This is a genomic window from Rhizobium sp. P1_E1 (genome assembly GCF_056406015.1).
In genome coordinates this window covers 1-48,685 of record NZ_JBFUAY010000037.1, presented here as the reverse complement: position 1 = coordinate 48,685, position 48,685 = coordinate 1, and the positions used below count along the sequence as shown (strand labels likewise).

Genomic DNA, 48,685 nt, shown 5'->3' with positions numbered 1-48,685 from the left:
CAATGCGCAGCGTCAGCCGGCGGCCGGCGAAGGTCGTGGCAACGGCGAGAAGCGCAAAAAGAATCGCCTGCAACTCCCAGACCCAGAAGGCGCTGTCCCAGAAGAGCAGCGATAGCGCACCGACGATCAAGGCGGCAAGGCCGATCCAGACCAGGAAGAAGCCGGGAACAATCATCTCGGCGGCAAGCAGCACGAGCCCTGCGACCCACCAACTCCATGGACCGAGTTCGGTGACGATCTTCGCCAGCATGGCTTATCGCTCCTGCTCGGGATTGAAAGGATTGGGGGTCGACGGATTGATCGGCGGCGTCGAGCGTGCCGGTGCGGGGCGCGGGCGCGGCGGCACGGGTAGTGGCGTCGACGGGCTGCTGCCGGCATCGCCGAAGACTTCGCGGGCAATGGCGCCAATGCCGCCGAGCGAGCTTAGGATGGAAGACGCTTCCATCGGCATCATCACGATCTTGGAATTGGGCGCCGAACCGATCGAGGTCAGCGCTTCGGTGTATTTCTGCGCGACGAAATAGTTGATCGCCTGGATGTYGCCGGCGGCGATCGCCTCGGAGACCATCTTCGTTGCCTTGGCTTCGGCCTCGGCCAGACGTTCGCGGGCTTCGGCGTTGCGGAAGGCGGCCTCGCGCTGGCCTTCGGCCTGGAGAATGGCGGATTGTTTGGCGCCTTCGGCCCTGAGGATCTGCGCGTTGCGCGAGCCTTCGGCCTCCAGCACCTGCGCCCTCTTCTCGCGCTCGGCCTTCATCTGGCGGGCCATCGCATCAACGAGGTCGCGCGGCGGCTGGATGTCCTTGATCTCGACGCGGGTGACCTTGATGCCCCAGGGATGCACGGCTTCGTCGACGACACGCAGCAGCCGGTCGTTGATCGCATCACGGTTGGAGAGCAGTTCGTCGAGATCCATCGAACCCATGACCGAGCGGATGTTGGTCATGGTGAGATTGAGGATGGCGTTTTCGAGGTTGGAGACCTGATAGGCGGCCTGGGCAGCATTCAGCACCTGATAGAAGGAGACGGCATCGGCCGAAACCGAGGCATTATCCTTGGTGATCACCTCCTGGGTCGGCACGTTCAGCACCTGTTCCATCACGTTCAACTTAGCGCCGACGCGCTCGATGAAGGGGGTGATGAGGTTGAGGCCTGGCTCCAGCGTGCGGGTATAACGCCCGAAGCGCTCGATCGTATAGCGGTAGCCCTGCGGCACGGTCTTGATCCCAGCAAAGAGCACCAGAATAACGAAGATGACCAGCACGATCACGACGATGTCGAAGCCGCCGAACAGCATGAAAATTCCTCCTATCGGCGCATGCGCGCCTGCCCAACTCATGTGGTGAGTTAGCACGTTATTTGCGAGGAAGAAATGAGGGCGCAACCGCCCGGGCTCCAAGTGAAAAGGAGGTTTCGTTTCGGCTAAGTCATTGGGCTGTTGCTAAAGCGCGTTGCGACCCTTCAGATTCGCTCTCGCGTTTTAAGTCTTTGTTTCTACGCATGTCGTTATCGCAAAACCGCTGCACAGTTTTGCGCGACATGCTTTAGCTCCTCGTCCGACGCCGCTTTCTGAGTGGGGCTCTCAGACCCAGCCCTGCAATTCGCGACGGACGACCTTTTCCAGCACCTTCATGCCGTCCTCGCCGTCGTTGAGGCAGGGAATATGCGCGAACTTATCGCCGCCGTTCTCATGGAAGGAATGGGCCGCCTGCTCGGCGATTTCCTCCAGCGTCTCCAGACAGTCGGAAACGAAGCCGGGATTGATGACGGCGATGCGCTTGACGCCGTCCTTGGCGAGCTTCTCCACCGTCTTGTCGGTATAGGGCTGTAGCCATTCCTCCGGCCCGAAGCGGGATTGGAAGGTGACCATGAAGTTTTCCTTGGTCAGCCCGAGCCGCTCGCGCAGCAGCCGGCCGGTCTTCTGGCATTGACAGTAGTAGGGGTCGCCCTGTTTGAAATAGGACATGGGAATGCCGTGGAAGGAGGCGAGCAGCATCTCCGGCTTCCAGTCGAGGGTCGAAAGATGCCTCTCGACCGACGTGGCGAGCGCCTCGATATAGGTCTCGTCATCATGATAGGCGGGAACGGTGCGTAGCGCCGGCTGCCAGCGCATCGAGAGCAGCTTCTGGAAGGCCTTGTCGTTGACGGTGGCGGTCGTCGCCGCCGCATATTGCGGATAGAGCGGGAAGAGCACGATACGGTCGCAACCCTCTTCTTTCAGCGCGTCGATGCGCGAGGCAATCGACGGCGTGCCGTAACGCATCGCCCAGTCGACCTTGACGTTATCAAGATCCTTCAGGCGCGCGGCCATCAGCTCCGACTGATTGCGGGTGTAGGTGCGCAGATAACTTTCGTTCTTCTCCTTGTTCCAGATCAGCTCATAGGCCTTGCCGACCTTCTGCGGGCGGGTGTTGAGGACGATGCCGAACAGGATCGGATACCACTTCCAGGGCGACCATTCGATGACGCGGCGATCGGTGAGGAATTCCCTGAGGTAGCGGCGCATCGAGGTATAGTCGGTGCCATCAGGCGTGCCGAGATTGACCAGCAGGACACCGACCTTGCCTGACTTGACGGCCGGATGGTCCGCCGGGCGGAGTGAAATATCTGCTGTCATTCTGGTCCCAAAGCTCTTTCTGTCTCTTCGGCTCATACGCAGCCTGGAGATCGTGGTTCACCCTATAGAAACAAAAACCGGCCCGGGAAACCCCGGGCCGGCCAGTGACATCGGGACAAATCGTCTTACTTGGCAGGGACCTCGATCTCCTTGCCGACTGTCAGGTGCCGCGGGTTCGGCTTGCCGTTCGCATCCGAGAGCTTCCGCCACAGTGTGCCGTCGCCATAGAAGGTCACGGCGAGATCCCAGAAGGTGTCGCCCGCGGCGATGACATGGGTGGAAGGCGTCGTTGCGGCAGGTGCAGAGGCTGCCGGCGCGGGGGCCGGTGCTGCTGGTGCCGGGGCAGCAGGAGTGGGTGCGGGAGCCGGCTTTGTGGAGGGAGCAGGAGCGGCCGGTGCAGGGGTGGGTTCGGTGGAGGGGGCCGGAGCAGCCGGTGCGGCAGGCGCAGGCTCGGAAGCGGAAGGAGCGGGCGCTGCCTGCGCCAATTCTGTGACGCGGCCATCCGTGTATGGCTTGTAAGGCGAATGCGCGGCGACGTATTCGGCGGTCACGTCGGCAAGATCCGGGCCGAAATCATAAGCGTTCTGGCCTTCCTTAAAGATCGAATAGCCGTCGCCGCCGGCCCGCATGAAGTTGTTGGTCGCAACCTTGTAGGTCTTGGCCGGATCGATCGGTGCGAAATTGTCGCCGTCCTTCACCTGCACATCGCTGACACGGCTGCCGACGGGCTTCGACTGGTCGAAGGAGAATTTCAGGCCGGCGACCTGGGGGAAACGGCCGGCGCCCTGGTCGATCTGGCTGACGCCGTTTTCGAGCGCCTTGACGACGTTTGCGCCGGTCAGCTCAAACGTGGCGAGCGTGTTCTGGAATGGCAGGACGGTGATGACCTCGCCCTGGGTGACCTCGCCGCCATCGATTGAAGCACGCAGGCCGCCGCCGTTCTGAACGGCGATCGTGACGCCCTGATTCTTGGTGCGATCGAGCATGGCGTCGGCCACCAGATTGCCCATCGAGCATTCCTTGACGCGGCAGACCTTGCGGTCGCCTTCGATCGGGCTTTCGGAAGAGCCGATCACCTTCTTGCGCAATTCCTCGATCGGCTTTGCCAGTTCGGCAATGCGGGTGATGACGGCCGGATCGGGCGTAAAGGTGGAATCGATCAGGATCGGATCGCCCTTGGCATCCTTGACGACGCCGCTATCGTCGAAATTGACGACGAGGTCGCCGAGATACTTGCTGTAGGAGGCGGCCTGGACGACCGGCACTTTATAGCCGCCGGGATTGTCGACCATCGTCGGATAGGGGCCTTCGGCCTTGGGGTCGGTGTTGGAGAGCAGGCTGTGGGAATGGCCGCCGACGACGACATCGACATCCGGGATCTTGGCGATCAGGGCGAGATCGCGGGGATAACCGACATGGGTCAGCGCGATGATCTTGTTAACGCCCTGGCCCTTCAGATCCTGAACGGCTGAAGTAATGGCCTGGACGTCATCGGCGATCGTCACGTTCGGACCGGGGGAGGAAAGCTCTGCCGTATCATTGGTGACGGCGCCGACGATGCCGATCTTCTGGCCGCCAACATCGAGCACCAGCGAGGGCTTGATACGGTCGCCGAGCTTGGAGGCGGCTGTCGCCTTGACATTCGCCGTCACGACGGGGAACTGCACCTTGTCGAGGAAGGTCGCAAGCCCGTCCTCGCTGTCGTCGAATTCATGATTGCCGACGGTCATGGCGTCGAACTTCATCAGGTTCAGGAATTCGGCTTCGGCCGCTCCCTTGTAGGTCGTGTAGAAGAGCGAGCCCTGGAAATTGTCGCCGGCATTGAGGAGGAGGACATTCTTGCCCGATAGCGCCTGACGACGCTGGTCGATCGCGGTCTTCAGGCGGGCGGCGCCGCCGAAGCATTCCTTCTTGCCTTCCTCCTCTGCCGAGCAGGTGGAGTCGAACTTGTTGATCGATTCGATGCGTGAATGGAAATCGTTGATATGAAGAATATTGAGTTCGTAATCCGCAAAGGCGGCGCCCGCGCTCAGCGCCAGCATGGACGCGGTCAAAAGACCGAAGCTGAAAGACTTCGTCATCCCTGTTCTCCTGATTGAGGCGAAGGATCCCCCTTGATCCTCGCCGATCCCTTTCATCGTGCGCCGGGGCGGTTTCCCGGCCTGCGGATGTTCCATCAGACGATGCACGACCGCAAGAGAAAGCTGGGCCAGGCTGGGCGCTTTCCAAGGGGGCAGGGCAAAAAAGCCGGGTTGCTTATCCCCGGCATTCGCCGTCGGCGGCGTTTCGATAGAGTTCGTGCACGGCCTCTGCAATATTCGGAACTGCAGCGAGTGCTATGACCAGGCAGAGAAGGGAAACAAGGCGATCAAAGCGCCGGCCGGCCCGATAGGCAAGGAGCGCACCTGCGCCGTAGATCAGGACGGCAGGCACGGCGAAGATCAACACCTGCAGCGGCCCGTCGCAATCGGGAGCGGCGATGCCCTGGGCACGATAGACGTTGGCCGGCAAGACGACCGCAAGTGCCGCAAGCGGCAATGCGAGCAGCAGGATGAGGTAAGAGGCGAAGGCCCGCATGGTGTGCTTAGAGCCTTTCCGGGTTAGATTGAAGCATTCTGCCGGAGCAGGTTTTCGTCAGGGCAAAGGCGATTGGCGAAGGGCATACCCCTTGGTACGTCCGAGCCGATCGCCTTTGATCCTGGCGGAAAGATGCCCGGCCCTTCGGGTTGGCTGAAACGGGCCGGCTGATCGACCGGCCGGCTTGGCCGTAGAGCCGGGCTACGACGCGCGCCGGCCGGTCGACCATCCGACTCCGTTTGAGCCAACAGAATGCTTCAATCTAACCCGGAAAGGCTCTAGCCTATCGTCTCATCTTTCAGCCGCGGCGGGAAAGCGTGAACTGTGCGCCGGAATCGGAGGTGCAATTGAGCTGGCTCGGGTTGACGAGGGCGCAATTGACCTTGGACTGGGTCTTGCGCACCAGCGAAGTCATGTTGATCTCCACCAGGGTCGGTGAGGTATTGATATAGGTACCCGAGGCAAGAAGCTGGTTGCTGTCGGTCGTGCGGGTGGTGAAAGTACCGCCCTGGAAGGTGGAAACGATGCCGTTCGGATCGCTCCAGTTGCCTTCGACGCCGGTAGCGGCGGGCGCGGTTGCAACCGGCAGACGGCGCGGCTCTGATGAAACGCAGGCGGCAAGAGCGGCCGCTGCACCGACAAGAACGAGACCAGTTCTGATTTTCATAAGGCTTCTCCCGGCGAATCGGCGCGGCGGACTCCCGCCAAGTTCGGGCAAAACATGGCGCGCGCCCGGCATGAAGGCAAGCCTTGGAAGGGCACCGGGCGGCATTTAGACAGCCGGCGTTACAAAAATGCCCGCCTTGCGGCGGGCATTGTCAAAGCCGTACAGGCGATCTCAGCGAACGAGAATGTTCCTGAACTGCCACGGATCCTTGGTGTCGATATCCTCGGGGAAGAGGCCCGGACGGCCGTCGAGCGGGGTCCAGTCGGTGTAGTGGCCCTCGACCGGGCCGAGATAGGGCATCTGCACTTCGAGGCAGCGCTTGTAATCGATCTCATCGGCTTCGACGATGCCGGCATTCGGGTTTTCCAGCGCCCAGACCATGCCGGCGAGGACGGCTGATGTGACCTGCAGGCCGGTGGCGTTCTGGTAGGGCGCGATGCGGCGGGTTTCTTCCAGCGACAGGCGCGAGCCATACCAGTAGGCGTTCTTCTCATGGCCGTAGAGCAGGACGCCGAGTTCGTCGATGCCGTCCTCCAGCTCGTCCTCATCAAGAACGTGGTGGACCGGCTGCGGCGTGCCGCCATTGCCGAACATCTCATGCAGCGAGAGCACGGCGTCGTTGGCCGGATGGTAGGCATAGTGGCAGGTCGGGCGGAAGGTCACTTCGCCGTCCTTGTCGCGGACCGTGAAAAAGTCGGCGATCGAGATCGACTCATTGTGGGTGACGAGGAAGCCGTATTGCGGGCCGGGCGTCGGGCACCAGGTCCGCACGCGGGTGTTGGCGCCCGGCTGTTCCAGGTAGATCGCCGCCTTGTTGCCTTTCTTGTGCTTCTTGGCGTTCTTCGGCATCCATTCTTCATGCGTGCCCCAGCCGAGTTCGGCAGGCTGCAGGCCTTCAGAGATGAAGCCTTCGACGGACCAGGTGTTCCAGAAGACATTGAGCGGCTTCGGATGCTTGGTGCGCTGGGTGTCGCGCTCGGCGATGTGGACGCCCTTGACGCCGAGCTTCTTCATCAGCTTTGCCCAGCCTTCGCGATCGTGCTGATCCGGTTCCTCGAATTTGAGGCCGGTGTCGTTGGCGAGGTTGACGAGCGCCTGCTTGACGAACCAGGAGACCATGCCCGGATTGGCGCCGCAGGTGGAGACGGCGGTGGCGCCGCCCGGGTTCTTCGCCTTTTCCTTGCGCATGGTCTCGCGCAGCGCATAGTTGGTGCGGTCGGCATTGCTCATGCCCTTGTCGAAATAGAAGCCGAGCCAGGGTTCGACGACGGTGTCGATATAGGGAACGTCGAGTTTGCGGCAGAGCTTGATGATGTCGAGCGAGGAGGTGTCGACCGAAAGGTTGACGCAGAAGCCCTGGCCTTCGCCTTCCGTCAGCAGCGGCTTCAGCAGTTCCTTATAGTTGTCCTTGGTGACATATTCCTTGATATGGCGAACGCCGTGTTTGCGCAGGATCTCCATGTCGGAGGGCTCTTCGCGCGGGTCAATGACGACCATCCGGCTCTTCTCGAATTTGAAATGGCGCTCGATCAGGGGCAATGTGCCGCGGCCGATGGAGCCAAAGCCGATCATCACGATCGGACCGGTAATTTCGGCATATACCGGATAATTCTGTTCCGTCATTCTTTTCTCCTGTGGAAGGGGACGAAGGCGTTCAGCCCGAGAATTGTTTTGAAATTGCCGCAGAGAGTGCGAGGTGACCGGCTCTAACCATAAAACGACGTCACAATAAAGAGCATTGAGGGGGAAAGGCCAAATATCGAGTGGCGGTAGAGGCCGGCGAAGCCGTCCTGGGATCGGCAGCCAGCATGGCTTGGCTTAACCGATGACGGTGCCCTGGTGGAAGAGCATGCGCCAGTGCCCATCCTCTTCCAGCCGCCAGATGGAACTGCGCAGCGTTTGCCTTTCGCTTTCGTCGACGTCCGTGTAAATGGCGCGATAGGTGACGAGCGCGATATGCTCGGCAAGTCTTTGAGTTTCGAAATGCTCGCCGCGTGACGTTCCCGTCCGATGCTCGGCCAGAAGAGCGGGCACGATCATATCGAAGGTATAGAGCCGTCCGGAACTGCCGATTTCCCGGAAATCGCGAGAGAGCAACGCAGTCAGCATCTCCCGCGAAGCGCGAACCGATGGGTCGAAGAGTTTTTCCTCGAGTTCTTTCAGATGGGCGGCGAGATCATCCACGATCGGCTCCTGCAAATTCAGCGCTTCAGGATTTCCAGTCCTTCGACCGCCGTCGTCACGGCTAGCTCGGTGATTTCGTATTCGGCGACGCCGTGGATGGTGAAGGGATCGGTGGCGACATAGGCCTCGACCGCGGCGCGATCGCCGATTGCGAGGATGACACCGCCGGTGCGCGGCACCTTGCGGCCGGAGGCGAGAAACCAGCCTTTGGCATAACCCTCCTTCACCCAGGCCATGTGCGGCGCCATGTGCCTGTCGGCTTCATCGTTGGGTTTTACATAGGTGAGCGAGAGAATGAACATGGTCAGCTCCTGACGAGGTTTGCGCGGATCAGGCCGCGCAGCGAGTTGCCGATATAAAGCGTGGCATCGAGATCGGCAAGCGCGAGGCGGCCGACACGGGCCTGGCGCCGGCAGATGAGCTCGCTGCGCAGCACACCGGCGAGCAGGCCGCAGGAGATGGGCGGGGTGCGCAGGATGCCGGTTCCGTCGTCCAGGAAGATCGAGGTGATGGTACCCTCGCAGACTTCGCCGCGCTCGTTCAAAAGGATGACCTCATCGGCCTCATCAGGCCGATATTCGGCCCGCGCGGCCTCGTAGACGGCGCGGCGCGTGGTCTTGACGCGCAGCAGCCTGTCGGCGGAATTCAGACGGGTTTCGGCGAGGCGGGCGATCCAGGTCGTATCGGGCGCCAGCGGGACGAAGGCGGCGCTCGTCACCTCGATCCGGCCTTGCGCATCGAAGGTCAGGCGGATGCGCAGCGGACCGGCAGCACCCGCAACGGCTTCGTCGAGCTTGGCCGCTGCCTCGATCGGCTGCGGGAAGCCAAGGCGACGGGCGGAGCGGGACAGCCGGGCGAGATGCAGCCGCAGCCGAATGAAGCCCTCGCCGGGCTGCCAGCGCAGCGTCTCGATCAGCGAAAAATCGATCATCGCGCAATCCATTGGTCGCCGACGGCGAAGCGGGCCTTGAGCAGGCATTCCTCATATTCGGCCTCGGCGGTGGAATCGAAGACGATGCCGCCGCCGACATTGAAGACGGCCCTGCCGCCCTCAAAAAGCGTGATGGTGCGGATGGCGACGGAAAAACGCATGGCGCCGGTGGGCGAGATCATGCCGATCGCGCCGCAATAGGCGTCGCGTGGGACATCCTCGAGCGCATGGAGAATTTCCATTGCCCGCATCTTCGGCGCGCCGGTGATCGAACCGCAGGGGAAGAGCGCGGAGAAGATGTCATGGATCGAAAGATCGGGGCGGAGCCTTGCCTGCACATGGCTCACCATCTGGTGGACGGTCGGATAGGTCTCGATGTCGAAGAGCTTCGGGACGTCAAGCGTGCCGACCTCGGTGATGCGGGAGATATCGTTGCGCAGGAGATCGACGATCATGCGGTTTTCCGCTTGCGTCTTGATATCGCGGCGCATGGCCTCGATGATTTCGGCATCCTCGGCGGCGGTCGCGCCGCGTTTCGCCGTGCCCTTCATCGGATGGGTCTCGATCCAGCCCTCTTCATCGGTGCGGAAAAAAAGCTCGGGCGACCGCGAAAGGATGACCGGACCGCCGAGATCGACCAGCGCGCCGTATTTGACCGGCTGGCGTTCGATCAGCGACCAGAAGGCGGCACGGGGATCACCGTTCCAGCGGGCCTCGACCGGCATGGTGAGGTTCGCCTGATAGGCGTCGCCGAGCCGCAGGTGCTTGTGAAGGCGGTCGAAGCGCTCCTTATATACAGGGAAATCCCAGGAGGCTTTCGGAGCGGTGAGGAATTCCTCGTTTTCGCGGCGCTGTTTTGGTTGGGCAAGCGGATGTGTATCCGGCTGTGGAGCGTCGAACACACCGAAACAGAGCAGCGGAGTTTCGCGATGCTCCCCGACGAAGGGAGCGAGTTTTTCTTCGAAGAGGTATCCGGCCTCGTAGGCCATGTAGCCGGCAAGCCATTTGCCTGCGGTCTTGGCCTGCTCCATCCTGATAAGGCCTGCAAAGAACTCGGCGCGCGTCCTGGCAAGGATGATCTCTGCCGGCTCGGCGAAAAGCATCACCTGTCCGGTCGCGTCGTCGCGGAACAGAATATAGGGTTGGGTTTCGGCCATCGGCGTCTTTTCTTGGAGTGCGATCTCCCTGGTCCGCCAGCCGGCGCCTCTCCCCGCTTGCGGGAAGAGGTTTGGCGTGGGGACAGGGCTGATCAGGCCGCTCGGTCCAACGCTTCCAACTCGTCGATCAGCCCTTCGATCATCGACAGGCCCTGGCTCCAGAACGACGGATCGGTGGCGTCGAGGCCGAAAGGCTTCAGCAGTTCCGAGTGATGTTTGGTGCCGCCGGCCCTCAGCAGTTCGAAATACTTCTCCTGGAAGCCCTTCTCGGCCTTCTGGTAGACGGCATAGAGCGAATTCACCAGGCAATCGCCGAAGGCATAGGCGTAGACGTAGAAGGGCGAGTGGATGAAGTGGGGGATATAGGCCCAATAGGTCTCATATCCCTCGGAAATGCTGATCGCCGGCCCAAGGCTTTCCGATTGAACAGAGAGCCAGAGTTCACCGATGTCGTCAGCTGTGAGTTCACCTGATTTGCGGGCGGTGTGGAGCTTGCGCTCGAATTCGTAGAAGGCGATCTGGCGCACGACCGTGTTGATCATGTCCTCGACCTTCTGGGCAAGCATCGCCTTGCGCTCGCGCGTGTCGGTGGTCTTTTGCAGAAGCGCGCGGAAGGTCAGCATCTCGCCGAAGACGGAGGCGGTTTCGGCAAGCGTCAGCGGCGTCTGGCACATCAGCGCCCCCTGCGCACCGGCGAGAACCTGATGCACGCCGTGCCCGAGTTCGTGGGCGAGCGTCATCACGTCGCGCGGCTTGCCCATGTAATTGACGAGCACATAAGGATGGGCCGAGGGAACCGTCGGATGGGCGAAGGCACCGGGCGCCTTGCCGGGACGGACCGGGGCGTCGATCCACTGTTCGTCGAAGAAGCGCCTGGCGATATCAGCCATCTCCGGGGCGAAATTGCCGTAGGCCGACAGCACCGTGTCCTTCGCCTCCGGCCAGGAGATGATGGCGCTGGAGGTTTCCGGAAGGGGCGCGTTGCGGTCCCAGAAATTCATCTGCTCCATGCCGAGCCATTTCGCCTTCATCTTGTAATAGCGATGCGAAAGGCGGGGATAGGCTTCGCGGACGGCCGCGGCCAGCGCATCGACGACCTCGCGCTCGACTCGGTTTGCCAAGTGGCGGCTGTCGGCGATGTCCTCGAAGCCGCGCCAGCGGTCGGCGATCTCCTTGTCCTTGGCAAGCGTGTTGGTGATCAGCGTGAAGGTGCGGATATTCGCCTTGAAGGTTTCGGCGAGCGCCATGGCTGCCTTGCGTCGCGCCTCAGGATCCTTTTCCTGCAGCCTGTTCAGCGCCACTTCGAGCGGCACCTTCTCGCCATCGATGTCGTAGCGAAGTTCCGCCATGGTTTCGTCGAAGAGGCGGTTGAAGGCGGCGGCCGATGTCATCGACTTCTCGAGGAAGAGCTGTTCCAGCCTGTCGTCGAGCTGGTAGGGCTTGTCCTTCCTGAGGTCGAGCAGCCAAGGACGATAGTGCCCGGCGGCGGGATCATTCGCCATGCAGGCGTCGATCACCGCGTCGTCGATGCGGTTCAGTTCCAGCGCGAAAAACAGGAGATGGCCGGAAAATTCGGTGATCTTGGCCTGTACGTCGCCGTAAAGCTTGCCGTTTATCGGGTTGGTGGTGTCGGAGAAATAGGTGAGGCCGGCAAAGGAGCCGAGGCGGCCGATGATGTCGTCCAGCGCCTCATATTCCTTCAGGGCCGCGCCGATGCCCTCAGCGCCGGTCTTCGTCGCCGCCTCAGTAAGTTTGCCCTTCCACTTTTCTTCAAAGGCGATTGCGGCCTTGCCGGCCTTTTCCATGTCGGCGACGAAGGCGGTGGAGGTCGCGGAGGGATAAAGATCCTGCAGCTTCCAGACCGGCAGATCGCCGAGCGCCGGGTCGGCGGCCCCAGCCGGTGCTGCTGCCGACAAATGAAGGCCGGCATGCGGGAGCGTGATTTTCATGGGCGCAATTCCTCTCCACTTTCATAACAGGTCTGATTGTCTAGCGCATCGGCCCGAAAATCGGAATCGATTTTCGGAAAGCATGATGCGTTGATTGAAAGTGTTACAGCGACCTTTGCGCGCCTGAAAGACGCGCGGCGCTGTCAGCGTGCCAAGGCCCGGCATTGCGGGGCTTTCGGTGCATGAAAAGGCTCGCTTCGGCACGAAAACGACCCGTTGCAATTGTTAAAATGCAATTGTTTCTCAAAACTGGATGTTCAAGCCTTCCTGTCAGAGTGCGCTTTATGGTTTCGCATGAAGTGAGGCGACAATGACCGGTTACAATGAGCTCAAGGGAGCAGGGCAAATCCTCGTGGTCGAAGACGACCCCGTGCAGCGCCGCCTGCTCAAGAACGCAATCGAGCGTCACGGCCATGTCGTGCACCAGGCGGAAAACGGCCGCATCGGCCTGGAAATGGTCAAACGCGACTCCGGCCTTTTCAATGTCATCGTGCTCGACCTGATGATGCCGGAGATGACCGGCCTCGAATTTCTCGACGCGCTTCACGAATTCGGCACGCAGATCCCCGTCATCGTACAGACGGGGCAGGGCGGCATCGAAACTGTGGTGCAGGCGATGCGCGCCGGCGCCTTCGATTTCGTCGTCAAGCCGGTCTCGCCCGAACGCATCGCCACGTCGATCTCGAACGCGATGAAGCTCGACCAGCGCGAAGTGAAGGCGCGGGCCGGACGCCGGTCTCGTTCCGGTTCGGTCGGCTTCGACGATATCGTCTCGGCAAGCCCGGCGATGCTCCGGGTTATCGATCTTGCTCAGCGGGCGGCTCAGTCCAACATCCCCGTCGTGCTGGAAGGCGAATCCGGCGTCGGCAAGGAGCTGGTGGCGCGGGCCATCCAGTCCGGCGGCGACCGCTCGAACAAGCCCTTCGTTACCGTCAATTGCGGGGCGATCCCACATAATCTGGTCGAGAGCATTCTCTTCGGTCACGAGAAGGGCGCGTTCACCGGCGCGACCGAGCGCCACATCGGCAAATTCATGGAAGCCGACGGCGGCACCATCTTCCTCGACGAGATCGGCGACTTGCCGCTCGAGGTGCAGGTGAAGCTCTTGCGTGCCGTGCAGCAGGGCGAGATCGAAACCGTCGGTGCACGCACCGCACACAAGGTCAATGTCCGACTGATCTCGGCGACCAACAAGGATCTGATCGAGGAGGYCAAGAACGGCCATTTCCGCGAGGATCTCTATTATCGCCTCAACGTCTTCCCGATCACCATTCCGGCGCTGCGCAAACGCAAGGAAGACATTCCGCATCTGGTGCGCGTCTTTGCCGACCGCTTCTCCAGCGAGCAGAAGAGTGGCCGCCGCATGACGGTGAATGCCGGCACGCTGGCTTTGCTGACCGCCTATGACTGGCCGGGCAATATCCGACAGCTCGAAAACGCGATCTTCCGCGCGGTCGTTCTGGCCGAAGGGCCGGAGCTGACCGAGGCTGATTTCCCGCAGATCGCTGCCCAGCTTCCGGAATATGACGTGGTGGATCATCTGGCGCTCGTTGCCGACAATACCGGCCTCGATCCCGACAATGGCTATGGCGAGGACTTCAGGGCGTCGATGTCGGGAGAGGTGCACCACCGCCTGTCCGAAGTATCGGAAAACGCGATCGCCAGCGTCAATCCTGCCGGAGACGTGCGTAGGCTTGCCGATGTCGAGGAGGAACTTATCCGATTCGCACTCAAATTCTATCGCGGACAGATGAGTCAAGTAGCGCGCAAGCTTGGCATCGGCCGATCCACACTTTATCGCAAGCTCAAGGATTACGGCATAGACCCTGACAATCCCCAGAAAGATGCGGCTTAAGCGCTTTTCGTTAAGATTAAGGCAACCACGTTTTGTTACTAGTCATAAACCACTTGTTAGTGGTGCGTTCACTATGTAAAGAAAAGGTTGATCATGTGTGGCATTTTTGCCATCGTGTGACCGCATTTGACAGTCATCTGAGACAGTACGGGACATTGTCTGTCTGACGGGGATCGAGTTGCCGAATCTGAATGGGAATTCCAAGCCTTCGCGCTTGAGCTGGCGTTTGTTGTGCGCCGACATTTGCGGAAAGGCAATAAGGACGGTAGCGGCCGCCCTTCTTGCGCTCGCGGTTTCCTCACCGGTATTCGTTGGTACGCCTTCGCAGGCAGCGGGCGACACCCGCAGTCTCAAGCTCTATTTCATTCATACCGGCGAAAAAGCCGTCATCACCTACAAGCGTAATGGCAAGTTCGACCCCAAGGGTCTGGAGCAGCTGAACCGCTTCCTGCGCGACTGGCGCAAGAACCAGCCGACGAAGATGGATCCGCGCCTGTTCGACCTGATCTGGGAAGTCTATCGCCAGAGCGGTTCGAGGGACTACATCAACGTCGTCTGCGGTTTCCGCTCGCCGGGAACCAACGAGATGCTGCGCGGCCGCTCGCGCAATTCCGGTGTCGCCGAAAAAAGCCAGCATATGCTTGGCAAGGCGATGGACTTCTTCATTCCCGACGTCAAGCTGGCGACGTTGCGCGGCATCGGCATGAAGATGCAGGTCGGCGGCGTCGGCTTCTATCCGAAGTCGGGCTCGCCCTTCGTGCATATGGATGTCGGCGGCGTTCGCGCCTGGCCGCGCATGAGCCGCGACGAGCTTGTCCGGCTTTTCCCGAACGGCAACACCATTCATATTCCGGCTGACGGCAAGCCGCTGCCGGGCTACCAGCAGGCGATGGCCGATTATAAGCGCCGCGCCAGCGGCACGCAGATCCAGATCGCCAGCGCATCCGAATCGGAATCGCCGAAGCACAAGACGCTGTTTGAAGCGCTCTTTGGCGGCGGAGCGGACGAGCAGGAAGACGAGTCGGACGATTCCACGCCTGTTGCAGTTGCCAAGGCGACGCCGCCGAAGGCCGAGCCCGCCCCGGCCGAGCCGCAGCCGACCGAGGTCGCCGATCTGAATGCGCCGGTGCCGCAGGTTCGACCGGCATTCAGCAACCAGCCGGCAGGCAGCGAAGTGGCGAGTGCGCTCGTCGCGCCGCCTTCGGGTAATGCTGCCCAGCAGGCTCTTGCGGCGGCCCTTCCGGCCGATCAGGCTCAGCCGCAGCAGTTCGCCGATCTTAGCGCCTACAGCATTCCGGTTCCCTCGCTTCTCGGCCCGCGCCGCGCGCCTGGCGACGCCGAGGTCGCGTCGACCGATCCCGTGCTGACGGGCGCGAATGGACTGCCGGTTCCGACGCCGATCGAACGCCCTTCCGTTGCCGAGAACCTTCTTGCCGCGGCCGATTCCGATCCGGAAGCAGAGGCCGACGAAGCCGATCAGGACGTACTGTCTCCTGCCGTGGCCGATGCGCTCGACCAGCAGCGGAACGAAAGGGAAAGCCAGATCGCATCGAAGGCGCCGCCGGTCACGGTGGAGCAGGCGATCAACGCTGCGATGACGCAAAAGACGCCTGCCGCAAAGCCGCCGCTCGAGCTCGCAGCATTGGCACCGATGACCAAATCGGCAAGCTTTGGCGACAGCTTCGACGAACCGGCGGCCGAAAGCGCCGTGGCGCAGGGGCTTCCCGCCAAGGGTGGTCGCCCGACGCAGAAGGAAGCCGCGGCAGCGGATGCCAGCCGCACGACGGTACGCACCGAGCCGAAGCTGACGGAAAAGATGATCTCGCAGTGGGCGCTCACCAATGCTCGCCTGGAAATGGCCTCCAAGCAGGTCAAGGCGCCGCGGTTCGTCAGCCAGACGATGCGGGCTCAGCCGACCGCCGTCTATGCCGAGGGCTTCAACATCAAGACCGCTTCGGTCGACCCGGCCCGCTTCAGCGGCACGGCTGTAAACTTCATGGAAGTGCGCAAGTTCAACACGAACTGAGCCTGCCGATTACGGAATTTCGAAACCGCCGGCGCGATCCGGCGGTTTTTCTTTTTGCTATTTCGATCCGGCAAGGTGGCCGCTTGGGCAAGCGTGTTCTACGCAAAAGAAAAGCCGCCGAAAGGCTCGGCGGCTTGTCGATATCGGCGATGTCGGTGGATCAGCCTTCCGGCGGCGCCTCGATCATACCGAGCGCGTGCAGGTAGGTGTCGAGAATTGCTTCCTCTTCCATGCGCTCCTGCTCGTCCTTCTTGCGCAGCGCCACGACCTTCTTCAGGATCTTGGTATCGAAGCCCATTCCCTTGGCTTCGCCATAGACGTCCTTGATGTCGTCGGCGATGGTCTTCTTTTCTTCTTCCAGCCGTTCAATGCGCTCGATGAAAGCGCGAAGCTGATCGCGGGCGACGCCATGAGCATCAGACATCGTGTTCTCCTGATTTTTCGGTGATCAATTTTGGATGCCAGTGACTGCCGCGAAGCGGCGTCGTGGTCAAGCCTGTTCGCGGCCAGCCAAGCTATTTGTGTGGATTGTTCAGTTCAAAAGCAGCCTTTTGCACAGGCGAGGCCTCGTTCTGGTGAAGATTCTTCCAGTCCTCATAGGGCATGCCATAGACCATCTCGCGCGATTCGTCCCTGGTCACCGGGACACCTTCGGCCTCGGCGGCTTCGCGATACCAGTTCGACAGGCAGTTGCGGCAGAAGCCGGCCAAATTCATCAGATCGATGTTCTGAACGTCGCTGCGTTCGCGAAGATGTGCGACGAGGCGGCGGAAGGCGGCAGCTTCGAATTCGGTCTGTTGTTCCTTGCTGAGCGCGGTCATCTTGCTTCCTTTCTTTTAATAGGGGCCGGTGCGCGACAGGTGAACGTCGTATCCGTGCAAGGCGGGATCGGCATTCATCGCCGCAAAGATCGGCGCCAAGCGTTCGGCCCATGCCGATATGCCGGTCTCGTCTGCGATCAGATCCTGGCGCACCTCGAGCAGCGCATGCGGAATGCCGGTGATCATGCAGTGACGGTACATGGTATCGCCCTTCAGCGCGCCGTCATAGGGTTCGTTGTCGCCGACGGCGAGATCGGGATCGGCGCGCAGCATGTCGAGCAGCGGGCCGACGGCGCGATGGTCGCTATCCCAGAGCACGGCGGCGTGCCAGGGACGGGCAATGCCTTTCCAGGCCGGCGTGAAGGAGTGCAGCGACAGCACCAGCGGCGCCCTGCCGGTGGCATTCGCCACTCTGTCGATCGTGGCGGCCACGGCGTCGTGATAGGGGCGATGGAAGGTTTCGATGCGGTAGTCCCATTCCTGCGGCGTGATCGGATGATTGCCTGATATGACGGCGCCGTCTGAAATTTTCATGATCAGCGTCGGATCGTCTTCGCCGCGGTTCGGGTCGATCAGCAGGCGCGAAAAACCGCCGAGCACGGCGGGAACGCCGAGTTTTGCCGAAAGCTGCCGCGTCAGGCCCTCGATACCGATGTCATAGGCAATGTGGCGGGCGAAGGCCGCGTCGGGCAGTCCGAGCCGGCCATATTGCGCGGGAAGGCGGTTCATCGCGTGATCTGCGAGGATCACCATGCCTTTGTCATGTTTACCGGATAGGATTTCGAAAGATTGGAAGTCGTCCATCAGGGAATTGCCGTTCGTCATTGCGCCGCCGGGCGCAGTGATCGCATGCGCCTGCGACAGGTTCAAGCGCGGCAGGTGGGGAGAGGTTGCGCCCGACCCTCGACGGGTGGTTATGAAAGGAAATATAATCGATTAGCATTGCGTTGACTTTCGCTTGACGGCGGCGCAAGAAGACACGGATACGAATAACCGTGGAGCTATTTGGGAGCCGTGTTGATCCAAGCCGCGCCAASTTTCCTCACGCGGTCCGGACCGCTGGTCCGTCTCGCTCTGTTCGCTCTTGCAGCCGCCATGCCGTTTTTCATCGCAGATGCCGCACGCGCCGATTTTCGCGTCTGCAACGGAACACAGAATCTCGTCGGCGTCGCGATCGGATACCGGGCCAAGGATGGCTGGGTGACTGAGGGCTGGTGGCAGGTGCCGGCAACGACCTGCGCCACGCTGATCGAGGGAGAATTGCAGTCGCGCTATTACTACCTCTACGCAGAGGACGCCGCCCGGGGAGGACGATGGACGGGTGACGTGCAGATGTGCGTGGCGGAAAACGAATTCAAAATCACGGGTGTGCAGGATTGTTATGCCCGCGGTTACCAGAAGATGGGATTCAAGGAATATGATACGGGCCGCCAGGGTAGCTGGATGGTTCAGCTCTCCGACACCCCAGGGACGCAAGAAAGCCAGAATTGATGAAGCGTAATCGCAAAGTTAAAATCCTCGCCACCCTCGGGCCAGCCTCCTCCGAGGAATCGATGATCGAGAAGCTGCACCAGGCCGGTGCCGATGTCTTCCGCATCAATATGAGCCATGCGAGCCACGACCTGATGCGTACGCTTATCCAGCGCATTCGCTCGGTCGAGGCGCGCTCCGGCCGGCCGATCGGCATTCTCGCCGACCTGCAGGGACCGAAACTGCGTGTCGGCAAGTTCGTCGACAGCAAGGTGGACCTGAAGCCCGGCCAGACCTTCACGCTCGACAACAACGAAGCGCTCGGCGACCAGAACCGCGTCTATCTGCCGCACCCCGAGATCCTCGAGTCGGTCCAGCCCGGCCACCGTCTGCTGATCGATGACGGCAAGCTCGCCCTGCGCGCAGAAAAATGCGACGGCAAGAGCATCGTCACCACTGTTATTTCAGGCACGCGCATCTCCGACCGCAAGGGCGTCAGCCTTCCCGATACGCTGCTCGGCGTCGGCGCATTGACGGATAAGGACCGCGCCGACCTCGATGCGGTGCTCGCCACCGACGATGTCGACTGGGTGGCGCTTTCCTTCGTCCAGCGTCCCGACGACCTTGCCGAAGTGCGCAAGATCGCCCGTGGCCGTGTCGGCCTGATGTCGAAGATTGAAAAGCCGCAGGCTCTTGAGCGCATCGAGGAAATCATCGAGCTTTCCGACGCATTGATGGTCGCCCGCGGCGATCTCGGCGTCGAAATGCCGCTGGAATCGGTTCCCGGCATCCAGAAGCAGCTGATCCGTGCCTGCCGCCGTTCGGGCAAGCCGGTGGTTGTCGCCACGCAGATGCTGGAATCGATGATCTCAGCGCCGGTGCCGACACGCGCCGAAGTTTCCGACGTCGCGACCGCCGTCTTCGAAGGTGCGGATGCCGTCATGCTCTCGGCCGAGTCGGCCTCGGGCGATTATCCCGTCGAAGCTGTCGCGACGATGGCGTCGATTGCCACTGCCATCGAGCGCGAGCCGCATTATCCCGGCATCATCTATGCCCAGCGTGCCCAGCCGGAAGCGACCGGTGCCGATGCAATCTCGCTTGCTGCCCGTCAGATCGCCGAGACGCTGAAGCTGTCGGCGATCGTCTGTTACACCTCGTCGGGTACGACGGGCCTTCGCGCCTCGCGTGAGCGTCCGCAGGTGCCGATCCTGGCGCTGTCGCCGATCATCAAGACGGCACGCCGCCTTGCCGTCGTCTGGGGCCTGCATTGCGTCGTCACCCATGACGCGACCGATCTCGACGACATGGTCAACCGCGCCTGCCGCATCGTCGCGGACGAAGGCTTCGGCAAGCCGGGCGATCGCATCATCATCTCGGCCGGCGTGCCGCTCGGCACGCCCGGTGCCACCAATATGATCCGCATTGCCTATATCGGCTCCGACGGCCAGAGCGGCGTCTGATCCAATCGCATGCCTTCGAAAGCCCGCTGCCTGAAGAGGCGGCGGGTTTTTCGTTGACGGACCCGGCATTGCCAAGCTTGGCGGCGCATGCAAGTTTCGGTCCCTGGAGCAGGACATGCTCTGGGTTCGGAGGAGCATCATGGATATCGTCACGCTTCTGGCTTTTGCAGCCGTTTCCTTTGTCGGCATCGCGACGCCGGGGCCAACGGTGCTGCTTGCGCTGACCAATGGTTCTCGGCATGGCCTGCGCCGCGCAGTTGCCGGCATGATCGGCGCGGTGCTGTCCGATTTCGTGCTGATCGGCGCCGTCGCGATCGGGCTCGGTGCGCTGCTCGCTGCGTCGGAATTCTGGTTCTCGATGCTGAAATGGGCAGGTGCCGCCTATCTCGCCTTTCTCGGCATCATGCTGCTGCGTTCGAAGGGCACGATCGATGCGGCGTTGAAGTCCGGAGCGCCTGCGGGCGCGACTTCGCCCTTCTCGATCGGGCTGAAGAGTTTCATGGTCGCGGCGACCAATCCGAAGGGCTACCTGTTCTTCTCGGCCTTCCTGCCGCAGTTCATCGACCCGAGCCTGCCGCAGGCAACGCAATATGCGCTGCTTGCGCTGGTCTTTGCCGTGCTCGATTTCCTCATCATGTTCGGCTACGCCTTCTTCGGTTCGCAGGCGGTACGGTTCCTCAAGACCTCAGGCGCCATGTGGCTGGAGCGGGCCTGCGGTGGCGCGCTACTGGCGCTTGCCGGCTCGCTGGCATTGTATCGCCGGGCAACCGTCTGAGTTCAGGGTCGAGCCAGGGATAGGTGGCCGACGCGATAGGCCTGCGTGTGCTCGCCGATCTCGGGAATTTCTCGCCACAGTCTGAAGCGCACCCGCGTCCAGGTCGTCGGTTCGAAGCCGGTGACGGAGGCGAGCGCGTCGCCTGTCGCGATGTCGGCACCAGCCTGCGCGCTTTCGGCGCGGCGGATATCGGCGAGCGGCGCATATGGCTCTGTCTGCAGGACATCGCGCGTGGCGAACTTGGCTGAGGCGATATCAGCTGAGATTTCTGCCTGCCAGACGATCCAGGTCCTCACCTGTGGCCAGCCGAAGGCGCTGGTGAGAGCCTCGAAACCTGGGCCGCAGAGGAAGTCGCTTGCTCCTTCCGGCCTCTGCCAGAGATAGAAGGGCGCATAGAGATTGTCGTGGCTGCCGAACTCTCCCTTGCGGGCGCTGAGATAGGCTTTGAAACCGAGATTGGGAAAGCCGTCGAGCAACGGACCCTTGTCGCGGATGCGGCGGTCGATGATCGACATGTCGTAATCGGCGGGCAGGGTGAAGCTGTACTGCATGGTGATCATGACTGTCACTCCACCGGTTGCAGCCATTCGACGATGCTGCCGTTTTCCGTCGGCTGGACGCTGATATAGCTGAAGGGGCTGTCGTTGGCGGCGCCATGCCAGTGACGCTCGCCGGGCGCAAACCAGACGGCATCGCCGGCACGCAATGCTTCGATCGGACCGCCGTCGTTCTGCGCCAACCCATGGCCCGAAAGCACATAGAGCAACTGGCCTCTGGGATGCGTGTGCCAGCGGGTAATGGTGCCGGGATCGAGCGCGGCGCGCATTGCGGTGTTCTCGCCATCGGCGCTGCCTTCGAGCAGCATCTCGACCCAGAAGGGCGCAGTCGCGACGCCCTCCGGCGAGCGGATTGCCTTGCCGGGGCGCCTGATGGTCATGGTCTTCGGGTTCGAAGCGCTCATTGCCGGCCTCCAGCCACACGAAGCCGCCAGTCTGGGTCAGTCATCTGAGCAATGCCGTCGCCGAAGGACCAGTCTTCCGGCGCGCTGGTGCTGATGACGATCATCACATCCTCAGGCCGGAGGCCCGGCGATTGCGCCAGGAGATCGGCGAGCCGCCGATAGAGCGCCGCCTTCATCTCGCCGGTGCGAGGCCTGCCGATCGTGATCGAGATATAGACGAAGTCGTCCGAGCGCGGGCCGGCGAGATAGCTGCGATCGAAGATCAACTCGTTGTCGTCATGCTGATGAATGGCCTGGAAGCGGTCGTTTTCGGGCACGTCGAAGGTCTCGACCAGGGCGCGCTGGATGTTGTCGGCCAGCGCCATGAGGTAGTCCGGCGACTTGCCTCTGCGAAGGGAAATGCGAACGAAGGGCATCGGGATCTCCATGGTTCAGGCCGTCCGTCGGCCTTGACAGCTGAACCATTGCACGGCACGATGATGCCGAAAATCAGAATTTTATGAACTAATGATCCTGAAAAATGGGATTATCTAATGCGACGGACGATCTTCGATCTCGATGTGCTTCGAACCTTTTCAACCGGCATGGAACTCGGCAATTTCGCCAAGGCGGCCGAGCGGCTCGGGCGTTCGACCTCGGCAGTGAGTGCGCAGCTGAAGAAGCTGGAGGGACAGGCGGGCACGCCGATCTTCCGCAAGGTGGGGCGCGGGCTGGCGCTGACGGATGCCGGCGAGACGATGCTTGGTTATGCCAGGCGGCTGCTGGAGCTCAACGACGAGGCGGCTGCGGCCGTCAACAGCGTCGAGCTGGAAGGTTGGGTGCGGCTCGGCCTACAGGAGGATTTCGGTGAGACCCTGCTGCCTGATGTGCTCGGCCGCTTTGCGCGCGCGCATCCGAAGGTCCGGATCGAAGCGCGGGTGGTGCGCAATGCCGAACTGCTCGAGCGCGTCACGTCGGGCAAGCTCGATCTGGCGCTTGCCTGGAGCGATGGCACGCTGACGGCGCATTGCGAGCGGATCGGCGAAGTGCCGATGCGCTGGATCGGGCCTTCGGAGGGCCAGCCGGGCTGGCAAGCCGCAAGCGGCGAGCCGATGCCGCTTGCCTCGCTGGAGGCACCGTGCCTGTTGCGGAGTGCAGCGACCAAGGCGCTTGATGAGGCGGGCATCTCCTGGCGGCTCGCCTTCGTCAGTCCCAGTCTCGGCGGTCTCTGGGCCGCGACCGCGGCAGGCCTCGGTCTCACCATCCGCACGCCGATCGGCCTGCCGGCGAAGGTCCGGCCGCTCGCGCCGGAGACGATCGGCCTGCCGGATTTGCCGAAGCTCGGTCTGGTCCTGCACCGGGCGGAAGCCGAACCGCAACCGGCTGCGGCCCGGCTTGCCGAGCTCGTGCTTCAGTCGGTGCATGGCGCGTTGCGCGATGTGTTGGCTTGACCTCTCCGCATTGACCCCTCGGGCGCAAGCCTGTAGCCTCGAACCGCTATGAAGACGTTCACCCTCAATATCGCTTCGGTCTTCTTCTTGAGCCTCTAAGGCTCTGCCTTCGGGCATCAGAAGATGCGGCCGCTGACCAGCCTTCGTGGCTGGTGCGTTGCCGTGGATGTAACCACCCTGCGTCTGGCCAAGGAAAGAGCCGGCAGGTTTGGCGATAGAGAGATATTTCATGACATCAGATGTTTACCCGCCGGCACTGAGTGCTGCGCAGATCGAGCGATTCATCGAGGACGGTTTCGTCAGGATCGACGACGCTTTTCCCCCCGCATTGGCCGAGGAAGCCCGTGCCATCATGTGGCGTGACATTCCCTTCGCCGCGGATGATCCAAGGACGTGGGCGCAGCCCGTCGTGCGACTTGCCGGCTATGGCGGCGGACCTTTCGAGAAAGCCGTCAACACGCCGGTATTGCATTCGGCCTTCGACCAGCTCGTCGGCACCGGTCGCTGGGAGCCGCGCAATGGACTTGGCAGTTTTCCGGTGCGCTTCCCCCATCCCGATGATCCCGGTGATGCCGGCTGGCATGTCGACCTCAGCTTTCCCGGCGAGGGTTCCGATCCGAACGAGCAGCGGGATTTTTCTGCCTGGCGGGTGAACATCACCTCGCGCGGGCGGGCGTTGCTGATGCTTTTCCTGTTCTCGGATGTCGGAGAGGAGGACGCGCCGACCCGCATCCGCGTCGGTTCGCACAAGGATATCGCACGCCTCCTGGCACCAGCGGGCGAGGCGGGAATGGCGTACCTCTGGCTGGAGCATGTGGGGGAGGACCGGCCGCTGGCGTTAGCGACGGGCCCGGCTGGCACGGTCTATCTGTGCCATCCGTTCCTCATCCATGCAGCGCAGATGCATCGCGGCAGGCAGCCGCGCTTCATGGCGCAGCCCGGCCTTGCGCCTTCTGAACCTCTCCGGCTCGAACGGGAGGACGGCGCCTATTCGCCGATCGAGATCGCGATCCGCCGGGCGCTTCAGCAACAGTAGCGAGGACAGAAAGCACACAGCCCGTCGCAGGCTGGGTGCTCACATCTGCAGTTCCTGCTGGGCGTTGCGGCGTATTGCCTGCGGCGGCTGGCCAAAGGCGCGCAGGAAAGCGCGGCGCATACGCTCGCGGTCGGCAAAGCCGGTCTCGTCGGCGACGACGTCAATCGGATGGCGACTCTGCTCCATCATCAGCCGGGCGGCTTCGAGCCTGAGATTTTCCACGGCCTTGGCCGGTGACTGCCCGGTTTCGGCGCGGAAAGCTCGGCTGAATTGGCGGGGGCTGAGATGGGCGGCTCCCGCCAGTTCTTCGACCGAAAGCTGCGATTTCAGATTGCCGCGGGCAAAGTCGAGCGCCTTCTGGATGCGGTCGGATTTCGGTTCCAGCTCCAGCAGCGCGGAAAATTGCGACTGGCCGCCGGAACGGCGGTGATAGACGACAAGCATTCGGGCCACGGCGCGGGCGACTTCAATGCCGTGGTCCTTCTCGACCATGGCGAGTGCCAGATCGATCCCGGCCGTCATGCCGGCCGATGTCCAGACCGAACCGTCGATGATGAAGATGCGATCCTCTTCCACCTTGATCTTTGGGTAACGCGCCTTCATTTCGCGGGCGAGATACCAATGCGTCGTCGCGCGCCGGCCGTCGAGAATGCCTGCGTCGGCGAGGAAGAAGGTGCCGGTGCAAATCGAAGCGATGCGGCGAGAGGCGCCAAGAGCCGCGCGAATGAAGCCGCTTTCGCCGGGACTTGGCAACGCAATGCCGGGTGCGCCGGTGACAATCAGCGTATCGAATCCGGGATCGCCGAAGGGCTCGGTCTCGATCGTCATGCCGAGCGAGGTGCGCAGCGAACCCCCGGCTTCCGAGAGGTAGCGGATGTCGTAGACCTTCTCGCGGAAATGCAGATTGGTGAATTCGAAGGCCGACACGGCCGCCAGGCCCATGATCTGGAAGCCGGGATAGAGCAGGAAAGCGATGGTCTGCATGGCTAAGCTCCTATGTCCTAAAAGGTGGTGTATATGACATTCAGGACGCTGACAATCCGGAGTATGACTCTCCTCAGGCGCAGGGCAGACGCCGGCGCAATTGAAGGAGATGGATCATGACACAGGAATACAAGGGTACTGCGCTGGTAACCGGCGCATCCTCGGGCATCGGCGCAGTCTATGCGCACAGGTTGGCAAAGCAGGGTTACGACCTGATCATCGTTGCCCGTAACGGCGAGCGGCTGAAGGCCTTGGCAAGCGGGCTGACTGAGGAGACGGACAGGACGGTCGAGACCGTTGTGGCTGACCTCGGCAACACGGCCGACCTCGCCCGTGTCGAGGGCGTGCTGAAGCAAGACCGGAGCATCACGCTTCTGGTCAACAATGCCGGCGTCGGCGGAACGGCGCCGCTGCTCGCCGCCGATGTCGACAAGATGCAGAAGATGATCGAACTCAACGTCACGGCGCTGATGCGGCTGACCTATGCCGCCGTTCCCGGTTTCGTTGCCCGCGGCGGTGGCACGATCATTAACATTGCTTCCATCGTGGCGATCGCGCCAGAGCGCCTGAACGGCGTCTATGGCGCCACGAAAGCCTTCGTGCTCGCCTTCAGCCAGTCGCTGAAGCATGAGCTGGCGGAGAAGAACATCCGTATCCAGGCCGTGCTACCGGGGGCCACGGCGACGGAATTCTGGGGGATTGCCGGCACGCCGATAGAGCATCTGCCGAACGAGATCGTAATGTCGGCCGAAGACATGGTCGATGCATCGCTCGCCGGCCTTAAGCAGGGTGAGTTCGCAACGATTCCGGCGCTTGAGGATGCAGGCTTGCTGTCGGCCTACGAGCAGGCGCGCCAGGCATTGATGCCGAACCTGTCTCGCAGCATGCCGGCCAAGCGTTACAAGCTGGCATGATGGTTTGCTGACGAAAACCATCCGCGGCATATGCTGCGGATGGCCCAAGAGCGTTGACGGCATTTGCGGCCGATTGCAACCTTGCACCTGCACGCTCTAGCCGAACCGTTCGAGCGCCATGGCGAAGATATCGGCATCGACATTTCCACCCGAGGTGACGGCGACGATCGTGTCGCTTTCCAGCGCGTCGCCGTGGAAAAGGGCGGCGGCGAGCGCCACGGCGCCGCCAGGCTCGACGACGATCTTCAACCGCGTGAAGGCGAGCGCCATGGCGCGCAGCGCCTCCTCGTCGGTGACAACGATGCCAGGGCCCGCGAGGCGCTTGAGGATCGGGAAGGTGATGTTGCCCGGCTGCGGCGTAACGATCGCATCGCAGATCRAGCCTGACACCGTCGCGTTGCGTTCGATCTTGCCGGAGGCGAGCGAGCGGGTGGTGTCGTCGAAATCCTTGGGCTCGCAGGGGCGGACACGAAAGCCGGGGGAACTGGCTTCAAGGGCGAGCGCGATGCCGGAGGTCAATCCGCCGCCGCCGCAGGGAACGAGGACTTCGGCTGATGTCACGCCTTCCTCCCCAGCCTGCTCGGAGATTTCGAGGCCGGTCGTGCCCTGGCCGGCGATGACAAGCGGTTCGTCGAAGGGCTTGATCAGTGTCAGGCCGCGCTCGGCCGAAAGCCTCGCGCCGATCTCGTCGCGATCCTCGTTGACGCGGTCGTAGAGCACCACTTCAGCACCGAAGGCACGGGTGTTGGCGATCTTCAGCTTCGGCGCATCGCTCGGCATGATGATGACGGAGGGGATATTGTGCAGCTTGGCAGCAAGCGCAACGCCCTGGGCGTGGTTGCCGGAGGAGAAGGCGATGACGCCCTTCGAGCGTACCGCAGCATCAAGGCCGGAGACGGCCGACCAGCCGCCGCGAAACTTGAATGAGCCGGAATGCTGCAGACATTCGGCTTTCACGAACAGACGCCGGCCGGCGATCTCATCGAGGAAAGGGGAGGAGAGAAGCGGCGTGCGCCTTGCATGACCGCGCAGACGGGCGCGAGCTGCGACAATCATTTCAATGCTGGCCATTCGGGAATCTTTCTGCTTGCGGGTTCGCCCATGCATAGGGCGCGGCAAGCCAATTGTGAACGGCGACTTTGTCACGGTGACATGAATGGTGCCACCGCTGCTTCTCGAGCCGCGTTGCGCTTCCGTTGACTGTTTGATCGGGCGATCCCCGAAGCGTCAGTAGCCGTTTGCCGACCCTTCCGCTGCGCGGCTATCCATGGCGCCGTTGTAGCGGGCGCCGCCGCCTTTTGCGATGGCGGCAAGGCTTTTGCCGCCGACGAGGATGCCGGCGGCCTGGCCCCATTGCGGCGCGTCATTGCCGCCATCGAAGCTGTAGCCCATGGCGGCGAGCGTCTTTTCGGTATCGGGCGAAAGCGCATAGGGTTCGAGAAAGACCTTGTCGGGCTGCCATTGGTGGTGGAGACGCGGGGCGTTGACCGCCTGGCTGATATCCATGCCGAAATCGACGACATTGAGGATCGCTTCCAACGTGATGGTGATGATGCGCGAGCCGCCGGGGCTGCCGATCACCATGAAGGGCTTGCCGTCCCGGGTGACGATCGTCGGGCTCATCGAGGAGAGCGGCGTCTTCTTCGGCGCGATGGCATTGGCTTCGCCCTGCACCAGTCCGTAGAGGTTCGGCACGCCGGGCTTGGAGGTGAAATCGTCCATCTCGTTGTTGAGCAGGATGCCCGTGCCGGGTGCCACGACGCCGGCGCCGAAGGAGCCGTTCAGCGTATAGGTGACGGCGACCGCATTGCCCTCGTCGTCGATGATCGAATAATGCGTCGTCTCGGTGCTTTCCTTGCCGCCGAGCGGTTTGAGGTTCGCCGAGGTGCCAGACCTGTAGGGGTCGATCTTGGCGGCAGTCTCCAAGGCATATTTCTTGTCGAGAAGCTTGGCGACCGGGTTCTCGACAAAATCGGGATCGCCGAGTGCGGCATTGCGGTCGACATAGGCATAGCGCATCGCCTCGACCATGAGGTGCACGGTTTCGGCCGAGTTATAGCCGAGATAGGAGAGCGGATAGCCTTCCAGAACGTTGAGGATCTCGCAGATGATGACGCCGCCGGAGGAAGGTGGCGGCGAGGAGATGATGTCGTAGCCGCGGTAATTGCACTCGATCGGCTTCAATTCGCGCACGGCATATTGCTCGAAATCCTCCTTGGCAAGGATGCCGCCTTTGGCCTGGCTCGCCTTGACGATCGCCTCAGCGGGCGCGGCCTTGTAGAAGGCATCGGAGCCTTTTTCGGAGATGCCTGCCAGGACCGAAGCAAGGTCCGGCTGCTGGAGTTTTTCGCCGGATGCATAGGGTTTGCCGTCCGGTTTCAGAAATATCTTTGCCGCCGCCTCATCCTTGGCGAGGCGCTTGGCGTTGCCGGCGAAACTTGCGGCGTCGCCCTGTTCCAGGGTGAAACCCTCTTTGGCGAAGCGAAGTGCCGGCGCGATCAGATCCTGGCGCGATTTGGTGCCGTATTTCTCGCGCGCGGTCTCGAAGCCCATGACGGAGCCCGGCACGCCGACCGAGAGATAACCGTCGAGGCTGGCGCGTGGCACGATATCGCCCTTGGCATCGAGATACATGGTCTTCGTTGCGGCAAGCGGTGCGCGTTCGCGAAAATCGAGGAAAGTCTTCGTGCCGTCCTTCAGGCGGATGGTCATGAAGCCGCCGCCGCCGAGATTGCCGGCCGCGGGATAGACGACTGCCAATGCATAGCCGACGGCAACTGCCGCATCGACGGCATTGCCGCCGCTTTTCAGCACCTCGACACCGACATCGGTCGCCAGATGCTGAGCGGTGACGACCATGCCGTGCTCGGCTTCTACGGGCGCAGGCGAGGCGGCGAAAGCCGAGGTAAGGCTCAGCGACAATGCTGATATGACGGAGATCGTCCCGATATGCAGGCGGCCCATGATTTCCCCTCCTATGGACAATGATGAAAAAACATATGGGCTGCGACAGCCTGAGGCAATGCAAGGGGTTGGCTTTAAAGCATGCCGCGCAAAAGTGTGCAGCGGCTTTGCGACGACGATATGCGAAAACAAAACTTAAAGCGTGAGGAGTTCGGCGAGTTTCAGGTTGGTGTCATCGTGATCGAGCGGCGTATAGACGATGAGCTTCATCTCCGGCCGGCTCGTCAGTGTCAGGCCGGTATGCTCGAAGGACATGCGGCCCTTGAGGGGATGGTTGATGCGCTTTATGCCGGACAGCGGATTGACGACCTCGTGGCGCTGCCACCAATCACGAAATTCAGCGCTTGCCTGTTTCAGCAGCGCGATCAGCCGTTCGAAATCCGGATCGCCGGCATAACGCGCGCAGTCGGCGCGAAACATCGCCAGCGAGACGCGGGCAACCGCCTCCCAGTCGACGAGCAGCTTGCGATGCGCGGGGTCGGCAAAGAGGCGATGCATGGTATTGCGCTCGTCGCGGTCGAGCGTGTCGTAACCGCCGAACAGCACCTCGGCGGCACGGTTCCACGCGAGCACGTCCCACCGGCGGCCAAGTACATAAGCCGGTTGGTGGGTCAGGTTAGCGAGCATGCGCTGCAGCGGCTCGTCGACGCATTCGAGTGCGGATGAGACTGCCTGCGGCGCTTGGCGATTGTTGAGGGTGAAGAGATGTCGGCGCTCGGCCTCGTCGAGGCGCAGCGCATCGGCAAGGGCGTTGAGCACCTGCATGGAGGGCCTGATTTCGCGGCCCTGTTCCAGCCAGGTGTACCAGGTGGTGCCGACGCCGGCGAGCATGGCGAGCTCCTCACGCCGGAGACCCGGCGTGCGCCGGCGAAACCCCTCCGGCAAACCGACCTCGGAGGGCGTCAGCCGTTCGCGACGGGAGCGCAGGAAGGCTGCGAATTCACGGCGGCGGGCTTCGAATGTGTCGGATCTCTGGTCCATGGCGGGAATCATATCAGTATTGATACCAGGATAAAACCGGAACTGTTTGCCGTTTCCGGGCCGCGCATGATGCCGGTGTCGCAGGTGGTTGAAGCGTCTGCGGCTCGATCAATTCAAGGAGCAGCATCATGTCTTTGCAGCATGTGGTCGTCATCGGCGGTTCTTCCGGCATCGGCCTTGCCACGGCGAAATTACTTTTGAAACAGGGTTACACGGTCACCATTGCGGGCCGCGACGGCGAAAAGCTTGCCGCGGCGACGGCATCGCTCGAGGGCGAGCTGCGCAGCCTCGTGCTCGATGCGGCGGAGCTTTCCGGCCTTGGGGAGGCTTTTGCCGGGATCGGCGCATTCGGTCATCTCGTGCTGGCGATGGGCAGCGGTCACGGCGCCGGACCCTTCGCGACGCTCGACATGGCGGATCTGCTTGCCGGGTTTCAGACCAAGCTCATTCCGCATGCCGCGACAGCCCAGGCAGCACTGCCGCTGCTGCAGCCGGGCGGCAGCATCACCTTCGTTTCGGCAGTCAGCGCGCAGGCAGCGATGCCTGGCACGGCTGGACTTGCGGCCGTCAATGCCGGCATCGAGGCGATGGTGCCAGTGCTTGCCGCCGAGTTGAAGCCGCTGCGTGTCAACGGCGTTTCACCTGGGGTCGTCGATACGCCGTGGTGGAGTTTCCTGCCGCCGGAGCAGCGCGGCAGCGTTTTTACGGATTTCGCCGGCCGCACGCCRGTCGGTCGTGTCGGCAGGCCGGAGGATATTGCCGAGGCGATCGCCTTCCTGATCGGAAACGGCTTCATGAGCGGCCATGTCATCACCTGCGACGGCGGTGTGCGTCTCAGCGCTTGAAGCAGCATTCAGGTGGACCGCCGACGGTCTCGCGGGCCGGAAATCCAAGGCGGAGAGGTCATGCGCCGTGCAGGGCGCCTGGCCCCAACGACGGCACGGTTACGACCGTCCGATCGCGTGATGCGGCGGCAAGTCTCTCCTCGGCCCTGCGGGCAACCGCCTGCAGGTCGAGCGGCTTGCCGGCGATTTTTTCCATGGCGGCGATGGCGACATCGGTCGCGAGATAATCCGGCTTGTGGCCGACGCCGCCGACGGTGATGAGTTCGGAGCCTGATATATCGCGGGCAAGGCCGCGCGAGTGCAAGTGTTCCCAGACGATCTCGTCGCTGTCGCCGGTTATGATGACGGTCGGCGCGGTGATCTGCGAATAGAGCAGCGACTGCTCCTTCACATAGGCGAGCAGCCTTTTGAAATCGGCGGCGTTGTTTTGGAAGGCGCCGGGGCGCAATACGAGCGACGGACCGGTTTTTTCAATGTAATCGGTCGGGCGCGGATTGGGGCGGAAGACGTTCCGCGTGCCGCGCTCCAGCCGGCTCAGCCCGAGCGGCACGACGATCGCATGGTTGAAGAGCCAGCCGACGATCGGCACGGTCGCCACGTGATAGTACCAGTCGATGCCGCCCGGCCAGGGATGGGTGGCGGGCGCGAGGAAGAGCAGGCCTGATGTCTTGTCAGGATGGCGCAGGCCGAAGGCGGCGGTGATCGCGCCGCCGAAGGAATGGCCGACGATGATCGCCTTTTCGATGCCGCGCTTTTCCATCAGCCTGGCGATCGCATCGGCCTGGCCGGAGGGGACGGCATTCTCGGGGCCGCCGCGCTCGGAATAACCATGGCCGGGACGATCGACGAACAGCATTTCTGCCCGGCCTTCGAGTGCGGCGCGGAAGGCGACGACCTGATCGAGCAGATTGCCGCTGGCGCCGTGAATGAAGACCAGCGCCGGCAGATCCGCATTTTCGGGACGCTCGATGTGGACGGCATTCATGCGGTAGCCGCCGACATCCGTCAGTTCGCCGATATTCGGATAAGCCTGTTCGAATTGCCGCGCCTTATAAGTGGAGTAACCGATGGCGGCGGCGAGCGGGGCGAGAAGAGCGGAAACTTCTGCAAGCATGATCTCAACGAGCGATAATTGCGGGATGACCTGCATGCGGACAAACCGCTACATCGTTCCCTCTAGATTCTAAAGCGCGTCGCGCTCAGGTCTTTGTTTTACACATGTCGCTATCGCAAACCGCTGCACACTTCTGCGCGACATGCTTTAAATTGCGCGGCACGATCCGACGTCAAGATATCAGCCCGGGAATCAGGTGCGATTGCCGGCGAGTTTTTCCGCCAGCGTGTTGACCTGTTCCTGCGCTGTCCGTTCGGCGGGATAGACATCGAGGAAACGCTCCCAAGCCTTCAAGGTCAGCTGGTCGTTGCCGGAATTGCTGAGGATCGCTGCCATGCCGGAGAGCGCGCCGAAATGGCGCGGTTCGAGATCGAGCACACGTTCGATGTCGGACATCGACTTGCGGTAATTGCCCATGACGAAATTCAGCGTGGCGCGGCGGTTCCAGCTTTCGGCATAATCGGGTTTCAGCGCGATTGCCTCATCGAGGAAATYGAGGGCAGCGGGATTGCGCTTTTCCTCGATCGCCTTGTCGGCCCACTGCATCAGCAGATTGACGGTGGCACTGCCGGAATCGTTCCATTCCATGCGGATTTCATTGGCGATGCCGCTGGCCTTGTCGGGGTCGCGTTCACGCTTCAACTGGCTGAAGAGCTGGTCGAGGTGCTGCTTCGGCGAACCGTTGACATCCGTCTGCTCGACGATGACATCCTTTTTCGTCGCGGCAGCCGGCTTTTCCGCGGCGGCGGCCGGAAAGGGGGAGGTGAGCAGGATGAGGGCGAGCGGCAGTGCCGCTGACGTCAAAGCAAAAAAGCGCATGGCGGACATATTAGCCCGCCAACGCCGAAGATCAAACAAATTTGACGTGATCGCCGCAGCGACCCACCGGATATATCTGCCGGCGCAACCTGCGCGGCAAGGCGATCCGGACGCGCGAAATCAGCCCTGACGAGCCTTGAAGCGCGGGTTCAGCTTGTTGATGATGTAGATGCGGCCCTTGCGGCGAACCAGACGGTTGTCACGGTGACGAGCCTTGAGCGACTTGAGCGAATTCTTGATCTTCATTTTTCTGATCCGCGATCTCTATGGGGGAATTCACATTCGCCCGTATCTTTAACAATCAAAAGCGCGCCATCGGGCGCGCTGTTTAGGTGGGGGAGCAGATACCTCGTCACCTTTTCCGTGTCAACCACATGAAGGTGTTTTTCCCAAGGCACAAGGGTGTTTTCTCAGGCCAAAACCAGCGATTTCGGCGTCAAGGTGGTGACATGACCCATCTTGCGGCCGGGGCGCCACTCGGTCTTGCCATAGAGATGAACCAGCGTGTCGGGGCGCCGCAACCAGTCGGGAACGGCAAGGATATCGTCGCCGATCAGGTTCTGCAGGATGCAGTCGGAATGCCGTTCGGCACTGCCAAGCGGCAGGCCGGCGACGGCCCGGATATGCTGCTCGAACTGGCTGACGACGCAGGCGGCTTCCGTCCAGTGACCGGAGTTGTGCACACGCGGCGCCATCTCGTTGGCGATCAGGCCGCCATCGGCCAGCACGAAGAATTCGATGCCGATGACGCCGACATAGTTCAACGCGGCAAGGATCTTTTCGGCCGATTGGCGCGCCGCGTCCGCTGTCGCTGCAGAGATCGCGGCAGGAACCGTCGAGGTGTGGAGGATGCCGTTGCGGTGCACGTTCTCGGCGGGATCGAAGCAGACGACCGTCCCGTCGGTGGCGCGCGCGGCGATGATCGAGACCTCGCGTTCGAAAGCGACGAAACTTTCGAGGATGAGCGGCACGCCGCCGAGTGCGGCATAGGCGCCCTCCGGGCTGTCGGCGGCCGAGCGGAAAACCTTCTGGCCCTTGCCGTCATAACCGAGACGCCGGGTCTTCAGCACGCCCTGGCCGCCGAAATCCTTCAGTGCCGTCTCGAGATCGGCCTGGCTGTCGATCGCGTGGAAGCGGGCGGTTGATATGCCGCAGTCATTGAGAAAGCGCTTTTCGACGAGGCGGTCCTGGGCGGCTTCCAGTGCCTTCGGCGGCGGATAAACCGACACGGTCGCCGAGAGCCTTTCGGCGGCCGCGACGGGCACGTTTTCGAATTCGTAGGTTACGACATCGCAGATATCGGCGAGTTCGGCCAGCGCCGCGGGATCGTCGTAGGCGGCGGTAATCTGCCGGTTGGCCAGCTGGGCGGCCGGGCAGTCCGCCTGCGGCTCGAGGATGACCGTGCGAAAATTCAACCGGGCGGCGGCAATCGCCAGCATGCGGCCGAGCTGGCCGCCGCCGATAATGCCGATCGTTCTTGCCGTCATAGGTCGTCCATCGGGTATTCGGCGACGGCAGCACTCTGGCGCTCGCGCCATTCGTCGAGCCGGTCGGCGATTTCTTCGTCGGAAAGGGCAAGCACGGCGGCGGCGAGAAGGGCGGCGTTGACCGCGCCGGCCTTGCCGATCGCAAGCGTGCCCACAGGAATACCGGCCGGCATCTGCACGATGGAAAGGAGGCTGTCCTGGCCGGACAGGGCTTTCGACTGGACCGGCACGCCGAAAACCGGCAGCGGTGTCATCGCGGCGGTCATGCCCGGCAGGTGGGCAGCGCCGCCGGCGCCGGCGATGATGACCTTGAAGCCCTCCGCACGTGCGCCCTTGGCGAAATTGACCAATCGGTCCACTGTGCGGTGCGCCGAAATGATGCGCGCATCATAAGGGATCTCAAGCGCCTCCAGCGTGTCGGCGGCGTTTTTCATGGTCTCCCAGTCGGACTGGCTGCCCATGATGATGGCGACGGGTGGTCTGTCTGTCATCGTTGCTGCTATTCCCTCTCAGGCGATGATGTCAGGGATGATCTGATCTTCCAGCTTGGAGAGCCTGTCCTTGATGACGAGCTTTTTCTTTTTCATACGCTGGATCCGCAGAGCATCGCATCCGGTCTGGATCATGGCGTTGATCGCGGCATCGAAATCCTCGTGCTCCTGACGCAGACGCGCCACCGTGAGCCTGATTTCCGCCTGTTCCTGATCGGCCATATGCATTCCCCGTTACCGTCCCTGGACCTTGTCCGATCTGCCGATGATTTCCGCAAGCTCCTATCACCAAATACAGGTAACGGCTAGTTAGTCTTGATCATGAAATTGCCATCCAGTCTCCATCTTTTGGCCTTCGACAAGCCTTCAAAAATATGTCACAGTCCGGCCGTTGACACCTTGATCCCCGACGATGATGGCCGGGGAGGGTAAAGAGGAAGGAAGGGTCATATGACTGTTCAAGCTCATCTTGAGTCACTCCAGAAAAAGCATGTTGCTCTCGAGGAGGAGTTGCACGCGCTCAGAACATCTCCCTCTATTTCCGATACGGAACTTGCCGAATGCAAGCGCCGCAAGCTGCGCATCAAGGACGAGATTCAGCGTCTTAAGTCATCCGTCCACTAATCTTCCCAAGGGTCGCCGGGCGATCATCTTGCGCAACAAGGTAAATCCATCCATTCCGCCAAAAATTAGCAAGAACCGGTGATTTGACACCAGATTTGCGCCAGTCCGATGCATCCGGCATCGTGGCTGGCGCTTTTGGGTCCGCTGCGTCTCACATCGCGTTCTTATGATTTGCATCGTATCCCCAGATCTCATGGGGACCTGCCTCAGGCCCAGAACTGATCCAGCCACAAATTGAGCTTGTCGAAGCCGCGGTTGTTGACCGTATAGATACGTTTGGTGCCTTCCGAGGTCACGGAGACGAGATTGCTGTCGAGTAGCGCCTTCAGATGCTGCGAAACAGCAGGGCGGCTGATCGGTAGGCCCTCGGCGAGCTCATTGACCGTCCGTGGCGCGCGACGCAATTCCTCCAGCAGAAACCGCCGGTTCGGATCGGCAATCGCAGAGAAAGGGTCCGTGTTCGACATGGCAGGAACGCTACGTCAAACCGGCCGCGCCAGCAAGGAAATTGTGCATTGCAGCGTGCCGTGATTTCTAAAGCGCGTCGCGATCTTTCGGATTCGCGCCTCGCGCTTTAGCTCTTTGTTTTACGCATGTCGTTATCGCAAAACCGCTGCACAGTTTTGCGCGACATGCTTTAGTTGTTTCTACCAGCCAAGGCCCTCGCGCACGATCAGGAAGGCGGCGATCAGCGCCATTGCATACATGAAGGGATAGAAGATCTGTGGCCTCATGCGGCGCACGCACCAGGCGCCGGCAATGGTGGCGAGCGGGGCAAAGGGCAGAAGCGTCGCGGAGGTCGCAAGGTTCTGGGTATCGAGCTGGCCGAGTGCAAAATAGGGGATCAGCTTGATGGCGTTAAGGATCGCGAAGAAGCGCACGCTGGTGCCGGTATATTCGCGCGGCTGCAGTTTGAGCGGCAGGGCATAGATCTGGAAGGGCGCACCGCCGGCATGGGCGACGAAGCTGCCGTAACCGGAAAATGTCCCCCAGAGGCTGGCAGCCACCGGCCGCTGGCCGCGCGGCGGGATCACCTTGCCGGCGCCGGGGCCGAAATTGTTCCAGAAATAGCGCAGGCAGAAGAAGATGGTCACCGCGCCGATGACGATGCGCAGCATGTTGCCCGGAACCAGGGCCGAGGTCGCCCAGCCCAGCGCGATACCGAAGACGGCGCCCGGCAGCATGATCTTCAGCGTCGCCCAGTCGCCATGTTTGCGCCAGATGACGAGCGAGATCATGTCCATGAAGACCAGGATCGGCAGCAGGATGGCGGCCGCCTCGACCGGCGAGACGACGAGGGCGAGGAAGGGCAGGCCGATCAGCGACAAAGCGTCGCCCATGCCACCCTTTGCGAGGCCCACCAGCAGAACGGCGGGCACGGCGGCGTAGTAGAATGACAAATCCTGCGGCATGCTTTCGACGTCCTCCTCTTGCAAGCCTCGTCTAACGGAACTACTCACACAAAACGAGTGCGGATCCCTCATTTCGAAGGGGAATTCGCCGGAAACGGAAAGACCTCATGACCGAACCGGAAAATCGCTGCCGCCTTGTGCTCATCGTGCCTGATATCGCCGATGCCGATGAACAGGCAAAGATCGTCGCCGATGCGCTGAAGGGCGGCGATGTCGCCTCGGTGATCGTGCCGCAATACGGGCTCGACGACGGCACCTTCCAGAAACATGCCGAAAAGCTGGTGCCATTGATCCAGAATGCTGGAGCAGCCGCGCTGATTGCAGGTGACAGCCGTGTCGCAGGCCGGGCAAAGGCCGATGGCCTGCACCTTTCCAGCAATGCCGAGGCGCTTTCGGAAGCGATCGACAAACATGCGCCGAAGCTGATCGTCGGCGGTGGCAACGCGGCCGACCGGCACCATGCGCTGGAGATCGGCGAAGTCAGGCCGGACTATATCTTCTTCGGCAAGCTCGATGGCGACATCAAGCCGGAGGCGCATCCGAAGAACCTTGCGCTCGGCGAATGGTGGGCCTCGATGATCGAGATTCCCTGCATCGTCATGGGCGGCACTGATCCGGCCTCGGCGCTCGCCGTCGCCGAGACTGGTGCGGAGTTCGTGGCGCTGCGGCTGGCGGTCTTTGGTGAGCCCGGCCGGGCGCCGTCGGTCGTTGCCGAAATCAACGCGTTGCTTGACGAAAAAGCGCCACGGTTTGAGGATTGAAATCGCGCTCATGCCGATCCTGCCCGCCCGCCTTTTGAAATATATCCTTGCCAGCGTGACCGCCCTCGTTGCGGCCGGGCCGAATGTCGCCCTGGCGCAGGCGCCGGACAGCGTCATCAGCCAGCCGGGCACGGCGCCGGCTTCGACCTTCCGCACGGACCGGCCCTCCGCCTCGGACGTCGGGCCCTCCGACGGCGTCGGCGTGTTCGACCGCATGGGCGCGAAGTTGCCGGATCTGCCGCCGGAGAAGGATTACAAGGGGCCGATCGACGAAGCTTACGGCGCCTTCCAACGCGGTTATTACCTGACGGCAATGGACAAGGCGCTGCCGCGCGCCCAGCTCGGCGATCCGGCGGCGCAGACGCTGATCGGCGAAATCCTCTCGCAGGGTCTCGGCGTCAAGAAGGACGTGAAGAATGCTGCCTTCTGGTACGGCAAGGCGGCCGAAGCAGGCGATGCGGCGGCCATGTTCAAATATGCGCTGATCCTGATGGAAGGCGAGGGCGTGCCGCGTGACAAGGTCAAGGCCGACGACTACATGCGCAAGGCGGCCGAGGGCGGCAATCCTTCGGCGGAATTCAACTGGGCGCAGCTTCTCGTCGCCGACAATCCCGGCGAGAAGGGACTGAAGCTCGCGCTGCCGTTCTACGAGAAATCGGCCGAGCAGGGCATTGCCGATTCGCAATATGCCGTAGCGCAGATCTATGCGACGCTGAAGGACCTGCCGGAGGAAAAGAAAAAGCTTGCCCGCGAGTGGATGGCACGTGCAGCGCGCGCCGGTTTCGACACGGCCCAGCTCGATCTCGGCATCTGGCTGGTCAACGGCGTGGGTGGGCCGAAGGATTACGTCAAGGGTTTCGAATGGCTGAAACTTGCCGCCAATGGCGGCAACGTCGTCGCGCAGAACAAGCTCGCCCATCTCTATATCAATGCGATCGGCACGCCGCCCAATCCGGTCGAGGCGGCGAAGTGGTACGTGCTGTCGCGCCGGGCCGGGCTTGCCGATCCGTCGCTCGAGGATTTCTATCTCGGCATCGAGGACGATCAGCAGAAGGCGGCGATCGAGGCCGCCAACAAGTTCCGGCGGCGATAGCGGCAGTCGCGTCCAAGTCTAAGGACGAGGTCTCGCTGTTTCAGCCTGCGCGCAAAGAGGCTAAGGCGTTTCCAAGATCCATAGATGGTCCCGGTCGGAGGGTTGCCATCCTCTGCGCGAATGAGGAAGACTTCGACCGCTGTTGGAGGCGAAGGACAAATATGGGAACTTTGTTAGAAAAGACGGAAGCTTCTACGGATGGTTCAGCGGGCAGAAAAGTCTTGGCGAGCAAGCAGATCGCCAGTTAAACGCGGCAGGCGGTAGACAGGTTGAGTGGGTATTCTCAGATGCTAAATCTGCTGGGGCGACAGCGAAGCTCTTTGAAAGCCAAGGCGTTAACGGTATCTCGATGCAAGTGAAGGATTCCACGCAGCAAGTTCCCACCATTGGCAGTGCCTTTAGTTCTCGGGACTATTAACATGACTATCACACGCTACAAATTATTGGCCTACCGAGCTAACAGGCCGAGAAGTCTAGACGAATGCACAGGGGACGTGAGTGTGCTCTTAAATAGGCTTGCGAAGATTAGCCCAGCGATTTTTCGATGGAAGTTGCTTGGATCATCAAAACGCAAAGCGATACAAAACAGCTTCATTGATACCAATAATCTCGAATTTTTGAGCGGTCTTCTCTTAAGGAATGCCAACCGGCGCGATGACGATCGTAGTATTATTCCTGACCTTGGGTTTAGAATCTTCTTCTGGAACGGGTCATCTAAAGACGATATCGCCGCAAGTATAAGTATCGCGAACGGAATAACGAGCAAAGTTGCGACGAATTCTGTTGTGCTGGAATTCCCGTATTCTGATGAACTCAAAAAAAACGTTGAAGCAACGATTGAGCTTCTTTCTGCCGCTGCTGACGCAATAGATGCTGAGCGAGCATTGCTGTTTAGAGAGGATCTGGCGCCAATTTCTTTTGATGAGATGTTTTTGGAAACAGCGGCGTTTCTCACTGATGGATTCGATCCTCAAACAGCTCATCGGCTTATGCAGGAGGCGGACCAAAAAATTTCGGCAAACAACGGCAAGATTTTCATTAAGCGGTGAGGTCCCGTAACCTCTAGATTGGTGACCGCCAACCAAAAGCCAAACGAAGCGCATCAGCAACCAAGAAGGTTGGAGGACGATTATGTTAAACGAACGTTTCATCGACAGGAAAGTAAACGTTTCAGGAGCTTAGAGTTCGTCGCGGAGTCGCTGTATGATTAAAGTGGCAAAGCAGATCAAGGCCGGATGGTTCACTCACTGCGCTCGATCTGCTTATGTGACCTCAACCCTGTTGAGATGGCCTTTCCAAACTCAAATCTGATTCCGAATGGCCGCTTGTAGCTTGGATGCTATTTCCGATGTGCTTCCGTTACCTTTTCTCTGTCAATGAATGTCAAAACGTTTGCACTGCCGCAGGAAATTGGGTGGATTGGGTGCGACACGCTTTTAAAAAAGCGCGTCGGCGAACAGATCCGCATCGTTTTCGGCTTTGGTGGTCTCGGCGGGAGCGGGGGTGCTGTCCTCGCTCGCCGGAATGATGCCGCGATGAATGTTGCGTTCCTGGACCATCGTGTAGTGCTTGAAGATCTTGCGGTCGAGCGGCGCGATCGTCTCAGTGAGATCGGAGATATCGGCGACCTCGGTGCCGGCGACGCCTTCGAGCAGATCGGCGCAGCCGGCAAGGACTTCACCGAGATCATGCTGGAAATCGAGCTTGCCGATCAGCAGGCTGATCTTGGTGGCGACCTCGCGACCGTTCTCGGCGAGCACCTTCAATTCGTTTTCCATCACGTTGGYTGCAGTGCGGATGTTGCCGACGGCGGAGGTCAGGCTTTCTCCCAAGCTGCCGGCTCCGGCATCCGTGGCGGGAGCGACGCGCCCGGCCGCGGCTTCGAGCGCCGGCAGGCCGTTGACGATGGCGTCGGCGGAATCGTCGAGCTTGCCGGCGAAGATGCGCAGCTCGGCGGTGACGACGTTGATCGACTTGCCTTCCTCGCCGAGGCGGCTRCAGCGCAGGTTGGTATTCAAAGCCATATAGTGAATGTCGGTCTTGACGGCGCGGATGTTGCCGATCGCTTCGGAGAGCTTGGCGGCCGTGCCGATCGTCGACTGGCTCACCTGGTCGGCCTGGCGGCTTGCCGTGTCGACCTGCTTGACGATTTCGTGGGCGGCTGAAACGCTGGATTCCAGCGCGCGCATGAAGTTGCCGCCGGCCTCGCCGCTCTGACCGCTCATCTGATCGCGCAGCTTGAGGATCTCTCGCATGTCGTGGTCGAAACTCGCGATCGTCTTGACGACGTTCTCAGAATCCCGCTGGAAGTTTGCGCACATGTCGCTCATCTGCGCTGCGGTCAGATGGTGAATGACGTTCTGGAGGCGCTGGCGGGCGCCGGCGTCGAGTCTGGCGCCATCCTCGCCGGCAAAGAAATCCTCAAGCAGCGAAAAGGTAGCCTGTACATGCTCGATGCGCTGGCGGGTGATATCGCCRATCTGCAGGGCAGACAGCGTCGAGGCGACCTTGCCCTGGACGGCGCGGGCAATCGCGCCGACCTCGCGGGCGATGACGCCGAGATCCTTGCGATGTTGGGCGATCTTGGCGGCATCATCGCGCAAGGCTCCGGCGACGGCCGGAACGGTATCGGCATAACCCTTGGAAACGCTGGCGCCAAAGGAGGTGGCGAGCTTGACCTCCTTATCGAGACTGTCGAGATGCGTGGCGAAACGGTTGACCTCATCGGTGCCGGAATAGATGCGCTCCAGGATCTCCTGGGCGAAGCCGGCGAATTCGGCAAGGCCGGCACCGGTGATCTTCACGGTCACGGCGAAGGTTCTGAGATAACGCATCGTCTCCTGCATGTCGGAGACGTGCTTGCGCAGCTCCCTGCCGGTATGCGCCAGCGAGACGAGCGCCTGCTGGCGGTTTTCCTCGGTGACCGGCAGCGCCGTCAAGCTCTCGACCGTGGCGCGAAGATCGGCGCTGGTGTCGCTCGCATCCTTGTTGTCGAGCGTCGTGGTGACACTCTCGAGCGAGTTCAACAGACGGTTGAGGACATCCATCACCGACAGCAGCACGGTGCCGCCTTCGAGGAAACGTTCCTCGACCTGGCCGCGGGCGGATTCCAGGGTCTGGCTGATGTCCCGTCCTGATGTGTAGGCTGCAGCGTTCGGCGATACCAGAGCGTGTGCCACTTTTATACCTTTTCTTAAAATCCAGGCAATTCAACTCTATTTTTACGGGCAGGATGGAAACGTCCGGTAAACGCGCCGGACTCGCCAGCGTTGTGATTAACGAAAGATGTTGATGGCGTGTCGTTGAAAGCCTAACGCTCGACTTGATGATTCAACATATTGTTTTTATTTTATTTATTTCTAAATTTTGAGAAAAAAATACAACTTATCCCGGATGAGAATTGGGAGTCGCGGAACGCGCTAGACGGCAGTTTCCTACAACCGCTGTTTACCCTGCATTAACGCTGCCGTGAGAGTCCTTTTAGGGTCGTCAAGTATTTTCTGGCCCAGGAGGCTGCATTGGATACTCAGAAACAATATTACGAATCTATAAATTTGCCGGACGTGCTCAGCATTCGTAACGTTAGCGAACTATATCCCAAGTTTAATGATGCATTTCATAGTCGCGATACAATCATCGTCAACATTCCAGAAGGTGCGGAAGCGGATCTGAGTTTCGTTCAACTCATCGAATCCTCGCGCCACCAAGCAAAAGCCAAGGGAAAGACGTTCAAACTTTCTTCGCCGGCCAATGGATCGGTCTTGAAGGTACTTGAGCGCGCAGGTTTCATCGAATCCTTCGATCAAGAAGACGCAAATTTCTGGTTGCATAAAGAGGTGACGTTATGAGTGCAAATATCCTGACCGTCGACGATTCCGCCAGCATTCGTTTGACCACCAAGGTCACGCTGACCAATGCCGGCTATAGCGTCACCGAGGCGGTCAATGGGGCAGAGGGCCTCGCAACCGCCAAGGGCAGCAGCTTCGATCTGATCGTGACCGATCTCAACATGCCTGTCATGGACGGGCTGACGATGATCGAGGAACTGCGCAAGCTGCCGGCGCAGGCCGGCGTTCCGATCATCTTCCTGACGACGGAATCGGACGCCGATCTCAAGGCGCGCGCCAAGGCCGCCGGCGCGACGGGCTGGCTGACCAAGCCGTTCGACCCGGAAAGTCTGGTGAAGATCGTGAAGAAGGTTCTCGGACGATGAGTACACTCGATCCGGTCGCCGTATTCCGCACGGAAGCTGCCGAATGCCTCGAAGCGATCGAGGCCGGTCTTCTCGACCTGACCCACCAGCTCGACAATAAGGATCTCGTCGACGCCGTGTTCCGCGGGCTCCACACGCTCAAGGGCTCCGGCGCGATGTTCGGTTTCGAGGCGCTCGCCGCCTTCACCCATCATTGCGAAACAGCCTTCGACCGCGTCCGCAAGGGCGAGGTCGCGGCGACCAGTGAACTCGTCGCCGCCGTTCTCGCCGCCCAGGACCATATGCGTGCCCTCGTCGACCAGCCGGACGCCGATCACGGCGATACCGGGAATAAGCTTCTGGCGCAGCTGCAGGCTGCCGTCGGTGGCAAGCAAGCGGCGGCTGCAGCAGCGCCCGCCGCTGCTCCCCCGCCCGCGGCCGTGCGCGACGCTCCGGCGAAGAAGAAGAACAGCTGGCGCATCCGCTTCAGCCTGCCCGCCAATTCGATGGCCAACGGCACCAACCCGCTCGGCCTGCTGGGCGAGCTGCGCGATCTCGGCGAATGCAGCGTGCGCGCCAACACCTCGGCCATTCCGGCCCTCGACGATCTGGTTCCGACGGAGCTCCATATTTCCTGGGACGTGACGCTGACCAGCGAGCAGGATCGTTCAGCGATCGACGACGTCTTCATCTTTGTGCTTGATGACATGGAACTCAGCGTCGAGGAGATCAGTGGTACGGCAGCGGCAACCGCCGCTCCGGTCGAGGAAAGGGCTGCCCCTGTCCCCGTCGCCGCAACATCGGCCGCCCCCCCTTCGTCGACCACGACCCCGGAATTCCGTCCTGTCGAGGCGGTTCCCGCCAAGCGCGAGGCGCCCGCCGCCGTCAGCCAGGCAAAGGCGGCCGAGAATGTCCGCGTTCCGGCCGAACGTCTCGATGAGCTGATGGACCGCGTCGGCGAGCTCGTCATCGCGCAGTCGCGCCTCAGCCAGCTCGCCAGCGCCAGCACCGATATCGCGCTGCGTTCCGTTTCGGAAGAAATCGAACGCCTGTCCGGCGAATTGCGCGACACGATGATGGTGCTGCGCATGGTGCCGGTCGCCACCCTTTTCTCCCGCTTCCGCCGCCTCGTCCACGATCTCGCCCGCGAGACCGGCAAGGTGATCGAGCTGGTGACGGAGGGCGAGAGCACCGAAGTCGACAAGACGGTCATCGAGCGTCTGGCCGATCCGCTGGTGCATCTGGTGCGCAACTCGATTGATCATGGCCTCGAAACGCCCGCCGATCGGCTTGCCTCCGGCAAGACCGAAGCCGGGACGGTGACGCTTTCGGCCCGCCAGGCCGGCGGCGAGGTGATCATCTCGATCAAGGACGACGGCCGCGGCATCAATCGTGAACGGGTTCGCGCCAAGGCCGAATCCTCCGGCCTTATCCAGCCCGGCCAGCCGCTTTCCGACTCAGAGCTGCTGCAGCTGATCTTCGCCCCCGGCTTCTCGACGGCAGCAGCTATCACCAATCTGTCCGGCCGCGGCGTCGGCATGGACGTGGTCAAGAAGACGGTCGAAGCCCTCCGCGGCGCAATCGACATCGTCAGCATGCCGGGACACGGTTCGGAAGTGTCGCTGCGCATCCCGCTGACGCTCGCCATCATCGACGGCCTGCTGGTGCGCGTCGGTTCCGGCCGCTACGTCATCCCACTTTCGGCGGTCGAGGAATGCCTCGAACTGTCGCTCGAGGAAGATCTCCGCTCGCGCGGCCGCAGCTTCATCTCGCTGCGCGACAGCCTGGTGCCGTTCCTGCGCCTGCGCGACCTCTTCCGCACCGGCACCAAGCCCGATGTGCATCAGAAGGTCGTCGTCATCTCGACCGGCACGGAGCGCGTCGGCCTCGTGGTTGACCAGATCATCGGCGACCACCAGACGGTCATCAAGTCGATGTCGAAGCTGCACAATAACGTCGCGACCTTCTCGGGCGCCACCATTCTCGGCGACGGCAGCGTCGCTCTCATTCTCGACGTCGGGCACCTGGTTGCCGCGGGTCAACAACAGGAGGCGCAATTGCGTGTGGCAGGATGAGCGCAACAGCAGCAACGGCCGAACGATTCGACAATCACTGGAGCTATGCCGAGGAAGTCGAGGTCCTGACCTTTGATCTCAATGGCGAAACCTTCGCACTTGAAGCGGTCATCGTCCAGGAGATCCTGGACCTGCTTCCTGAGACCGCGGTGCCGGGCAGCCAGCCCTTCGTCGCCAGCGTCATCAACTTTCGCGGCAAGGTCATTCCGCTCGCCGATCTGCGTCTCGCCTTCGGGATGGAAGCAGCAGAGGCGACGATCGACAGCCGCATCATCGTCATCGAGATCGATCTGCAGGGCGAGCAGACGCTCGTCGGCCTCAGAACCGACAAGGTGAACGAGGTGACGACGCTTGCAAAGTCCGCGAGCGAGGCACCGCCGAGCATCGGCATGCGCTGGCGCGCCGACTACATCAACTGCCTGGTGAAGAGGGGCGGAGAATTCATCATTCTCCCTAATCTGCAGGCGATTTTTTCATCGAGGCACGACGCGGCGGGAGCCGCTAATTGACGCTGGATGAATTCAACGAGGGGTTTGGGGACCATGCGACTGACAATCAAGACGAAACTGGTGACCGCGTTCACCTTCATCATTGTAATGCTCGTGGGCACTGCCGCCTACGGTGTCTTCAGCCTTGGATCGCTGAACGACACGATCGATAAGCTTCTCGCCGGCCCGGCGGCCCGCCTGGATTTCGCGCAGCAGATCAACATCGCTCAGCTCGAGGCGATCCGCCAGCAGAAGAACCTGCTCACCGCCCGCAGCGCAGACGAGACGGCCGGGGCAATCGCCAAGGGTAATCAGGCCCGCAAGGAATTCGCCGACGCCTTCAACCAGGTGCTGGCGCTGGCAACGGAAGAAGGCAAGGCGCGCTGGGCGCGCATCGCCGAACTTTCCAAGACCTTCAATGGAGCAGACGATCAGATCCGCGAATATGTGAAGGCCGGCAATGCCGAAGGCGCAAATGCCATCTCCGTCACGACGGCGCGGGCCGCCGCCAACGACATCGACTCGACGCTCAGCGAGATCCTGGCACTTGAAAAGCAGCGCATGAAGGCTGCTGACGACGGCGCCGAAGCGCAGTACACGACGACGCGCACAATGATGGTTGCGGTCGCCGCGGTCGCCCTGCTGATTGCTGCCTTCACCGCCTTTTGGATCGCCAGCACGATCAGCAAGGGCCTCAGCCGTGCCAACACCGTGGTTCGCGAAGTGTCGGAAGGCGATCTGACAAAGATGGCCGATATCACCAGCCATGACGAAATCGGCGAACTTCTGGGCAACGTCAACACGATGATCGAACGCCTGCGCGGCGTCGTCGCCGACGCACTGTCGGCCGCCGAAAACGTCTCTTCCGGCAGCCAGCAGCTTTCGGCAAGCTCGGAACAGGTCTCGCAGGGTGCTACCGAACAGGCGGCTTCGGCCGAAGAGGCTTCCGCCTCGATGGAAGAGATGGCCGCCAACATCAAGCAGAACGCCGACAATGCGGCGCAGACCGAAAAAATCGCCCGCCAGTCGGCCAAGGATGCGGAAGCCAGCGGTGAAGCGGTGACGCGCGCCGTCGACGCCATGCGCACGATCGCCCAGAAGATCGACATCGTCCAGGAAATCGCCCGCCAGACCGATCTACTCGCCCTCAACGCCGCCGTCGAAGCGGCACGCGCCGGCGAGCACGGCAAGGGGTTTGCGGTCGTTGCTTCGGAGGTGCGCAAACTTGCCGAACGCAGCCAGTCGGCTGCTGCCGAAATCAGCTCGATGTCGAGCGACACGGTCAAGGCTGCCGCCGATGCCGGCGACATGCTCGGCCGGTTGGTGCCCGACATTCGCAAAACGGCGGAACTGGTCTCCGAGATCAGCGCCGCCTGCCGCGAACAGGATATCGGCGCCTCGCAGATCAATGAAGCGATCCAGCAGCTCGACAAGGTGACGCAGCAGAACGCCGGCGCCTCCGAGCAGATGTCGGCGACCTCCGAGGAACTCGCCTCCCAGGCCGAAGAGCTGCAGACGTCGATCGCCTTCTTCAAGGTCGATACGGCAGGCAGCGCGCGGTCCGGCGCCAACAAAGCGCAGCCAAAAGCTTCCGCCAAGGTGAAGGCCCCGGCCGCTGTCCGCAAGGCTGCCTCGCAGGCCCATAGCCAAGGCCGCGCCCAGACGATTTCGGCTCAGCAGCAGCGTCTCAAAGGCTTTGCTCTCGATATGTCGATGGGTGGTCCGGATGCCAGCGATGACGATTTCAGGGAGAGCGCATAAGCGCTCCCCGGGGGAAGCGCCTATGCGCCTTCGCCTCAAACTGATCCCTCGGGCTGCTCCGGCGGCCCGAGACTGGAATATCCCCCAACGCATGTAGGCGTTGGCGCTGCGATCGATAGATGTCCGGCTGCCGGGAAGTGAATGTAGTCGCTTTCCCCCTTTTCAGACACATCACTTTCAAGCTCGACGTCCCGCCGATGGGACGCGTTTCTATCCATTCGTTTTGACCGCATAGAGGGGGTACCACATGCGTTTCACCATCAAGCTCAAGCTGGGGCTTGCCTTCGGCATCATGACATTGCTGTTGATTGGCATCGCCATCTACGGAAGCATGAGCCTCGGCACCTTGAATGACGCCAGCGGCAAGATGATCGACGGGCCGATGCGCCGCCTGGAACTGGCACTGACCGCCAATGTCGCTGAAGTCAACGCCATACGCGCTCAGAAGAACGCACTGCTTTCCACGGATCCTGACAGCGCTGCCGGTTTCTACAAGGAGGCCGACCAGAACTTGCAGGCCATGTTTGAGGCCGTCGATGCCGGCCACGCCATCGCTTCGCCGGAAGGAAAACCCTATTGGGAAAAGCTGCAGACGATCGGCGCGAAATTCCGCGACAGATCCGCCGAGCTGCAGCAGCTTGACGCCAGGGGCGATCAAGCCGGCGCACTGGCGCTGTCGCTCGGCGACCTGCGCACGATGACCAACGACATGGGTGACGCGATTGCCGCACTCATCGAGATCCAGCGCAAGGGCATGAAGACGACCGATCAGTCGAACACCGATCTTTATAACTCGACCAAGCTGATCCTCAGCACTGCTTCCGGCATCGCCGTGCTCGTGGCGCTCGTCGCAGCATTGTGGATCATGCTCGGAATCAACAACGGCCTGAGGAAAATCACGACCGTCGCAAATGCCGTCGCAATCGGCGACCTTAACCAGACGGTCGATGTCAAGACCAATGACGAGATCAAGGACCTCATCAACACGGTCAACAGCATGACTGCCAATCTGCGCACCACGGCAGCTCTTGCCGATCAGATTGCCATGGGCGACCTCAGCACAGATGCCAAGCCGCTCTCGGATAAGGATACGCTCGGCATCGCGATGCAGAGCATGATCTCCAACCTGCGGACCACCGCCGGCATCGCCGATCAGATCGCAAACGGCGACCTGACGGTGTCTCCAAAGCCGCTCTCCGACAAGGATGCGCTGGGTCTCGCGCTCGAACAGATGGTCGAGCGCCTGCGCGGCGTCGTGGCCGATGCGATCTCGGCCGCCGAGAACGTCTCCTCCGGCAGCCAGGAACTTTCGGCAAGCTCGGAGCAGGTGTCGCAGGGCGCCACCGAACAGGCGGCTTCGGCCGAAGAGGCTTCCGCCTCGATGGAAGAGATGGCCGCCAACATCAAGCAGAACGCCGACAATGCGGCGCAGACCGAAAAAATCGCCCGCCAGTCGGCCAAGGATGCGGAAGCCAGCGGTGAAGCGGTGACGCGCGCCGTCGACGCCATGCGCACGATCGCCCAGAAGATCGGCATCGTCCAGGAAATCGCCCGCCAGACCGATCTACTCGCCCTCAACGCCGCCGTCGAAGCGGCACGCGCCGGCGAGCACGGCAAGGGGTTTGCGGTCGTTGCTTCGGAGGTGCGCAAACTTGCCGAACGCAGCCAGTCGGCTGCTGCCGAAATCAGCTCGATGTCGAGCGACACGGTCAAGGCTGCCGCCGATGCCGGCGACATGCTCGGCCGGTTGGTGCCCGACATTCGCAA

At 61.6% G+C, this 48,685-nt stretch carries 51 protein-coding genes; 20 read left to right on the top strand and 31 right to left on the bottom strand.

Features of this window, described 5'->3' with window-relative positions; all coding sequences use genetic code 11:
- The 12 genes from AC1D1Z_RS15250 to AC1D1Z_RS15195 form a co-directional block, all read right to left on the bottom strand.
- A partial coding sequence (locus tag AC1D1Z_RS15250; RefSeq protein ID WP_477851057.1) for an NfeD family protein occupies positions 1 to 250 on the bottom strand: 250 nt, incomplete at its 3' end.
- A gap of 3 nt (positions 251 to 253) precedes the next feature.
- Positions 254 to 1,294, bottom strand: coding sequence for an SPFH domain-containing protein (locus tag AC1D1Z_RS15245; RefSeq protein ID WP_477851055.1), 1,041 nt, complete (start codon positions 1,292 to 1,294; stop codon positions 254 to 256).
- 285 nt (positions 1,295 to 1,579) lie between these two features.
- A complete protein-coding gene (gene hemH, locus AC1D1Z_RS15240; protein WP_018243529.1) occupies positions 1,580 to 2,614 on the bottom strand; it encodes a ferrochelatase in 1,035 nt (344 codons plus the stop codon).
- Between the two features lie 125 nt (positions 2,615 to 2,739).
- The gene (locus tag AC1D1Z_RS15235; RefSeq protein WP_130653047.1) at positions 2,740 to 4,695 is read right to left on the bottom strand and encodes a bifunctional metallophosphatase/5'-nucleotidase; all 1,956 of its coding nucleotides are present in this window, start codon (positions 4,693 to 4,695) and stop codon (positions 2,740 to 2,742) included.
- Positions 4,696 to 4,870: 175 nt separating this feature from the next.
- Positions 4,871 to 5,191, bottom strand: a complete 321-nt coding sequence (locus AC1D1Z_RS15230) for a hypothetical protein (protein ID WP_130653046.1) — start codon at positions 5,189 to 5,191, stop codon at positions 4,871 to 4,873.
- Between the two features lie 298 nt (positions 5,192 to 5,489).
- Positions 5,490 to 5,858 (bottom strand): outer membrane lipoprotein Omp10, encoded by a 369-nt coding sequence (omp10, locus tag AC1D1Z_RS15225; RefSeq protein ID WP_018243526.1) that lies wholly within the window; start codon positions 5,856 to 5,858, stop codon positions 5,490 to 5,492.
- Positions 5,859 to 6,029: 171 nt separating this feature from the next.
- Entirely contained in the window at positions 6,030 to 7,481 is a 1,452-nt protein-coding gene (locus AC1D1Z_RS15220) for a homospermidine synthase (protein WP_130653045.1), read from the bottom strand.
- 195 nt (positions 7,482 to 7,676) lie between these two features.
- Positions 7,677 to 8,042, bottom strand: a complete 366-nt coding sequence (locus AC1D1Z_RS15215) for a nuclear transport factor 2 family protein (RefSeq protein WP_026188523.1) — start codon at positions 8,040 to 8,042, stop codon at positions 7,677 to 7,679.
- 17 nt (positions 8,043 to 8,059) lie between these two features.
- Positions 8,060 to 8,344, bottom strand: a complete 285-nt coding sequence (locus AC1D1Z_RS15210; protein ID WP_130653044.1) for a YciI family protein — start codon at positions 8,342 to 8,344, stop codon at positions 8,060 to 8,062.
- Positions 8,345 to 8,346: 2 nt separating this feature from the next.
- On the bottom strand, positions 8,347 to 8,973 hold the full coding sequence (locus AC1D1Z_RS15205; protein WP_477851050.1) for an aminotransferase class IV family protein: 627 nt from the start codon (positions 8,971 to 8,973) through the stop codon (positions 8,347 to 8,349).
- The gene (locus AC1D1Z_RS15200; protein WP_130653043.1) at positions 8,970 to 10,130 is read right to left on the bottom strand and encodes an aminodeoxychorismate synthase component I; all 1,161 of its coding nucleotides are present in this window, start codon (positions 10,128 to 10,130) and stop codon (positions 8,970 to 8,972) included. The genes AC1D1Z_RS15205 and AC1D1Z_RS15200 overlap by 4 nt, the downstream gene beginning before the upstream one ends.
- 92 nt (positions 10,131 to 10,222) lie before the next feature.
- Entirely contained in the window at positions 10,223 to 12,079 is a 1,857-nt protein-coding gene (locus AC1D1Z_RS15195; protein ID WP_018445975.1) for a M3 family oligoendopeptidase, read from the bottom strand.
- Between the two features lie 310 nt (positions 12,080 to 12,389).
- On the opposite strand from AC1D1Z_RS15195, the gene AC1D1Z_RS15190 reads away from it, so the two are divergent.
- Both AC1D1Z_RS15190 and AC1D1Z_RS15185 read left to right on the top strand, forming a co-directional pair.
- Positions 12,390 to 13,934 (top strand): sigma-54-dependent transcriptional regulator, encoded by a 1,545-nt coding sequence (locus AC1D1Z_RS15190; RefSeq protein ID WP_477851047.1) that lies wholly within the window; start codon positions 12,390 to 12,392, stop codon positions 13,932 to 13,934.
- A gap of 178 nt (positions 13,935 to 14,112) precedes the next feature.
- Positions 14,113 to 15,960 carry a peptidoglycan L,D-endopeptidase MepK gene (locus tag AC1D1Z_RS15185; protein WP_130653042.1) on the top strand — a complete coding sequence of 616 codons (1,848 nt, stop codon included), beginning with the start codon at positions 14,113 to 14,115 and terminating at the stop codon, positions 15,958 to 15,960.
- A 160-nt stretch (positions 15,961 to 16,120) separates the two neighbouring features.
- Here AC1D1Z_RS15185 and AC1D1Z_RS15180 read toward each other — a convergent pair whose 3' ends face one another.
- The 3 genes from AC1D1Z_RS15180 to AC1D1Z_RS15170 all read right to left on the bottom strand — a co-directional run bounded on the left by AC1D1Z_RS15180 (position 16,121) and on the right by AC1D1Z_RS15170 (position 17,585).
- Positions 16,121 to 16,384: a DUF2312 domain-containing protein gene (locus tag AC1D1Z_RS15180; RefSeq protein ID WP_008533181.1), complete on the bottom strand. Its 264-nt coding sequence runs from the start codon at positions 16,382 to 16,384 to the stop codon at positions 16,121 to 16,123.
- A 91-nt stretch (positions 16,385 to 16,475) separates the two neighbouring features.
- Complete coding sequence (locus AC1D1Z_RS15175) at positions 16,476 to 16,781, bottom strand: DUF1244 domain-containing protein (RefSeq protein WP_003582233.1); 306 nt, start codon at positions 16,779 to 16,781, stop codon at positions 16,476 to 16,478.
- Positions 16,782 to 16,796: 15 nt separating this feature from the next.
- A complete protein-coding gene (locus AC1D1Z_RS15170) occupies positions 16,797 to 17,585 on the bottom strand; it encodes an N-formylglutamate amidohydrolase (protein WP_130653567.1) in 789 nt (262 codons plus the stop codon).
- Between the two features lie 201 nt (positions 17,586 to 17,786).
- Here AC1D1Z_RS15170 and AC1D1Z_RS15165 point away from each other — a divergent pair, with 201 nt between their 5' ends.
- From AC1D1Z_RS15165 to AC1D1Z_RS15155, 3 genes are all read left to right on the top strand, one after another.
- Entirely contained in the window at positions 17,787 to 18,272 is a 486-nt protein-coding gene (locus tag AC1D1Z_RS15165) for a DUF1036 domain-containing protein (RefSeq protein ID WP_477851044.1), read from the top strand.
- Positions 18,272 to 19,711 (top strand): pyruvate kinase, encoded by a 1,440-nt coding sequence (gene pyk, locus AC1D1Z_RS15160; protein ID WP_018243516.1) that lies wholly within the window; start codon positions 18,272 to 18,274, stop codon positions 19,709 to 19,711. The genes AC1D1Z_RS15165 and pyk overlap by 1 nt, the downstream gene beginning before the upstream one ends.
- Positions 19,712 to 19,850: 139 nt before the next feature.
- The gene (locus AC1D1Z_RS15155) at positions 19,851 to 20,486 is read left to right on the top strand and encodes a LysE family translocator (RefSeq protein WP_018243515.1); all 636 of its coding nucleotides are present in this window, start codon (positions 19,851 to 19,853) and stop codon (positions 20,484 to 20,486) included.
- 2 nt (positions 20,487 to 20,488) lie between these two features.
- On the opposite strand, the gene AC1D1Z_RS15150 is transcribed toward AC1D1Z_RS15155, so the two are convergent.
- The 3 genes from AC1D1Z_RS15150 to AC1D1Z_RS15140 are packed head-to-tail and all read right to left on the bottom strand — an operon-like array spanning position 20,489 to position 21,863.
- Positions 20,489 to 21,046 carry a DUF4865 family protein gene (locus tag AC1D1Z_RS15150; protein ID WP_018243514.1) on the bottom strand — a complete coding sequence of 186 codons (558 nt, stop codon included), beginning with the start codon at positions 21,044 to 21,046 and terminating at the stop codon, positions 20,489 to 20,491.
- Between the two features lie 5 nt (positions 21,047 to 21,051).
- Positions 21,052 to 21,447, bottom strand: coding sequence for a cupin domain-containing protein (locus AC1D1Z_RS15145; protein ID WP_130653041.1), 396 nt, complete (start codon positions 21,445 to 21,447; stop codon positions 21,052 to 21,054).
- Positions 21,444 to 21,863 (bottom strand): tautomerase family protein, encoded by a 420-nt coding sequence (locus AC1D1Z_RS15140; protein ID WP_047623116.1) that lies wholly within the window; start codon positions 21,861 to 21,863, stop codon positions 21,444 to 21,446. Before AC1D1Z_RS15140 ends, AC1D1Z_RS15145 begins: the two co-directional genes overlap by 4 nt.
- Positions 21,864 to 21,980: 117 nt before the next feature.
- Here AC1D1Z_RS15140 and AC1D1Z_RS15135 point away from each other — a divergent pair, with 117 nt between their 5' ends.
- Together AC1D1Z_RS15135 and AC1D1Z_RS15130 are read left to right on the top strand one after the other, a co-directional pair.
- Positions 21,981 to 22,877, top strand: a complete 897-nt coding sequence (locus tag AC1D1Z_RS15135) for a LysR substrate-binding domain-containing protein (RefSeq protein WP_130653040.1) — start codon at positions 21,981 to 21,983, stop codon at positions 22,875 to 22,877.
- 229 nt (positions 22,878 to 23,106) lie between these two features.
- On the top strand, positions 23,107 to 23,913 hold the full coding sequence (locus AC1D1Z_RS15130; protein ID WP_130653039.1) for a phytanoyl-CoA dioxygenase family protein: 807 nt from the start codon (positions 23,107 to 23,109) through the stop codon (positions 23,911 to 23,913).
- 39 nt (positions 23,914 to 23,952) lie between these two features.
- Here the strand turns inward: AC1D1Z_RS15130 and AC1D1Z_RS15125 are convergent, their stop codons facing one another.
- Positions 23,953 to 24,897, bottom strand: a complete 945-nt coding sequence (locus tag AC1D1Z_RS15125; protein WP_130653038.1) for a GlxA family transcriptional regulator — start codon at positions 24,895 to 24,897, stop codon at positions 23,953 to 23,955.
- Between the two features lie 116 nt (positions 24,898 to 25,013).
- On the opposite strand from AC1D1Z_RS15125, the gene AC1D1Z_RS15120 reads away from it, so the two are divergent.
- Positions 25,014 to 25,811: an SDR family NAD(P)-dependent oxidoreductase gene (locus AC1D1Z_RS15120; RefSeq protein WP_130653037.1), complete on the top strand. Its 798-nt coding sequence runs from the start codon at positions 25,014 to 25,016 to the stop codon at positions 25,809 to 25,811.
- A 96-nt stretch (positions 25,812 to 25,907) separates the two neighbouring features.
- Here the strand turns inward: AC1D1Z_RS15120 and AC1D1Z_RS15115 are convergent, their stop codons facing one another.
- The 3 genes from AC1D1Z_RS15115 to AC1D1Z_RS15105 all read right to left on the bottom strand — a co-directional run bounded on the left by AC1D1Z_RS15115 (position 25,908) and on the right by AC1D1Z_RS15105 (position 29,768).
- The gene (locus AC1D1Z_RS15115; protein WP_477851038.1) at positions 25,908 to 26,882 is read right to left on the bottom strand and encodes a threonine ammonia-lyase; all 975 of its coding nucleotides are present in this window, start codon (positions 26,880 to 26,882) and stop codon (positions 25,908 to 25,910) included.
- Between the two features lie 156 nt (positions 26,883 to 27,038).
- Positions 27,039 to 28,775: a gamma-glutamyltransferase gene (ggt, locus tag AC1D1Z_RS15110; protein ID WP_130653035.1), complete on the bottom strand. Its 1,737-nt coding sequence runs from the start codon at positions 28,773 to 28,775 to the stop codon at positions 27,039 to 27,041.
- Positions 28,776 to 28,910: 135 nt separating this feature from the next.
- The gene (locus AC1D1Z_RS15105) at positions 28,911 to 29,768 is read right to left on the bottom strand and encodes a helix-turn-helix transcriptional regulator (protein ID WP_130653034.1); all 858 of its coding nucleotides are present in this window, start codon (positions 29,766 to 29,768) and stop codon (positions 28,911 to 28,913) included.
- Between the two features lie 116 nt (positions 29,769 to 29,884).
- On the opposite strand from AC1D1Z_RS15105, the gene AC1D1Z_RS15100 reads away from it, so the two are divergent.
- Positions 29,885 to 30,601, top strand: a complete 717-nt coding sequence (locus AC1D1Z_RS15100) for an SDR family oxidoreductase (protein WP_130653033.1) — start codon at positions 29,885 to 29,887, stop codon at positions 30,599 to 30,601.
- Positions 30,602 to 30,659: 58 nt separating this feature from the next.
- On the opposite strand, the gene AC1D1Z_RS15095 is transcribed toward AC1D1Z_RS15100, so the two are convergent.
- From AC1D1Z_RS15095 to AC1D1Z_RS15070, 6 genes are all read right to left on the bottom strand, one after another.
- The gene (locus tag AC1D1Z_RS15095; protein WP_130653032.1) at positions 30,660 to 31,715 is read right to left on the bottom strand and encodes an alpha/beta fold hydrolase; all 1,056 of its coding nucleotides are present in this window, start codon (positions 31,713 to 31,715) and stop codon (positions 30,660 to 30,662) included.
- Between the two features lie 192 nt (positions 31,716 to 31,907).
- Complete coding sequence (locus AC1D1Z_RS15090) at positions 31,908 to 32,543, bottom strand: tetratricopeptide repeat protein (protein ID WP_477851035.1); 636 nt, start codon at positions 32,541 to 32,543, stop codon at positions 31,908 to 31,910.
- A gap of 111 nt (positions 32,544 to 32,654) precedes the next feature.
- Positions 32,655 to 32,780: a type B 50S ribosomal protein L36 gene (gene ykgO / locus AC1D1Z_RS15085; RefSeq protein WP_003566454.1), complete on the bottom strand. Its 126-nt coding sequence runs from the start codon at positions 32,778 to 32,780 to the stop codon at positions 32,655 to 32,657.
- 164 nt (positions 32,781 to 32,944) lie between these two features.
- Positions 32,945 to 34,021 carry a 5-(carboxyamino)imidazole ribonucleotide synthase gene (locus AC1D1Z_RS15080; protein ID WP_047623111.1) on the bottom strand — a complete coding sequence of 359 codons (1,077 nt, stop codon included), beginning with the start codon at positions 34,019 to 34,021 and terminating at the stop codon, positions 32,945 to 32,947.
- Positions 34,018 to 34,512 (bottom strand): 5-(carboxyamino)imidazole ribonucleotide mutase, encoded by a 495-nt coding sequence (purE, locus tag AC1D1Z_RS15075; RefSeq protein WP_011653459.1) that lies wholly within the window; start codon positions 34,510 to 34,512, stop codon positions 34,018 to 34,020. The genes AC1D1Z_RS15080 and purE overlap by 4 nt, the downstream gene beginning before the upstream one ends.
- Before the next feature lie 18 nt (positions 34,513 to 34,530).
- Positions 34,531 to 34,734 carry a YdcH family protein gene (locus AC1D1Z_RS15070; protein WP_017968168.1) on the bottom strand — a complete coding sequence of 68 codons (204 nt, stop codon included), beginning with the start codon at positions 34,732 to 34,734 and terminating at the stop codon, positions 34,531 to 34,533.
- Between the two features lie 228 nt (positions 34,735 to 34,962).
- On the opposite strand from AC1D1Z_RS15070, the gene AC1D1Z_RS15065 reads away from it, so the two are divergent.
- Complete coding sequence (locus AC1D1Z_RS15065) at positions 34,963 to 35,136, top strand: YdcH family protein (protein WP_003542831.1); 174 nt, start codon at positions 34,963 to 34,965, stop codon at positions 35,134 to 35,136.
- 206 nt (positions 35,137 to 35,342) lie between these two features.
- Here the strand turns inward: AC1D1Z_RS15065 and AC1D1Z_RS15060 are convergent, their stop codons facing one another.
- Both AC1D1Z_RS15060 and AC1D1Z_RS15055 read right to left on the bottom strand, forming a co-directional pair.
- Positions 35,343 to 35,603 (bottom strand): ArsR/SmtB family transcription factor, encoded by a 261-nt coding sequence (locus AC1D1Z_RS15060; protein ID WP_003542830.1) that lies wholly within the window; start codon positions 35,601 to 35,603, stop codon positions 35,343 to 35,345.
- Between the two features lie 180 nt (positions 35,604 to 35,783).
- Positions 35,784 to 36,548, bottom strand: a complete 765-nt coding sequence (locus AC1D1Z_RS15055; RefSeq protein ID WP_064651175.1) for a sulfite exporter TauE/SafE family protein — start codon at positions 36,546 to 36,548, stop codon at positions 35,784 to 35,786.
- A gap of 107 nt (positions 36,549 to 36,655) precedes the next feature.
- Here AC1D1Z_RS15055 and AC1D1Z_RS15050 point away from each other — a divergent pair, with 107 nt between their 5' ends.
- The 4 genes from AC1D1Z_RS15050 (at position 36,656) to AC1D1Z_RS15035 (ending at position 39,451) form a co-directional block, all read left to right on the top strand.
- On the top strand, positions 36,656 to 37,309 hold the full coding sequence (locus AC1D1Z_RS15050) for a thiamine phosphate synthase (RefSeq protein ID WP_018243499.1): 654 nt from the start codon (positions 36,656 to 36,658) through the stop codon (positions 37,307 to 37,309).
- A gap of 10 nt (positions 37,310 to 37,319) precedes the next feature.
- Positions 37,320 to 38,402 (top strand): tetratricopeptide repeat protein, encoded by a 1,083-nt coding sequence (locus AC1D1Z_RS15045; RefSeq protein ID WP_130653030.1) that lies wholly within the window; start codon positions 37,320 to 37,322, stop codon positions 38,400 to 38,402.
- 142 nt (positions 38,403 to 38,544) lie between these two features.
- The gene (locus AC1D1Z_RS15040; protein WP_165403098.1) at positions 38,545 to 38,820 is read left to right on the top strand and encodes a Tox-REase-5 domain-containing protein; all 276 of its coding nucleotides are present in this window, start codon (positions 38,545 to 38,547) and stop codon (positions 38,818 to 38,820) included.
- A gap of 1 nt (position 38,821) precedes the next feature.
- Positions 38,822 to 39,451 carry an Imm52 family immunity protein gene (locus AC1D1Z_RS15035; RefSeq protein ID WP_130653028.1) on the top strand — a complete coding sequence of 210 codons (630 nt, stop codon included), beginning with the start codon at positions 38,822 to 38,824 and terminating at the stop codon, positions 39,449 to 39,451.
- Between the two features lie 387 nt (positions 39,452 to 39,838).
- Here AC1D1Z_RS15035 and AC1D1Z_RS15030 read toward each other — a convergent pair whose 3' ends face one another.
- A complete protein-coding gene (locus AC1D1Z_RS15030; protein WP_477851028.1) occupies positions 39,839 to 41,581 on the bottom strand; it encodes a chemotaxis protein in 1,743 nt (580 codons plus the stop codon).
- A 339-nt stretch (positions 41,582 to 41,920) separates the two neighbouring features.
- On the opposite strand from AC1D1Z_RS15030, the gene AC1D1Z_RS15025 reads away from it, so the two are divergent.
- The 6 genes from AC1D1Z_RS15025 to AC1D1Z_RS15000 form a co-directional block, all read left to right on the top strand.
- The gene (locus AC1D1Z_RS15025) at positions 41,921 to 42,250 is read left to right on the top strand and encodes an STAS domain-containing protein (RefSeq protein WP_130653026.1); all 330 of its coding nucleotides are present in this window, start codon (positions 41,921 to 41,923) and stop codon (positions 42,248 to 42,250) included.
- Positions 42,247 to 42,615, top strand: coding sequence for a response regulator (locus AC1D1Z_RS15020; protein ID WP_003552634.1), 369 nt, complete (start codon positions 42,247 to 42,249; stop codon positions 42,613 to 42,615). Before AC1D1Z_RS15025 ends, AC1D1Z_RS15020 begins: the two co-directional genes overlap by 4 nt.
- Positions 42,612 to 44,669 (top strand): chemotaxis protein CheA, encoded by a 2,058-nt coding sequence (locus AC1D1Z_RS15015; protein WP_130653025.1) that lies wholly within the window; start codon positions 42,612 to 42,614, stop codon positions 44,667 to 44,669. Before AC1D1Z_RS15020 ends, AC1D1Z_RS15015 begins: the two co-directional genes overlap by 4 nt.
- On the top strand, positions 44,666 to 45,178 hold the full coding sequence (locus AC1D1Z_RS15010; RefSeq protein ID WP_018243494.1) for a chemotaxis protein CheW: 513 nt from the start codon (positions 44,666 to 44,668) through the stop codon (positions 45,176 to 45,178). The genes AC1D1Z_RS15015 and AC1D1Z_RS15010 overlap by 4 nt, the downstream gene beginning before the upstream one ends.
- Positions 45,179 to 45,211: 33 nt before the next feature.
- Complete coding sequence (locus tag AC1D1Z_RS15005) at positions 45,212 to 46,918, top strand: methyl-accepting chemotaxis protein (protein ID WP_130653024.1); 1,707 nt, start codon at positions 45,212 to 45,214, stop codon at positions 46,916 to 46,918.
- Between the two features lie 247 nt (positions 46,919 to 47,165).
- A partial coding sequence (locus tag AC1D1Z_RS15000; protein WP_477851025.1) for a HAMP domain-containing methyl-accepting chemotaxis protein occupies positions 47,166 to 48,685 on the top strand: 1,520 nt, incomplete at its 3' end.

What these genes read in the sequence shown, in the direction of transcription:
- AC1D1Z_RS15135 (WP_130653040.1), top strand. Translation starts at nt 21,981, where the DNA reads ATGCGACGGACGATCTTCGATCTCGATGTGCTTCGAACCTTTTCAACC.
- AC1D1Z_RS15170 (WP_130653567.1), bottom strand. Translation starts at nt 17,585, where the DNA reads ATGGACGACTTCCAATCTTTCGAAATCCTATCCGGTAAACATGACAAA.
- AC1D1Z_RS15130 (WP_130653039.1), top strand. Translation starts at nt 23,107, where the DNA reads ATGACATCAGATGTTTACCCGCCGGCACTGAGTGCTGCGCAGATCGAG.
- AC1D1Z_RS15065 (WP_003542831.1), top strand. Translation starts at nt 34,963, where the DNA reads ATGACTGTTCAAGCTCATCTTGAGTCACTCCAGAAAAAGCATGTTGCT.
- AC1D1Z_RS15060 (WP_003542830.1), bottom strand. Translation starts at nt 35,603, where the DNA reads ATGTCGAACACGGACCCTTTCTCTGCGATTGCCGATCCGAACCGGCGG.
- AC1D1Z_RS15005 (WP_130653024.1), top strand. Translation starts at nt 45,212, where the DNA reads ATGCGACTGACAATCAAGACGAAACTGGTGACCGCGTTCACCTTCATC.
- AC1D1Z_RS15220 (WP_130653045.1), bottom strand. Translation starts at nt 7,481, where the DNA reads ATGACGGAACAGAATTATCCGGTATATGCCGAAATTACCGGTCCGATC.
- AC1D1Z_RS15095 (WP_130653032.1), bottom strand. Translation starts at nt 31,715, where the DNA reads ATGCTTGCAGAAGTTTCCGCTCTTCTCGCCCCGCTCGCCGCCGCCATC.
- AC1D1Z_RS15205 (WP_477851050.1), bottom strand. Translation starts at nt 8,973, where the DNA reads ATGATCGATTTTTCGCTGATCGAGACGCTGCGCTGGCAGCCCGGCGAG.
- AC1D1Z_RS15120 (WP_130653037.1), top strand. Translation starts at nt 25,014, where the DNA reads ATGACACAGGAATACAAGGGTACTGCGCTGGTAACCGGCGCATCCTCG.
- omp10 (WP_018243526.1), bottom strand. Translation starts at nt 5,858, where the DNA reads ATGAAAATCAGAACTGGTCTCGTTCTTGTCGGTGCAGCGGCCGCTCTT.
- ykgO (WP_003566454.1), bottom strand. Translation starts at nt 32,780, where the DNA reads ATGAAGATCAAGAATTCGCTCAAGTCGCTCAAGGCTCGTCACCGTGAC.
- AC1D1Z_RS15015 (WP_130653025.1), top strand. Translation starts at nt 42,612, where the DNA reads ATGAGTACACTCGATCCGGTCGCCGTATTCCGCACGGAAGCTGCCGAA.
- AC1D1Z_RS15140 (WP_047623116.1), bottom strand. Translation starts at nt 21,863, where the DNA reads ATGCCCTTCGTTCGCATTTCCCTTCGCAGAGGCAAGTCGCCGGACTAC.
- pyk (WP_018243516.1), top strand. Translation starts at nt 18,272, where the DNA reads ATGAAGCGTAATCGCAAAGTTAAAATCCTCGCCACCCTCGGGCCAGCC.
- AC1D1Z_RS15200 (WP_130653043.1), bottom strand. Translation starts at nt 10,130, where the DNA reads ATGGCCGAAACCCAACCCTATATTCTGTTCCGCGACGACGCGACCGGA.
- ggt (WP_130653035.1), bottom strand. Translation starts at nt 28,775, where the DNA reads ATGGGCCGCCTGCATATCGGGACGATCTCCGTCATATCAGCATTGTCG.
- AC1D1Z_RS15210 (WP_130653044.1), bottom strand. Translation starts at nt 8,344, where the DNA reads ATGTTCATTCTCTCGCTCACCTATGTAAAACCCAACGATGAAGCCGAC.
- AC1D1Z_RS15020 (WP_003552634.1), top strand. Translation starts at nt 42,247, where the DNA reads ATGAGTGCAAATATCCTGACCGTCGACGATTCCGCCAGCATTCGTTTG.
- AC1D1Z_RS15235 (WP_130653047.1), bottom strand. Translation starts at nt 4,695, where the DNA reads ATGACGAAGTCTTTCAGCTTCGGTCTTTTGACCGCGTCCATGCTGGCG.
- hemH (WP_018243529.1), bottom strand. Translation starts at nt 2,614, where the DNA reads ATGACAGCAGATATTTCACTCCGCCCGGCGGACCATCCGGCCGTCAAG.
- AC1D1Z_RS15155 (WP_018243515.1), top strand. Translation starts at nt 19,851, where the DNA reads ATGGATATCGTCACGCTTCTGGCTTTTGCAGCCGTTTCCTTTGTCGGC.
- AC1D1Z_RS15055 (WP_064651175.1), bottom strand. Translation starts at nt 36,548, where the DNA reads ATGCCGCAGGATTTGTCATTCTACTACGCCGCCGTGCCCGCCGTTCTG.
- AC1D1Z_RS15125 (WP_130653038.1), bottom strand. Translation starts at nt 24,897, where the DNA reads ATGCAGACCATCGCTTTCCTGCTCTATCCCGGCTTCCAGATCATGGGC.
- AC1D1Z_RS15150 (WP_018243514.1), bottom strand. Translation starts at nt 21,046, where the DNA reads ATGATCACCATGCAGTACAGCTTCACCCTGCCCGCCGATTACGACATG.
- AC1D1Z_RS15175 (WP_003582233.1), bottom strand. Translation starts at nt 16,781, where the DNA reads ATGACCGCGCTCAGCAAGGAACAACAGACCGAATTCGAAGCTGCCGCC.
- AC1D1Z_RS15145 (WP_130653041.1), bottom strand. Translation starts at nt 21,447, where the DNA reads ATGAGCGCTTCGAACCCGAAGACCATGACCATCAGGCGCCCCGGCAAG.
- AC1D1Z_RS15045 (WP_130653030.1), top strand. Translation starts at nt 37,320, where the DNA reads ATGCCGATCCTGCCCGCCCGCCTTTTGAAATATATCCTTGCCAGCGTG.
- AC1D1Z_RS15050 (WP_018243499.1), top strand. Translation starts at nt 36,656, where the DNA reads ATGACCGAACCGGAAAATCGCTGCCGCCTTGTGCTCATCGTGCCTGAT.
- AC1D1Z_RS15195 (WP_018445975.1), bottom strand. Translation starts at nt 12,079, where the DNA reads ATGAAAATCACGCTCCCGCATGCCGGCCTTCATTTGTCGGCAGCAGCA.
- AC1D1Z_RS15105 (WP_130653034.1), bottom strand. Translation starts at nt 29,768, where the DNA reads ATGATTCCCGCCATGGACCAGAGATCCGACACATTCGAAGCCCGCCGC.
- AC1D1Z_RS15080 (WP_047623111.1), bottom strand. Translation starts at nt 34,021, where the DNA reads ATGACGGCAAGAACGATCGGCATTATCGGCGGCGGCCAGCTCGGCCGC.
- AC1D1Z_RS15070 (WP_017968168.1), bottom strand. Translation starts at nt 34,734, where the DNA reads ATGGCCGATCAGGAACAGGCGGAAATCAGGCTCACGGTGGCGCGTCTG.
- AC1D1Z_RS15035 (WP_130653028.1), top strand. Translation starts at nt 38,822, where the DNA reads ATGACTATCACACGCTACAAATTATTGGCCTACCGAGCTAACAGGCCG.
- AC1D1Z_RS15010 (WP_018243494.1), top strand. Translation starts at nt 44,666, where the DNA reads ATGAGCGCAACAGCAGCAACGGCCGAACGATTCGACAATCACTGGAGC.
- AC1D1Z_RS15230 (WP_130653046.1), bottom strand. Translation starts at nt 5,191, where the DNA reads ATGCGGGCCTTCGCCTCTTACCTCATCCTGCTGCTCGCATTGCCGCTT.
- purE (WP_011653459.1), bottom strand. Translation starts at nt 34,512, where the DNA reads ATGACAGACAGACCACCCGTCGCCATCATCATGGGCAGCCAGTCCGAC.
- AC1D1Z_RS15180 (WP_008533181.1), bottom strand. Translation starts at nt 16,384, where the DNA reads ATGTCTGATGCTCATGGCGTCGCCCGCGATCAGCTTCGCGCTTTCATC.